The 57,671-nt window shown below is 60.1% G+C and carries 54 protein-coding genes and 1 pseudogene (2 of these 55 running past the window's edge); 20 read left to right on the top strand and 35 right to left on the bottom strand.

Annotated features, from left to right (window positions below):
- The 3 genes from DQ393_RS03480 to preA all read left to right on the top strand — a co-directional run.
- Positions 1-220, top strand: partial view of a sensor histidine kinase gene (locus DQ393_RS03480; RefSeq protein WP_112340416.1) — the end only. 812 nt of this gene lie to the left of the window's left edge; only the last 220 of its 1,032 coding nucleotides appear in the window; its start codon lies off the left edge, out of view; the stop codon is at positions 218-220.
- A 521-nt stretch (positions 221-741) separates the two neighbouring features.
- Entirely contained in the window at positions 742-2,100 is a 1,359-nt protein-coding gene (locus tag DQ393_RS03485) for an NAD(P)-dependent oxidoreductase (protein ID WP_112340417.1), read from the top strand.
- A gap of 13 nt (positions 2,101-2,113) precedes the next feature.
- Positions 2,114-3,427: an NAD-dependent dihydropyrimidine dehydrogenase subunit PreA gene (gene preA, locus DQ393_RS03490; protein WP_112340418.1), complete on the top strand. Its 1,314-nt coding sequence runs from the start codon at positions 2,114-2,116 to the stop codon at positions 3,425-3,427.
- A 51-nt stretch (positions 3,428-3,478) separates the two neighbouring features.
- Here preA and DQ393_RS33320 read toward each other — a convergent pair whose 3' ends face one another.
- From DQ393_RS33320 to DQ393_RS03500, 3 genes are all read right to left on the bottom strand, one after another.
- A complete protein-coding gene (locus DQ393_RS33320; protein ID WP_183762907.1) occupies positions 3,479-3,832 on the bottom strand; it encodes a helix-turn-helix domain-containing protein in 354 nt (117 codons plus the stop codon).
- Between the two features lie 58 nt (positions 3,833-3,890).
- Positions 3,891-4,226 carry a hypothetical protein gene (locus tag DQ393_RS33325; RefSeq protein ID WP_162737020.1) on the bottom strand — a complete coding sequence of 112 codons (336 nt, stop codon included), beginning with the start codon at positions 4,224-4,226 and terminating at the stop codon, positions 3,891-3,893.
- Between the two features lie 162 nt (positions 4,227-4,388).
- Positions 4,389-5,039, bottom strand: a complete 651-nt coding sequence (locus tag DQ393_RS03500) for a TetR family transcriptional regulator C-terminal domain-containing protein (protein WP_112340420.1) — start codon at positions 5,037-5,039, stop codon at positions 4,389-4,391.
- Positions 5,040-5,337: 298 nt separating this feature from the next.
- Here DQ393_RS03500 and DQ393_RS03505 point away from each other — a divergent pair, with 298 nt between their 5' ends.
- On the top strand, positions 5,338-6,591 hold the full coding sequence (locus DQ393_RS03505; RefSeq protein WP_112340421.1) for a Zn-dependent hydrolase: 1,254 nt from the start codon (positions 5,338-5,340) through the stop codon (positions 6,589-6,591).
- 47 nt (positions 6,592-6,638) lie between these two features.
- Positions 6,639-8,093: a dihydropyrimidinase gene (gene hydA / locus DQ393_RS03510; protein WP_112340422.1), complete on the top strand. Its 1,455-nt coding sequence runs from the start codon at positions 6,639-6,641 to the stop codon at positions 8,091-8,093.
- A 135-nt stretch (positions 8,094-8,228) separates the two neighbouring features.
- Here hydA and DQ393_RS03515 read toward each other — a convergent pair whose 3' ends face one another.
- On the bottom strand, positions 8,229-8,642 hold the full coding sequence (locus DQ393_RS03515) for a cupin domain-containing protein (RefSeq protein WP_112340423.1): 414 nt from the start codon (positions 8,640-8,642) through the stop codon (positions 8,229-8,231).
- A 121-nt stretch (positions 8,643-8,763) separates the two neighbouring features.
- Between DQ393_RS03515 and DQ393_RS03520 the strand changes: the two genes are divergently transcribed.
- From DQ393_RS03520 to DQ393_RS03550, 7 genes are all read left to right on the top strand, one after another.
- Positions 8,764-9,555: an ABC transporter ATP-binding protein gene (locus DQ393_RS03520; protein ID WP_112340424.1), complete on the top strand. Its 792-nt coding sequence runs from the start codon at positions 8,764-8,766 to the stop codon at positions 9,553-9,555.
- Positions 9,556-9,564: 9 nt separating this feature from the next.
- The gene (locus DQ393_RS03525) at positions 9,565-9,900 is read left to right on the top strand and encodes a hypothetical protein (protein ID WP_112340425.1); all 336 of its coding nucleotides are present in this window, start codon (positions 9,565-9,567) and stop codon (positions 9,898-9,900) included.
- Positions 9,901-9,902: 2 nt separating this feature from the next.
- On the top strand, positions 9,903-10,790 hold the full coding sequence (locus tag DQ393_RS03530) for an ABC transporter permease (protein ID WP_112340426.1): 888 nt from the start codon (positions 9,903-9,905) through the stop codon (positions 10,788-10,790).
- A complete protein-coding gene (locus tag DQ393_RS03535; protein WP_112340427.1) occupies positions 10,787-11,920 on the top strand; it encodes an ABC transporter permease in 1,134 nt (377 codons plus the stop codon). Before DQ393_RS03530 ends, DQ393_RS03535 begins: the two co-directional genes overlap by 4 nt.
- Before the next feature lie 57 nt (positions 11,921-11,977).
- Positions 11,978-12,946 (top strand): ABC transporter substrate-binding protein, encoded by a 969-nt coding sequence (locus DQ393_RS03540; RefSeq protein WP_112340428.1) that lies wholly within the window; start codon positions 11,978-11,980, stop codon positions 12,944-12,946.
- Between the two features lie 464 nt (positions 12,947-13,410).
- Positions 13,411-14,601 carry an efflux RND transporter periplasmic adaptor subunit gene (locus DQ393_RS03545; protein WP_112340429.1) on the top strand — a complete coding sequence of 397 codons (1,191 nt, stop codon included), beginning with the start codon at positions 13,411-13,413 and terminating at the stop codon, positions 14,599-14,601.
- A 14-nt stretch (positions 14,602-14,615) separates the two neighbouring features.
- Positions 14,616-17,936, top strand: a complete 3,321-nt coding sequence (locus tag DQ393_RS03550) for an efflux RND transporter permease subunit (protein WP_112340430.1) — start codon at positions 14,616-14,618, stop codon at positions 17,934-17,936.
- A 38-nt stretch (positions 17,937-17,974) separates the two neighbouring features.
- Here the strand turns inward: DQ393_RS03550 and ureG are convergent, their stop codons facing one another.
- From ureG to urtA, 16 genes and pseudogenes are all read right to left on the bottom strand, one after another.
- Positions 17,975-18,586 carry an urease accessory protein UreG gene (gene ureG, locus DQ393_RS03555; protein ID WP_112340431.1) on the bottom strand — a complete coding sequence of 204 codons (612 nt, stop codon included), beginning with the start codon at positions 18,584-18,586 and terminating at the stop codon, positions 17,975-17,977.
- Between the two features lie 205 nt (positions 18,587-18,791).
- Positions 18,792-19,466 carry an urease accessory protein UreF gene (locus DQ393_RS03565; protein WP_112340565.1) on the bottom strand — a complete coding sequence of 225 codons (675 nt, stop codon included), beginning with the start codon at positions 19,464-19,466 and terminating at the stop codon, positions 18,792-18,794.
- Positions 19,467-19,484: 18 nt separating this feature from the next.
- Complete coding sequence (gene ureE, locus DQ393_RS03570; RefSeq protein ID WP_112340433.1) at positions 19,485-19,988, bottom strand: urease accessory protein UreE; 504 nt, start codon at positions 19,986-19,988, stop codon at positions 19,485-19,487.
- Between the two features lie 78 nt (positions 19,989-20,066).
- On the bottom strand, positions 20,067-20,927 hold the full coding sequence (locus DQ393_RS03575) for a GGDEF domain-containing protein (RefSeq protein WP_112340434.1): 861 nt from the start codon (positions 20,925-20,927) through the stop codon (positions 20,067-20,069).
- A 274-nt stretch (positions 20,928-21,201) separates the two neighbouring features.
- The gene (ureC, locus tag DQ393_RS03580; protein ID WP_112340435.1) at positions 21,202-22,914 is read right to left on the bottom strand and encodes an urease subunit alpha; all 1,713 of its coding nucleotides are present in this window, start codon (positions 22,912-22,914) and stop codon (positions 21,202-21,204) included.
- Positions 22,915-22,917: 3 nt separating this feature from the next.
- Complete coding sequence (locus tag DQ393_RS03585; protein WP_112340436.1) at positions 22,918-23,541, bottom strand: Urease operon accessory protein; 624 nt, start codon at positions 23,539-23,541, stop codon at positions 22,918-22,920.
- Positions 23,542-23,558: 17 nt separating this feature from the next.
- Positions 23,559-23,990: a lysozyme inhibitor LprI family protein gene (locus DQ393_RS03590; RefSeq protein WP_181592283.1), complete on the bottom strand. Its 432-nt coding sequence runs from the start codon at positions 23,988-23,990 to the stop codon at positions 23,559-23,561.
- Between the two features lie 21 nt (positions 23,991-24,011).
- Entirely contained in the window at positions 24,012-24,317 is a 306-nt protein-coding gene (locus tag DQ393_RS03595) for an urease subunit beta (protein ID WP_112340437.1), read from the bottom strand.
- 10 nt (positions 24,318-24,327) lie between these two features.
- Positions 24,328-24,582 carry a DUF1272 domain-containing protein gene (locus DQ393_RS03600; protein WP_112340438.1) on the bottom strand — a complete coding sequence of 85 codons (255 nt, stop codon included), beginning with the start codon at positions 24,580-24,582 and terminating at the stop codon, positions 24,328-24,330.
- Positions 24,583-24,589: 7 nt separating this feature from the next.
- Positions 24,590-24,892: an urease subunit gamma gene (locus DQ393_RS03605; protein ID WP_112340439.1), complete on the bottom strand. Its 303-nt coding sequence runs from the start codon at positions 24,890-24,892 to the stop codon at positions 24,590-24,592.
- 31 nt (positions 24,893-24,923) lie between these two features.
- Positions 24,924-25,745, bottom strand: a complete 822-nt coding sequence (locus DQ393_RS03610; protein WP_112340440.1) for an urease accessory protein UreD — start codon at positions 25,743-25,745, stop codon at positions 24,924-24,926.
- Positions 25,746-26,012: 267 nt separating this feature from the next.
- Positions 26,013-26,708 carry an urea ABC transporter ATP-binding subunit UrtE gene (gene urtE, locus DQ393_RS03615; protein ID WP_112340441.1) on the bottom strand — a complete coding sequence of 232 codons (696 nt, stop codon included), beginning with the start codon at positions 26,706-26,708 and terminating at the stop codon, positions 26,013-26,015.
- Positions 26,709-26,754: 46 nt separating this feature from the next.
- Positions 26,755-27,510 (bottom strand): urea ABC transporter ATP-binding protein UrtD, encoded by a 756-nt coding sequence (gene urtD, locus DQ393_RS03620; protein ID WP_112340442.1) that lies wholly within the window; start codon positions 27,508-27,510, stop codon positions 26,755-26,757.
- An 84-nt stretch (positions 27,511-27,594) separates the two neighbouring features.
- Positions 27,595-28,675 (bottom strand): annotated as a pseudogene (gene urtC, locus DQ393_RS03625) (urea ABC transporter permease subunit UrtC); the annotation flags it as partial.
- Positions 28,672-30,297: an urea ABC transporter permease subunit UrtB gene (urtB, locus tag DQ393_RS03630; RefSeq protein ID WP_112340444.1), complete on the bottom strand. Its 1,626-nt coding sequence runs from the start codon at positions 30,295-30,297 to the stop codon at positions 28,672-28,674. The pseudogene urtC and the gene urtB, both read right to left, overlap by 4 nt.
- A 67-nt stretch (positions 30,298-30,364) precedes the next feature.
- A complete protein-coding gene (gene urtA / locus DQ393_RS03635; protein WP_112340445.1) occupies positions 30,365-31,654 on the bottom strand; it encodes an urea ABC transporter substrate-binding protein in 1,290 nt (429 codons plus the stop codon).
- A 229-nt stretch (positions 31,655-31,883) separates the two neighbouring features.
- Here urtA and DQ393_RS03640 point away from each other — a divergent pair, with 229 nt between their 5' ends.
- Together DQ393_RS03640 and DQ393_RS03645 are read left to right on the top strand one after the other, a co-directional pair.
- Complete coding sequence (locus tag DQ393_RS03640; RefSeq protein ID WP_112340446.1) at positions 31,884-35,273, top strand: hybrid sensor histidine kinase/response regulator; 3,390 nt, start codon at positions 31,884-31,886, stop codon at positions 35,271-35,273.
- A complete protein-coding gene (locus tag DQ393_RS03645) occupies positions 35,266-36,189 on the top strand; it encodes a response regulator transcription factor (RefSeq protein ID WP_112340447.1) in 924 nt (307 codons plus the stop codon). Before DQ393_RS03640 ends, DQ393_RS03645 begins: the two co-directional genes overlap by 8 nt.
- A gap of 39 nt (positions 36,190-36,228) precedes the next feature.
- Here DQ393_RS03645 and DQ393_RS03650 read toward each other — a convergent pair whose 3' ends face one another.
- The 12 genes from DQ393_RS03650 to DQ393_RS03705 all read right to left on the bottom strand — a co-directional run bounded on the left by DQ393_RS03650 (position 36,229) and on the right by DQ393_RS03705 (position 50,985).
- Entirely contained in the window at positions 36,229-37,200 is a 972-nt protein-coding gene (locus DQ393_RS03650) for a 2-hydroxyacid dehydrogenase (RefSeq protein ID WP_112340448.1), read from the bottom strand.
- Positions 37,201-37,356: 156 nt separating this feature from the next.
- Positions 37,357-38,478, bottom strand: coding sequence for a branched-chain amino acid ABC transporter substrate-binding protein (locus DQ393_RS03655; RefSeq protein ID WP_112340449.1), 1,122 nt, complete (start codon positions 38,476-38,478; stop codon positions 37,357-37,359).
- A 185-nt stretch (positions 38,479-38,663) separates the two neighbouring features.
- Positions 38,664-39,017 (bottom strand): DUF6867 family protein, encoded by a 354-nt coding sequence (locus DQ393_RS03660; protein WP_112340450.1) that lies wholly within the window; start codon positions 39,015-39,017, stop codon positions 38,664-38,666.
- 24 nt (positions 39,018-39,041) lie between these two features.
- Entirely contained in the window at positions 39,042-39,770 is a 729-nt protein-coding gene (locus DQ393_RS03665) for an ABC transporter ATP-binding protein (protein ID WP_112340451.1), read from the bottom strand.
- Complete coding sequence (locus DQ393_RS03670; RefSeq protein WP_112340452.1) at positions 39,770-40,642, bottom strand: ABC transporter ATP-binding protein; 873 nt, start codon at positions 40,640-40,642, stop codon at positions 39,770-39,772. Before DQ393_RS03670 ends, DQ393_RS03665 begins: the two co-directional genes overlap by 1 nt.
- Positions 40,642-42,066: a high-affinity branched-chain amino acid ABC transporter permease LivM gene (gene livM, locus DQ393_RS03675; protein WP_112340453.1), complete on the bottom strand. Its 1,425-nt coding sequence runs from the start codon at positions 42,064-42,066 to the stop codon at positions 40,642-40,644. Before livM ends, DQ393_RS03670 begins: the two co-directional genes overlap by 1 nt.
- A gap of 4 nt (positions 42,067-42,070) precedes the next feature.
- Entirely contained in the window at positions 42,071-42,973 is a 903-nt protein-coding gene (locus DQ393_RS03680; protein WP_112340454.1) for a branched-chain amino acid ABC transporter permease, read from the bottom strand.
- A gap of 309 nt (positions 42,974-43,282) precedes the next feature.
- Complete coding sequence (locus tag DQ393_RS03685; protein WP_112340455.1) at positions 43,283-45,709, bottom strand: GcvT family protein; 2,427 nt, start codon at positions 45,707-45,709, stop codon at positions 43,283-43,285.
- A gap of 217 nt (positions 45,710-45,926) precedes the next feature.
- Positions 45,927-46,481, bottom strand: coding sequence for a sarcosine oxidase subunit gamma (locus tag DQ393_RS03690; protein ID WP_112340456.1), 555 nt, complete (start codon positions 46,479-46,481; stop codon positions 45,927-45,929).
- A 7-nt stretch (positions 46,482-46,488) separates the two neighbouring features.
- Positions 46,489-49,446 (bottom strand): sarcosine oxidase subunit alpha family protein, encoded by a 2,958-nt coding sequence (locus DQ393_RS03695; RefSeq protein ID WP_112340457.1) that lies wholly within the window; start codon positions 49,444-49,446, stop codon positions 46,489-46,491.
- Complete coding sequence (locus tag DQ393_RS03700) at positions 49,443-49,718, bottom strand: sarcosine oxidase subunit delta (RefSeq protein WP_112340458.1); 276 nt, start codon at positions 49,716-49,718, stop codon at positions 49,443-49,445. The genes DQ393_RS03695 and DQ393_RS03700 overlap by 4 nt, the downstream gene beginning before the upstream one ends.
- A 13-nt stretch (positions 49,719-49,731) precedes the next feature.
- Positions 49,732-50,985 (bottom strand): sarcosine oxidase subunit beta family protein, encoded by a 1,254-nt coding sequence (locus DQ393_RS03705; RefSeq protein ID WP_112340567.1) that lies wholly within the window; start codon positions 50,983-50,985, stop codon positions 49,732-49,734.
- A gap of 327 nt (positions 50,986-51,312) precedes the next feature.
- Between DQ393_RS03705 and cysQ the strand changes: the two genes are divergently transcribed.
- From cysQ to DQ393_RS03720, 3 genes are all read left to right on the top strand, one after another.
- Positions 51,313-52,107, top strand: a complete 795-nt coding sequence (gene cysQ / locus DQ393_RS03710; RefSeq protein WP_112340459.1) for a 3'(2'),5'-bisphosphate nucleotidase CysQ — start codon at positions 51,313-51,315, stop codon at positions 52,105-52,107.
- Positions 52,108-52,408: 301 nt separating this feature from the next.
- Positions 52,409-52,684, top strand: coding sequence for a DUF1153 domain-containing protein (locus DQ393_RS03715; RefSeq protein ID WP_004107124.1), 276 nt, complete (start codon positions 52,409-52,411; stop codon positions 52,682-52,684).
- Positions 52,685-52,921: 237 nt separating this feature from the next.
- Positions 52,922-53,203 carry a GNAT family N-acetyltransferase gene (locus tag DQ393_RS03720; protein WP_112340460.1) on the top strand — a complete coding sequence of 94 codons (282 nt, stop codon included), beginning with the start codon at positions 52,922-52,924 and terminating at the stop codon, positions 53,201-53,203.
- 233 nt (positions 53,204-53,436) lie between these two features.
- On the opposite strand, the gene DQ393_RS03725 is transcribed toward DQ393_RS03720, so the two are convergent.
- Complete coding sequence (locus DQ393_RS03725; RefSeq protein ID WP_112340461.1) at positions 53,437-53,793, bottom strand: flagellar export protein FliJ; 357 nt, start codon at positions 53,791-53,793, stop codon at positions 53,437-53,439.
- A 441-nt stretch (positions 53,794-54,234) separates the two neighbouring features.
- On the opposite strand from DQ393_RS03725, the gene ctrA reads away from it, so the two are divergent.
- Positions 54,235-54,936 (top strand): response regulator transcription factor CtrA, encoded by a 702-nt coding sequence (gene ctrA / locus DQ393_RS03730; RefSeq protein WP_069611718.1) that lies wholly within the window; start codon positions 54,235-54,237, stop codon positions 54,934-54,936.
- 135 nt (positions 54,937-55,071) lie between these two features.
- Here ctrA and DQ393_RS03735 read toward each other — a convergent pair whose 3' ends face one another.
- Together DQ393_RS03735 and chpT are read right to left on the bottom strand one after the other, a co-directional pair.
- On the bottom strand, positions 55,072-55,434 hold the full coding sequence (locus DQ393_RS03735; protein ID WP_112340462.1) for a response regulator: 363 nt from the start codon (positions 55,432-55,434) through the stop codon (positions 55,072-55,074).
- A 203-nt stretch (positions 55,435-55,637) separates the two neighbouring features.
- A complete protein-coding gene (gene chpT, locus DQ393_RS03740; protein ID WP_112340463.1) occupies positions 55,638-56,285 on the bottom strand; it encodes a histidine phosphotransferase ChpT in 648 nt (215 codons plus the stop codon).
- A gap of 304 nt (positions 56,286-56,589) precedes the next feature.
- Here chpT and DQ393_RS03745 point away from each other — a divergent pair, with 304 nt between their 5' ends.
- Both DQ393_RS03745 and DQ393_RS03750 read left to right on the top strand, forming a co-directional pair.
- Entirely contained in the window at positions 56,590-57,201 is a 612-nt protein-coding gene (locus DQ393_RS03745) for a DUF1134 domain-containing protein (RefSeq protein WP_112340568.1), read from the top strand.
- Positions 57,202-57,385: 184 nt separating this feature from the next.
- Positions 57,386-57,671: the start of a hypothetical protein gene (locus tag DQ393_RS03750; RefSeq protein WP_112340464.1), read on the top strand. Its footprint extends 923 nt past the window's final position; 286 of the gene's 1,209 nt are visible here — the first part of the coding sequence; it begins with the start codon at positions 57,386-57,388; its stop codon lies off the right edge, out of view.

The raw sequence follows: 57,671 nt of genomic DNA on the forward strand, positions 1-57,671 counted from the left end.
CGAACTCGACGGCAAGAAGGCAATCGAGGTAGCCTGGTCGGAGCGCTTCTATGCGCCTTCCGATCACGAATTCGAGGATAACAGCTTCAGCCGTACGGTGCTCGAGCGCGTCGTGCCGACCTCGATGAACGGCCGCGCCGATTTCGCCATCACGGACGGCAGCATCGGCTATCGCCTTACCATTCCCGAGACTGAGTACGAGATCCTGAGGCGCCGCTGAGGCGCCGCCCGCCTTCAAGACGCGCCAAGCTGTAACACTTTGAAATTATGCAGGAGACAAAGGAAAACAGCCAGTGCGACGGCGGCGCACTGGCTGCTTTGCACTCATCGGGAGGGGACCGTGAGTATAATCCTGAGATGTTATTGGGCGTGCATCAGGAGATGCGATCATCGTCAGGATACCGTCATAACGACGCTGGGGACCCTTGGTTCCATGCCACCCAAGAAAAAATTCACCTATTCTTCATATTCTTCCCAACGCCAAGGCGCGGATAGCGCTTCGATCGCCGTCCCGCTGGGAGAGCGAGATGGCCACCTCTTCGGAATTCTTTTCACCGTCAGCCAAATAAAGCCAGCGAAAGCATGGGTTGAACGATCACGATCGATCGAAGCCGCATGTTTCCTCACACGGTTCGCCGCACGTTCGGCGACCCACGCAAGGACAAAATTTTACCGTTTGATAAATTTTTTAAGCTGAGTTACCGTTCCAGTACTAGCCGTTTACTATAAGAGGGAACTTCAATGGGACGACTGGAAACTGGGATTCATAAAGGCAGGCTCACGCCCGCCGAATATGATGCGAACTTTTCCGATCTTCACCCGCGCCTCACCAAACACGAGGCGCTGGTCGCATCCGACCGATGCTATTTCTGCTACGACGCGCCGTGCATGACGGCCTGTCCCACCTCCATCGACATTCCGATGTTCATCCGCCAGATCTCGACGGGCAATCCCATCGGCTCGGCCAAGACGATCTTCGATCAGAACATCCTCGGCGGCATGTGCGCCCGAGTCTGTCCCACCGAACAGCTCTGCGAGCAGGCTTGCGTGCGCAACACTGCCGAAGAGCGCCCGGTCGAGATCGGGCGCCTGCAGCGCTATGCAACCGACGTGGCGATGGCGGAGAACAAGCAGTTCTATTCTCGTGCCGAATCCACTGGCAAGAAGATCGCCGTCATCGGCGCTGGCCCAGCCGGTCTTGCCTGCGCGCACCGTCTCGCCGTCAATGGGCATGACGTTACCATCTTCGATGCCCGCGAAAAGGCCGGCGGTCTGAACGAATACGGCATCGCCACTTACAAGGCGGTCGACGATTTCGCTCAGAAGGAAGTCGATTACGTCCTCGCGATCGGCGGTATCGAGGTGAAGAACGGTCAGGCGCTTGGCCGCGATTTCAGCCTCTCGGACCTCTCCCAGCAATACGACGCCGTCTTCCTCGGCCTCGGCCTTGCCGGCGTCAACGCGCTGCGCGCCGAAGGCGAGGATCTCGAGGGCGTCGCCGATGCTGTTGCATACATCGCCGAACTGCGCCAGGCCGGTAACAAGGCCGATATCGCCATCGGCCGCCGCGTCGTCGTTCTCGGCGGCGGCATGACCGCGATCGACGCAGCCGTGCAGGCAAAACTGCTCGGCGCCGAAGAGGTGACGATCTGCTATCGCCGCGGCAAGGAACACATGAACGCCTCGGAATTCGAGCAGAATCTGGCCGCCTCCAAGGGCGTCATCATCCGCCATTGGCTCGCCCCGAAGCGTATCCTCGACAAGGATGGCAAGGTCGCCGGGATCGAGGTCGAATATACCGAGTTGCGTGACGGCAAGCTCGTTGGTACCGGCGATGTCGGCGTCATCGCCGCCGACCAGATCTTCAAGGCGATCGGCCAGACGTTCGAGGCTTCAGGCCTCGGCGCGCTGCGCATGGAATCCGGCCGCATCGCCATCGATGGCGAAGGCCGCACCTCGCTCGAAGGCGTGTGGGCCGGCGGCGACTGCGTGCTTGGCGGCGATGACCTGACGGTCTCGGCCGTGGCACAGGGCCGCGACGCGGCCGAATCCATCAACCGTGCGCTCGCTGCCGCCACGCCGGCCGCTGCAGTCGCCTGAAAGGAGAACCGACATGGCTGATCTCCGCAATAATTTCGTTGGCATCAAATCCCCGAACCCGTTCTGGCTGGCGTCCGCGCCGCCGACCGACAAAGCCTACAATGTCGAGCGCGCCTTCAAGGCGGGCTGGGGCGGTGTCGTCTGGAAGACGCTCGGCGAAGAAGGACCGCCAGTCGTCAACGTCAACGGCCCGCGCTATGGCGCGATCTGGGGTGCCGACCGCCGCCTGCTCGGTCTCAACAATATCGAACTGATCACCGACCGCGACCTCTACACCAACCTGCGCGAAATGAAGCAGGTGAAGAAGAACTGGCCGGATCGCGCGCTGATCGCCTCGATCATGGTCCCCTGCGTCGAGGATGCCTGGAAGGCGATCCTGCCGCTGGTCGAGGAAACGGAAGCCGACGGTATCGAACTCAACTTCGGCTGTCCCCACGGCATGTCCGAGCGCGGCATGGGCTCTGCGGTCGGACAGGTGCCGGAATATATCGAAATGGTCGTGCGCTGGTGCAAGCAGTACACGCGCATGCCCGTCATCACCAAGCTGACACCCAATATCACCGACATCCGCAAGCCCGCCCGCGCCGCCAAGGCCGGCGGCACCGATGCCGTGTCGCTGATCAACACGATCAATTCGATCGTCTCGGTCGACCTCGACAATTTCGCTCCGAACCCGACCGTCGGCGGCAAGGGCAGCCATGGCGGCTATTGCGGCCCGGCGGTGAAGCCGATCGCGCTGAACATGGTCGCCGAGATCGCCCGCGATCCGGAAACCTACGGTCTGCCGATCTCCGGTATCGGCGGCATCACCACCTGGCGCGACGCGGCCGAATTCCTGGCGCTCGGCGCCGGCAACGTGCAGGTCTGCACGGCGGCTATGACTTATGGCTTCAAGATCGTCGAGGAGATGATCACCGGCCTTTCCGACTGGATGGACGAGAAGGGACATCGCAGCCTGGACGATATCATCGCCCGCGCCGTGCCGAATGTCTCCGACTGGCAGTATCTGAACCTCAACTATATCGCCAAGGCGAAGATCGACCAGGATGCCTGCATCAAGTGCGGCCGCTGTCACATCGCCTGCGAGGACACCTCGCATCAGGCGATCACCAACTTCGTCGATGGCGTCAGGCGCTTCGAGGTGATGGAAGAAGAATGCGTCGGCTGCAATCTCTGCGTCAACGTCTGCCCGGTCGAGAACTGCATCACCATGGAAGAACTGCCGGCAGGCGCTCTCGACAAGCGCACCGGCAAGATCGTCGACCCCAACTACGCCAACTGGACGACCCATCCGAACAATCCAATGGCTCGTCAGGCGGCGGAATAGTAGCTGTAGATATGAGCACCCGCCCGGTAATCCGGGCGGGTATTTTCTCCATTAAAACTTGAGGATAGGGTCTTCCTGAGCCGCCTGGATCTCTTCCGGCATCCGCTCTATGGCGCGCAGATAGCTTTGTGCTGTTTTGTCCGGCGAACGTTTGCCCTGCTCCCAATTGCGGAGCGTTTCCAGATCGATGCCAAAGCGGAGCGCGAACTGCTCCTGAGTAAGGCCGAGTTTCTGGCGAATTTCCCTGACGTCGACCGGACGGACGGCGATGGCCTTGACAACGAGCCCGGTCTCCTCCAGTTCGCGTGCGAGATCGCCCTGGCTTTCGACATGCGGGACGAGCATGGTTGCCTGCCCCTTTTCCATCGCTCGTTCGATAGCCTTCTTCGCCGCTAGCATGGACATCCCGCCTTTCACCAAGGCACGGACCGCAGAAATAGACCGAAACCCCTTTACGGGCTGGTCAAAATGCAGGGATATCGCGACGGGTGAACCGGACTGGCCGCGGCTTACGTCCTCGACCGGCCCCAGTCGTTCGAACCGCTCCTTCAACGACGAGTTCATGGCACTCCATTTCCTCCATGGCGATCTCCGCCAGATTCCTGAGCCGATGTGCTCCAAGGTCGTTCATTGAAATGTCCTCGCCCTGGATATGGAAACCGCGAAGATAGAGTGCGCTCCCGATCATCTGAGGCTCAGCCATCACCGAGATCACACCGTCCGGCGTATGAATTTCAACCGTACATACAGGATGATATGTGATTTCATTCACAAAATGAAAGGCAACGTCCTTCTTCATCCATATCTTTTTCATAGGCCAATGACCGACCAAAATCAATATCTATACCATAGCGCTTATCAACCAGAGAGAGCGCGAATCGATACCACACCCTTAACGGGAGAAAGCTCAGAGGATTCGAAAAATTCAATAAAATGAGGATCCGTGTGAATATGTGGTGCTCTAAGCGCGGGGTCCTCGAATCCGAAGCCCGTCGACAAAAAGCTGTTCCAGATAGCGCGCGGCATCCTCGAAGCGCCCCTCGCCCGAATGCTCCGGCCCCAAGACCGCACGCACCTGCACGTCGAAATCCGCATAATGCTGCGTGGTCGACCAGATCGAAAAGATCAGGTGGTAGGGATCGCACTTGGCGATTTTGCCAGCCTTTGCCCAGGCCCGGATGACCTCGGCCTTCTCGTCTACAAGGTCCTTCAGCGGCCCGCGCAGCTCGTCCTCCACATGCGGCGCGCCCTGCAACATCTCATTGGCGAAGAGTCGGCTTTCGCGTGGAAAATCGCGGGCCATTTCGAGCTTGCGGCGGATATAGGAGCGGATCTCGCTTTCTGGATCGCCGTTGGCATCGAAGGCGCGCAGCGGCTCCAGCCAGGTAAACAGCACCCGGTCGATCAGGGCCCGATGCATGGCCTCCTTGGTGCGGAAATAGTAAAGCAGATTGGGCTTCGACATGCCGGCGACTTCGGCGATCTGATCGATAGTCGAGCCACGAAAACCGCTGACGGAAAATACGTCCAGCGCGGCTTCCAGTATGATTTCCTCTTTCTCTTCCTGGATACGGGTGCGGCGCTGCGTCTTGGCGGCTCTGGGGATGGCCATGTGTGCTCTGTTTCTCCTTGAAATCCAAGCCTTTCGGCCGTGCCCTTATCCACCCTGCAGATGCATCGGATTTAGGCAATCACCTGAAATTTTATCGGAAATTTTCGTGCTTTTCGTCTTGAGCCGCGCCACGGAAGTTGTAATGTTTACCAATCGGTCAAATTATCCGTCAGATGTTTCTTAAAGGCAACTGGGGATTTTCCGGGCGAGAAAAACAAGAGAACGCTCCGGATAGACCAATGGGAACAATCGGGCATGCGCCTTGCGTGCGCCGGGACAAACAGGTGAGGATTGCATCATGGTGGCAGCGCCAGGAGAAAACATGCGTATCAATGGCGACCGCCTTTGGGATACGCTGATGGACATGGCGAAGATCGGCCCCGGTATCGCCGGCGGCAATAATCGCCAAACCCTAACGGATGCCGATGCCGAGGGCCGCAGCCTTTTCAAGACCTGGTGTGACAAGGCCGGCATGACCGTCGGCGTCGACAAGATGGGCACGATGTTCGCCACCCGCGCCGGCACAGATCCGAATGCGCTGCCCGTCTATGTCGGCTCGCATCTTGATACCCAGCCGACCGGCGGCAAATATGACGGCGTCCTCGGCGTGCTCGCCGCGCTTGAGGTCGTGCGTACGATGAACGACCTCGGCATCAAGACCAAGCATCCGATCGTGGTCACCAATTGGGCCAACGAGGAAGGCGCGCGCTTCGCGCCCGCAATGCTTGCCTCCGGCGTCTTTGCCGGCGTGCATTCGCTGGAATTCGCCTATGGCCGCAAGGATCCGGACGGCAAGACCTACGGCGAGGAACTGAAGCGCATCGGCTGGCTCGGCGATGAAGAGGTCGGCGCCCGCAAGATGCATGCCTATTTCGAATATCACATCGAGCAAGGCCCGATCCTCGAAGCCGAGGACAAGACCATCGGCGTCGTCACGCACTGTCAGGGCTTGTGGTGGCTGGAATTCACGCTGACCGGCAAGGAAGCCCATACCGGGTCGACGCCGATGAATCTCCGCGTCAATGCCGGTCTTGCCATGTCCCGGATCGTCGAGATGGTGCAGAATGTGGCAATGGAAAATCAGCCTGGCGCCGTCGGCGGCGTCGGCCAGGTCTTCTTCTCGCCGAACTCGCGCAACGTTCTGCCCGGCAAAGTGGTCTTTACCGTCGACATCCGCACGCCCGACAAGGAAAAGCTCGATCGCATGCGCGCCAGGATCGAAGCGGAAGCGAAAGAGATCTGCGACACCCTCGGCGTCGGCTGCTCTGTGGAAGCCATTGGCCATTTCGAGCCGGTGACCTTCGACCCCAAGCTCGTCACCTCGGTGCGCAATGCGGCTGAAAAACTCGGCTACAGCCACATGAACATCATCTCCGGCGCCGGTCACGATGCCTGCTGGGCCGCCAAGGTCGCCCCCGCCACGATGGTCATGTGCCCCTGCGTCGGCGGCCTCTCGCACAACGAGGCCGAAGAAATCTCAAAGGAATGGGCGACCGCCGGCGCGGATGTGCTGTTCCACGCAGTCGTCGAGACGGCCGAAATCGTGGCGTGACCGCCACGATTCCAGCATCGGAACCTAACACATCTGGAGCATACACCATGAGCACAGTCATCAAGGGTGGAACCATCGTCACGGCCGACCTGACCTATAAGGCGGATGTGAAGATCGAAGGCGGCAAGATCGTCGAAATCGGGCAGAATCTTTCGGGCAATGAAGTGCTCGATGCTTCCGGCTGCTATGTCATGCCCGGCGGCATCGATCCGCACACGCATCTCGAAATGCCGTTCATGGGCACCTATTCCTCCGACGATTTCGAAAGCGGCACGCGTGCGGCCCTTGCCGGCGGCACGACGATGGTGGTGGATTTTGCGCTCCCCTCGCCCGGCCAGTCGCTGCTCGAAGCGCTGACCATGTGGGACAACAAGTCCACCCGCGCGAATTGCGACTATTCCTTCCACATGGCGATCACCTGGTGGGGCGAGCAGGTCTTCAACGAGATGGAGGCTATCGTCCGCGACAAGGGCATCAACACCTTCAAGCACTTCATGGCCTATAAGGGCGCGCTGATGGTGGATGACGACGAGATGTTCTCCTCCTTCCAGCGCTGCGCCGAGCTCGGCGCATTGCCGCTCGTTCACGCCGAAAACGGCGACGTGGTCGCGCAGATGCAGGCAAAACTGCTGGCCGAAGGCAATAACGGCCCGGAAGCGCATGCCTATTCCCGCCCTGCGGAGGTCGAAGGCGAGGCAACGAACCGTGCCATCATGATCGCCGACATGGCGGGCTCGCCCGTCTATATCGTCCATACCTCCTGCGAACAGGCGCATGAAGCCATCCGCCGCGCCCGCCAGAAGGGCATGCGCGTCTATGGCGAGCCGCTGATCCAGCACCTGACTCTCGACGAAAGCGAATATGCCAATGCGGATTGGGATCATGCCGCCCGCCGCGTCATGTCGCCCCCCTTCCGCAACAAGCAGCATCAGGACAGCCTCTGGGCCGGCCTCGCCTCCGGCTCGCTGCAGGTGGTCGCGACTGACCACTGTGCGTTCACGACCGAGCAGAAGCGCTTCGGTCTCAACGACTTCACCAAGATCCCGAACGGGACCGGGGGACTCGAAGACCGCATGCCGATGCTCTGGACCCATGGCGTCAGCACCGGCCGCCTGACGATGAACGAATTCGTCGCCGTCACCTCCACCAACATCGCCAAGATCCTTAACGTCTATCCGAAGAAGGGCGCGATCCTCGTCGGTGCCGATGCCGATATCGTCGTCTGGGATCCGAAGCGCTCGAAGACCATCACCGCCAAGACGCAGCAGTCGGCGATCGACTACAACGTCTTCGAGGGCAAGGAAGTCACCGGCCTGCCGCGCTATACTCTGACGCGAGGCGTCGTCGCCATCGAGGAAGGCACGGTGAAGACGAAGGAGGGCCATGGCGAGTTCGTCAGGCGCGATCCCTTCACTGCCGTCAACCGGGCACTTTCGACCTGGAAAGAGGTCACCGCGCCGCGCAAGGTGCAGCGCAGCGGCATCCCCGCCAGCGGGGTATAAGGCTTGGGCACGGCGCTTCGGCTCATCGGCCACCTAGAGCAATTCCAGGAAAAGTGCGTAGCGGTTTTCCGTCCGGAATTGCGCAAAAACAAAAAGATGGAGCGTTTTCGCTATTCGAAGAAAAGCAAAATGGCTCTACCGCGGCACATACCGCTCCAGATCCGGCAGCAGGACGACGCTTTCCTGCTCGTTCGGATCGGTGCGGGCGATGACCGCTGTTGCCGGCCGATCGCTCAAGTTCGCGGGAAGATGCGGGACGCCGGCCGGAATATAGAACATCTCTCCCTCACGCACGACGACATGCTCTTCCAGCTCGTCGCCGAACCAGCAATGCGTCTCGCCGGAAATGGCGTAAATCGCCGTCTCGTGCGAGGCATGAAGATGCGCCTTGGCGCGGGCGCCCGGCGGTATCGTCAGGAGATGCATGCAGATCCCCGTCGAGCCCACTGTCTCGGCGGCAATCCCTTCGAAATAGTTGAGGCCCTGTTTTCCGGCATAGGTGTTGCCGGGCCGCACGATATGGCAGGTGGGCTTCGATGACAGACTCATGGCATTGCTCCCCTGGATCCAGCAGCAAGGCGTCCTCGCCTCTCAAAGCTGCAGCAATGCCAAGCAGGATAACACGCAATCCGCCCCAACCATGCGGCGAAATCAGGACTGGTAGGTGTTAATGACGTCATCCGCTTCCTCCGTCGTCTCCGCGCGGAATCTCTGTCTCACCTACGATACGAATGACGGGCCGGTGCATGCGCTGAGCAATGTCGATCTCGACGTCCGCAAGGGTGATTTCGTCTCCTTCATCGGCCCCTCCGGCTGTGGAAAGACCACCTTCCTGCGGGTGATTGCCGATCTCGAGCGAAAGAGTTCAGGCGATATCAGCGTCAACGGCATGTCGCCGGAGGAAGCACGCAAGACCCGCGCCTATGGCTATGTCTTCCAGGCCGCGGCACTCTATCCCTGGCGCACGATCGAAAAGAACATCGCTCTACCGCTCGAAATCATGGGTTATGACGGGCAAGAGCAGGCCAAGCGCATCGCCCGAACGCTGGAACTGGTGAACCTCAAAGGCTTCGAACATAAGTTTCCCTGGCAGCTGTCCGGCGGCATGCAGCAGCGCGCTTCGATCGCCCGAGCGCTCGCCTTCGACGCCGATCTGCTGCTGATGGACGAACCCTTCGGCGCACTGGACGAAATTGTCCGCGATCATCTGAACGAACAGCTTCTGAAACTCTGGAAGCAGACGAACAAGACAATTTGCTTTGTCACCCACTCCATACCGGAAGCAGTCTATCTCTCGACGAAGATCGTGGTCATGTCGCCGCGTCCGGGTCGCGTGACCGATGTCATCGAATCGACGCTACCGACGGAGCGGCCGCTCGACATTCGCGAAACGCCGGAATTCCTCGAAATCGCCCACCGCGTCCGGGAAGGCTTGCGGGCCGGACATAGCTACGAGGAATAGGATCAGATCATGAACGCACAATTCCTCCTCTGGCTTGTCGGCGCAATGGCGATCTTCATCGGTGCTGCCACAGCTTCGCGCGCCTATATCGCCAACAACAACATGTTGGTCTTGATCCTGTCGCTCGCGCTCTATTGCGTCGGCAATCTGATGATGGTGCGGCTGATGCGTGAAGGTGGGCTTGGCCTGGCGATCTCCGCCTCCTCCATCGCCCAGCTCGTCGTCGTCAATGTTATCGCCTTCATCGTCTTCGGCGAACGGCTGAGCCTGCAGCAGCTTGCCGGCGTGGGTCTTGGCATCGTCGCCATGATCCTCATGCTGCTTCCCGCGCAAGGAAGGGCATGACCATGGAAAGGGAACGGTTCTTCAAGCACAAGTTCCTGCCGATTACGACCATCGTCCTGGCGATCCTGGTCCTGTGGTATGTCTTCGCGGTCATCCTCAACGCACCGTTCCAGCGCGATCTCGACCGGCGCGGCAACGTCACCCCGACGACGACGGAATTCATCGGCAAGACGCTGTCGCAGCCGAAGCCGATCCTGCCCGCGCCACATCAGGTGGCGCAGAATGTCTTCGACAACACCTTCCTTCGCGCTCCCACGAGCAGCCGCAGCCTCGTCTACAATGCCTGGGTCACCCTGTCTTCGACGGCTGTCGGCTTCGCCTTCGGTACCGTTCTCGGCATCCTGATCGCAGTCGGCATCGTGCATGTGGTCGCCCTGGACCGAAGCCTGATGCCGTGGATCATCGCTTCGCAGACCATACCGATCCTTGCGATCGCGCCTATGGTCGTTGTCGTGCTGGGTTCGATCGGCGTTACCGGCCTTATTCCCAAGGCGCTGGTCTCGACCTATCTCTCCTTCTTCCCCGTCGCCGTCGGCATGGTCAAGGGATTGCGATCGCCGGAGGTCATGCATCTCGACCTGATGCGCACCTATAATGCCAGCGCCATGCAGACCTTCTGGAAATTGCGCGTGCCCGCATCGATCCCCTTCCTCTTCACCTCGATGAAGGTCGCGATCGCCGCGAGCCTCACCGGCACGATCGTTGGCGAACTGCCGACGGGTGCGGTCGCTGGCATTGGCGCCAAGCTCCTCGCAGGCTCGTATCAAAGCCTGACAATCGATATATGGGCGACGCTCGTCGCCGGCTCGATCCTGGCGGCCGGATTGATTGCTGCCGTCAGCATCGCGGCGCGTATCGTCGATCGTGCCATGGGGGGCCGCGCGGCATGAGGAATTTTCATTCGTCGTGGCAGGGTACGCTCTCCCTCCTTCTCTGCCTTGCGGCCCTCCCTGTGCTGCCGCCGCTCGCAGCCGATGCCGCCACGCCCTTCAGCAGCGGCACCACCTTCGTCATTTTCATTCTCATCGCCGCCGCAGCCGCCATTTCCTTCATGAACCTATCTGCAGCCCTCTGCGCGGCGATCCTCTTCTTCGCCGCGCACGCGGTCGCCTGGCTGTTGCTGGCTGGAATATCGGGCAATGAGGGCAGCGCGGCTGCATCATTCTTTATCCTCCTCGCCGCGGCGTGGCTGCTCGCCTGGCGTTGCGTTTCCATCCTGTCGGCCATCCGGGTGAAATCGACCGCCGACAGCTATACATTACGGTTGCTGATCCCCGTGATCTTCGGCGTCTGGATCATCATCATCTGGGAAGCGGTGACGCGCGGGGCCGGTATTCCTTTCATCCTGCTGCCGCCGCCAAGCGCCATCGGCGCCCGTATTGCCGGCTCCATCTCGATCCTCTGGACGGATGTTCAGCAGACGATCTTCCGATCGGTTCTGATCGGCTATATCATCGGGTGCTCCAGCGGCTTCGTCGTCGCCATCCTCGCCGACCGCTTCGCCTTCCTGCGGCGCGGCCTGCTGCCGATCGGCAACCTCGTCTCCGCTCTGCCGATCATCGGCATTGCTCCGATCATGGTCATGTGGTTCGGCTTCGATTGGCAATCGAAGGCCGCCGTCGTCGTCGTCATGACGTTCTTCCCGATGCTGGTGAACACGGTGGCGGGCCTTGCCGCTGCCGGCAACATGGAGCGCGACTTGATGCGCACCTATGCATCGAGCTACTGGCAGACGCTGCTCAAGCTACGCCTGCCGGCCGCCGCTCCCTTTATTTTCAATGCGCTGAAGATCAACTCGACCTTGGCCCTGATCGGTGCCATCGTGGCGGAGTTCTTCGGCACCCCTATGTCGGGCATGGGCTTCCGCATCTCGACCGAAAACGGTCGGCTGAACCTCGACATGGTCTGGGCCGAGATCGCGATTGCCGCGGTTGCAGGCTCCGTTTTCTACGGTATCGTCGCCATTGTCGAGAGAATGGTGACGTTCTGGCATCCGTCTATCCGCGGTGGGCAGACGTAATCCGGGGTCCCTTCCAGGGGATCAAGGCATAACTTCAGAGGGAAAAGGGTAAAGAACATGAAAAAACTGATGTTCGCATTGATGGCAGGCACGATGACGCTGGCTGCCACGCAGGCCGCGATGGCCGCCGACAAGCTGACCTTGCAGCTGAAATGGGTGGCTCAGGGTCAGTTCGCAGGCTATTTCGTCGCCAAGGACAAGGGCTTCTACAAGGAGGAAGGCCTCGACGTCGACATCAAGCCGGGCGGCCCTGATATCGCACCGGAACAGGTCATCGCCGGCGGCGGCGCCGATATCATCGTCGACTGGATGGGTGGAGCGCTGGTTGCCCGCGAGAAGGGTGTGCCGCTCGTGAACATCGCCCAGCCCTTCGACAAATCAGGCCTGGAATTGATCTGCCCCAAGGATGGCCCGGTCAAGACGGAAAAGGACTTCAAGGGTCATACGCTCGGCGTCTGGTTTTACGGCAACGAATATCCCTTCTTCGCCTGGATGCATAAGCTCGGCCTGAAGACCGACGGCGGCAAGGACGGCGTCAACGTGCTTAAGCAGAGCTTCGACGTTCAGCCGCTCGTCCAGAAGCAGGCCGACTGCATCTCCGTCATGACCTATAACGAATACTGGCAGGCGATCGATGCCGGCTTCAAGGCTGAAGACCTGACCGTCTTCAACTATAGCAAGCTCGGCAACGACCTCTTGGAAGACGGCCTCTATGTCAAGGAAGACAAGCTGAAGGATGCAAAGTTCAAGGCTGACATGGTGAAATTCGTCCGCGCTTCGATGAAGGGCTGGAAATATGCCGTCGAGCATCCGGACGAAGCCGCCGAAATCGTCATGGACAATGGCGGCCAGGATGAAAACCATCAAAAGCGCATGGCCGGCGAAGTCGCCAAGCTGATCGGCAATGGCAAGCTCGACATGAAGCTTTACGACCGCACGGTCGAAGCACTGCTTGACCAGAAGATCATCAACAAGAAGCCGTCAGGCGCCTTCACGCACGAGATCACGGACGCTGCTCTGAAATAAGTTCGGAGTACTCGTAAAGACTTGAACGCGCGGGGTTTCAGGCTCCGCGCGTTTTTTTCATTTTGTAACAGCAGCAACAAAAGGCTGGCTTTCTCGCAAAACTTGGCGGAAAAGCCCTCGACTATCAACTATTCGAATGCTGACATCACAATGCCGTGATTGCTTTGCAGGGTTGCAAAGGATAGAAATACCCGCGAAATCATTTTCTCGTGATCTTGCGTAAATTGAAAACCGCTCCCATCTAGAGGAGCGATTTTAGGATGAGGGGCCTGCAAGGCATGACAGACGGATATTACAGCGCCGCACGTCAAATATGATGCGCAAGGCCGCTGTTCCTTAAATCGATTCGATTCAAGGAATTATGCAGTAATCCGCCGGAGAAGCCGGCACGCATGCATCGATCCCCGTATTCGCGACGGAAACAGCGAAATCCATTTACCAAACGCTGAACTGGAACTGGACGCATGGCTCTCACGCCGTTTAGACTTCTGAGCACGACCGCCATCCTGCTTTCCCTGCTGGCGGCGCCGGCCGCGCTGGCCGAGCAATCCGCCGTCACGACGCCGAAGCAGAACCTGCCGGCGATCGTCATCACCACAGCCACGATGCGCCACCTGACCGACAAGGTCGTTGCGACCGGCACGGTGAAGGCCGTCGAGGATGTTTACATTCAGCCGCAGGTGGATGGCCTCTCGATCCGCTCGCTCAATGCCGATGTCGGCGACAAAGTCGAGGCGGACAGCACGCTTGCTACGCTGAACGACGATGCATTGGTCCTTCAGAAGAGCCAGATGCAGGCGACAAGGGCAAAGGGCGAGGCGAGCCTTGCGCAGCTGCGCGCGCAATTGACCGAGGCGCGCGCCAATGCCGAAGAGGCGGAATTGCAGCGCGTCCGCGCCGTCACCATGGGAGCCAAGGGCACAATGTCGACCTCCTCGGTCGAGCAGGCCAACGCCGCCGCTGCCGCCAACAAGGCGCGCGTGGTCTCGGCCGAACAGGCAATCGCCGTTGCCGAAGCCGATCTTAAGGTCACCGACAGCCAGATCGCCGACACCGACCTGAAGCTTGCCCGCACTGGCATCAAGACGCCCGTCGCCGGCACCGTCGCCTCGCGCAACGCCCGCATCGGTGCCATCGCCAATGGCAGCGGCGACCCGCTCTTCACCATCATCCGCGACAGCCGGCTCGAACTGGTCGTCGATGTGTCCGAAAGCGATATCACCAAGATCGTTATCGGCCAGAAGGCTTTCATCGCCCTCTCCGGCAGCCGCGAGAAGCTTACCGGAACCGTCCGCCTCGTCGCCCCGATCGTGGATTCCGTCACCCGCCTCGGCGCGGTCCATATCTCGATCGACGATGGCGAGAAGGCGCGGGCCGGCATGTATGGCAGCGCCGAGATCATCATTCGCCAGGAGGATGGCGTCGCTCTGCCGCTGACGGCAGTCAACAGCGAGGAAAACGGCTCCTCCGCCCGCAAGGTCGAGAACGGCGTGGTCAAGTTCGTGACTGTCGAAACCGGCATTCAGGACGCAGGCTATGTCGAGATCCTCAAGGGCCTCAAGGCCGGCGACGAGGTCGTCGCCAAGGCCGGTGCCTATGTTCGCGACGGCGACCATATCACGCCCGTGCGTGATGCGTCGCAAGCCTCCAACTGAGCGAGAACGGCAAGATGAACTTCTCCGCCTGGTCAATCCGAAATCCGGTCGCCCCGCTCCTCGGCTTCTTCCTGCTGATGGTGGTGGGCGCGCACGCCTTCTTCAATCTGCCCATCACCCGGTTCCCGAATATCGACGTGCCTGTCGTCAACGTCACCGTGACGCAGAGCGGCGCCTCCCCGGCCGAACTCGAAATGCAGGTGACGAAGGAGATCGAAGACGCCGTCGCCAGCATCAACGGCATCGACGAGATCCAGTCGACCGTCACGGACGGTCAATCGCAGACCGTCGTCATCTTCCGCCTGGAAGTGCCGACGCAGCAGGCGGTTCAGGATACCAAGGACGCCATCGACCGCATCCGCGGCAACCTGCCCTCGACGATCGATGAGCCCATCGTCTCCAAGGTCGATGTCGAAGGACAGGCGATCCAGAGCTTTGCTGTTTCTTCTCCGAACATGACGCTGGAAGAGCTGTCCTGGTTCGTGGATGACACGGTCAAGCGTGCCCTGCAGGGTCAGGCGGGTATCGGCCGTGTCGACCGTTACGGCGGCGCCGACCGTGAAGTGCGCATCGAGCTCGATCCGAACAAGCTGAATGCCTACGGCATAACGGCGCTTTCCGTGAGCCAGCAGCTGCGCAGCACCAATATCGACCTCGGCTCCGGCCGCGGCCAGGTGGCCGGCAGCGAGCAGGCGATCCGCGTGCTCGGCGATGCCCGCAATGTCGCCCAGCTCGCAGATACGACGATCGCGCTCACCAACGGCCGCTTCGTCAAGCTTTCCGATCTCGGCGCGATCAAGGATACCTATCAGGAACCGAAATCCTTCTCCCGCTTCAACAGCACGCCCGTCGTCACCTTCGGCGTCTTCCGCGCCAAGGGCGCCAGCGAAGTGACGGTCGCCAAGACGGTGGGCGACACGCTCGACAAGGTGCGGGCCGAAAACTCGAACGTTTCGATCGAGATGATCGACGACGCCGTCTACTATACCTATGGCAACTACGAATCGGCGATGCACACGCTGATCGAGGGTGCGGTACTGGCCGTCATCGTCGTTTTCCTGTTCCTGCGGAACTGGCGCGCGACGCTGATTTCGGCGGTGGCGCTGCCGCTGTCTGCGATCCCGACCTTCTGGATCATGCACCAGATCGGCTTCTCGCTGAACCTCGTAAGCTTCCTGGCATTGACGCTGGCAACCGGTATTCTCGTCGATGACGCCATCGTCGAGATCGAAAACATCGCCCGCCACATCAAGATGGGCAAGACGCCTTACCGCGCCGCCATCGATGCCGCCGATGAAATCGGCCTTGCCGTCATCGCGACGACCTTTACCATCATCGCGGTCTTCGTGCCGGTCTCCTTCATGCCGGGTATCCCCGGCCAGTATTTCATCCAGTTCGGCCTGACGGTCGCCTTCTCGGTGTTCTTCTCGCTGCTGGTGGCGCGCCTGATTACGCCGATGATGGCCGCCTATCTGATGCGCGCCGAAGACGGTGTCGACGATCATCATGACAATGACGGCCGTTTCATGCGCGGCTACAGCTGGCTGGTGCGGCAGACGACGAAGCGCTGGTACACGCGCTATCCGACGCTGCTTGCCGCCTTCGCCTTCTCAATCGCCTCCGTCGTGGCGCTGGTGATGTTCGTCCCCGGCAGCTTCATTCCCCCTGACGATTCCTCGCGCATCGTTCTCTCGGCCGAACTGCCGCCGAACGCACGGCTGGACGATACGGAACAGGCGACCAACGAGATCTACCGGCGCGTCAAGGACATCGATGGCGTTGAAAACGTCTTCGTTCTGGGTGGCGCTTCGCCGAAGGGCGACCTGGAACTGCGCCGCGCCACCGTGACGCTGACGCTCGGCAAGCTCGACCAGTCGCTGATGAAGAAGCTGGTGAACGACGTTCTTGGCTCCATACCCGGCATCGGTCCATATCTGCCGAAGGTCGCCGTGCACGGCCGTGTGCGCCCGCAGTGGGACGTGGAAAAGGAAGTCTTTGCGAAGCTTCGCTCGATCCCCGACGTCCGCATCACCAAGCTGAACGACCGTGGCGACCGCGACCTGACCTATAACTTCCTCTCCCGCAGCGAGAAGGATCTGAACCAGGCTGTGGGCATTCTGGAGGCCAAGCTGCGCACCGATCCGGCGCTCGCTAACGTCAGCGCCGACGGCGCCCTGCCCCGCCCGGAGCTGCAGATCTATCCGCGCAAGGATGAGGCGGCGCGCCTCGGCATCACGCCGCAGACGATTTCAGACACGATCCGCGTCGCAACCATCGGCGATATCGACGCTTCGCTTGCGAAGATCTCGCTCGACGACCGCCAGATTCCGATCCGCGTGCAGGCCTCGCTCGGCATGCGTCGCGACCTGGCGGCGATCCGGGCGCTGCGCATCAAGACCGCGTCCGGTACGACGGTGCCGCTGTCGAGTGTCGCCGACGTCGACTATTCGGAGGGCCTCTCCTCCATCAAGCGCAACAACCGCTACCGCGTCGTCGCCATCGGCGCCGACCTGCCGCAGGGCGTGGCGCTGGATACGGCGTCGGAACACTTCCTCAATATCGTCAACAGCGCCCAGATACCGGCAACCGTTCATCTGGCGGAAAGCGGTGACACCAAGGTCCAGAAGGAAATGCAGCAGAGCTTCGGCAATGCCATGCTGCTCGGCCTTCTCCTCGTCCTGACCGTGCTGATCCTGCTGTTCAAGGATGTGATCCAGCCCTTCACCATTCTGCTGTCGTTGCCTTTGGCGATCGGCGGCGTGGCGCTGGCCTTGATCATGACCGGCAACGCGCTTTCGATGCCCGTTATGATCGGCATTCTGATGCTGATGGGTATCGTGACGAAGAACGCCATCCTGCTGGTCGATTTCGCCATCGAGATGATGCATCAGGGCATGCCGAGGCTGGAGGCCGTCGTCGAAGCCGGCCGTAAGCGAGCCCGCCCGATCATCATGACCTCGATCGCCATGTCGGCCGGCATGCTGCCATCGGCCCTCGGTGTCGGCGAAGGCGGCTCCTTCCGCGCGCCAATGGCGATTGCGGTGATCGGCGGCATCATCGTGTCGACGGTACTCAGCCTGGTGGTCGTGCCGTCGTTCTTCCTGATTATGGACGACCTGTCGCGCCTGCTCGGCTACCTCTTCGGCAGGCTTGTCGGAAGCAAGGATGCGGACGACGAAGTCGTGACCAAGGAAGGTCTGGCCGTCGCTGTCAACGAAAACCGCCAGTCGCTCACCAATCTAGAAGAGCGGCTGGAGGCCATCGAAAACAAGGATGGAAGAAACAGGTCGGTGGGCACGAATGTGCTGAAACTGCCGCCCTTCGCGGCTGAATAGAACAGGCTCGGCAGATGTGTGGATAATGACAGGGCGGATTAAAGACCGCCCTGTTCTTTGAGGAAGCTGACGATCGTGCTGACGCCATCGCCCCGCTTCATGTCGGAAAACACAAAGGGCCGAGCCTGGCGCATGCGGGTGGCATCGCGATCCATCACCTCGAGATCCACGTCGACGAAAGGCGCCAGATCCTTCTTGTTGATGACGAGAAGGTCCGATTTGGTGATGCCGGGGCCACCCTTGCGCGGGATTTCCTCACCCTGGCACACCGAGATCACATAGATGGTAATGTCGGCGAGGTCGGGCGAGAAGGTCGCCGCCAGATTGTCGCCGCCGGATTCGATGAAGACCACGTCGAGATCGGGAAGCCGCTCGTTCAGGCCGGCAATGGCTTGCAGATTGATCGTCGCGTCCTCACGGATCGCGGTGTGCGGACAGCCACCGGTCTCGACTCCGACAATGCGGTCCGAGGTCAGTGCCTGCATCCGCACCAGCGCCTCGGCATCCTCCGTCGTATAGATGTCGTTTGTCACGACGGCGACGGAATAGTCGTCACGCATCGCCTTGCACAGCTTCTCGGTCAGCGCCGTCTTGCCGGATCCGACGGGGCCGCCGATGCCGACGCGCAAGGGTCCATGTCTCGATTTCATGCTCGCAACTCCGATAAGGCGCTAGAGCGGTTCAGCTTTTCAAGGAATCTGTGAACCGCTCTATTTCTATGTTTTCTCGCAATTCCGGACGGAAAACCGCGGCGCACTTTTCCTGGAATTGCTCTAGCATAACGAAGCGTTCGGCCGCCGCACAGCGGCGAATGACGTAGTGACGCCAGGATCATGATATTTCCCCAACAGCGCATCATGAACGGAAGAGCCGCGTGCCCTGGGTTTCATGACGCAAGCTCGCTATGTCAGCCTGCACGCTCGCTGAGCCGAGATCATCGAGGCTGGATTGCGCCACCCGTCGCGCCATAGCGGCAAAGAAACCCTCCAGCCGCGCAAGGATGGCAACGCCATCCTTCTGCCCGCCGACACCGAGCCGGATGCCGGCCGACACCATCTGCGAGGCCAGCGCATGCAGGAAAGCGGCGGCGGCCTTTTCTGCCGGGATGCCATGAGCACCCGCGATTGCACCGACCGCAACAGGGTAAGCGATCCTTGCTGGAAGCATGGAAAAAATCTCCTGCGGCCAGGCGGCAGCGGCAGAAAGAAAGGCATTTCCAAGCAACAGGGTCTCATCGTGCCGCTCCTTCGAGCCTGCCAGCGCTTCGGCCAGCTCCGCGACTGCTGCGAGCCGCTGCGCATCCGCGCCCGCCCGATGCGCCTCGACCAGCAGGACCACGTCATTCCACACCGAACCATTCTGCATGAGCGTGGAAATCCAGTCTCCGAGCCCGGCACTGTCTGCCACCAGACCGTCGTGTACGGCACGCTCGAGACCACCGGAATAGGCGAAGGACCCCACCGGAAACGCCGGCGATAGCCAGGCCATCAGCCGCAGGAGCGCCTGCAGATCGTCGCGATCATCCGTCACCGCAATGTCCATCGACGTTCAATCGTGCGCGTGATCATGATGATCATGCCCATGATCGTGATTGTGCCCGTGCCCGTGCGGATGGCCGCCATGGGAGTGATAGGCGCCGCGGGCAGGCTGGAAAGGCTCGCTCACCTCGGTCACAACTGCGCCCAATCCTTCGAGCATGGAGCGGATCACATGATCGCGCAGGATCAGGATGCGCTCTTCCTCGATCTGCGCGGACAGATGCCGGTTACCGAGATGCCAGGCGAGCTCGATCAGATGCCTGCGGTCGCGCGGGCGAATCTCGAAAAGCTTTTCGTCCGCCGCGACGATTTCGATCAGCTCGCCATCCTCGCGCACCAGCAGATCGCCGCTCGCAAACAGCACCGGCTCCTTGAGGTCGAGCATGACCATGTCGCCATTTTCGAGATGCAGCAGCTTGCGGCGAAGATGCCTGAGATCATGCGGCAGGACGACACGATCGATCGGATTGGAAGAAGGAGTGCCGGCCGGCAGATAGGAGGTGACGCGTTGCATGTCGGTTCCAAATTATGAGTTTGTCAGACCATGCAAAATAGTCATCCGCTGTGCAAGCATCAATGACACGCCTATGTGCTACATCCGCTGCACGTAGCGCTGCAGCTCCCGGGGATCGGTCGTCGCTTCCTGCTCGTGCTCGGTCGCGCAGCGATGCCAGACCTGCGACAGTCGCTCGCGCTCGTGCATGACACGATTGCGGCCGAGCGTTTTGGCAAGATAAAGGGCCTTGTCGGCCGCGGCATAGACGGTCTCCGTCTTGCGCTCCCTGGTGATGTCGGCAATCCCGGCGGACATGGTGATCTTCACCGAGCCGCCGTCGACGACGATTGGGTGTTCGGCAATCCGTTCCTTGATTTCTTCGATGCGCGCAATGCGCGCGGCAGTGTCGCCACCATAAATGATCGCGCCGAATTCTTCGCCGCCGAGCCGGGCGATCACGTCATCTCCCGTAAAGGCGTCGGAAAGTATCTGCGACACCGCAACGATTACGGCGTCGCCGGATGCGTGTCCGAAGCGATCGTTGATTGCCTTGAACCGGTCGAGATCGAAGATAACAAGCGAAGCGCCGTCTGCAGCCGTATCCAGCGCCTCGGTGAAAGCGCGGCGGTTGAGGAGGCCGGACAGCATGTCGGTACGGCTCAGCCGTTCGAACTCGGCGCGGGAGACCGCAAGCCTGTGAATCGAAAAGCCCGCCAGCACTGCCACAGCGCCGGAAACTGTGCCGCCGATAATCCATGCCAGAAGAACGCCGAAGCGCATTGCCTCCAGAATCGGCAACGGCAGAAGATCGAACCATTGCAGCAGGAAAAGCATCGCCAGGATGATGGCAAGCGACATGATGACGGCGACAAAACTCATCTTAAGCGCGAAAATAAAAATCGCACGTCGCTGCTGAAAGTTACCGAGCTCGGCCTGCAGCGAAATCCATCGTTTCATGCGATTCACCTTCCTCAGCCTACCGTTTCGATCATGTGAGATAGGGGTGAAGGCGCTTCCAGGTCTTTAATGTAATGATTAAAATGCGTTGCATTTCCCAAGTTGTGAACAACCAAGAGCGCTGATCTGCAAAATCAGGGTTGCCGATGGAAATGCGAGGCGCCGGCACCGCCACACCACGCTTTCGGCAAAACCGCATTCGGCGCGCAGCATCGGAAAAACCCCGAAACCGGGGCTTTCTCACACTCGCCGGCAATCAAGCTTGGAAATGTCCTCAGAACAGGAAATAGCGCTGCGCCATCGGCAGCACCGTCGCCGGCTCGCAGGTCAGCAGCTTGCCATCGGCGCGCACTTCATAGGTTTCCGGATCCACCTCGATATGCGGCGTTAGGCTGTTATGGATCATCGATGCCTTGGAGATGCCGCCGCGCGTGTTTCTGACGGGCAGCAGCGCCTTGGCGATGCCGAGCTTGCCGGCAAGCCCGGCATCGAAAGCAGCCTGCGAAACGAAGGTCACGGAGGAGTTCGTCCGATTCTTGCCATACGCGCCGAACATCGGCCGGTAATGCATCGGCTGCGGCGTCGGGATCGAGGCATTCGGATCACCCATGGGCGCCGCGGCAATGGACCCGCCGAGCAACACCATCTCCGGCTTCACGCCGAAAAAGGCCGGATTCCAAAATACCAGATCGGCGCGCTTGCCGACTTCGATCGAACCGACCTCATGGCTGACGCCATGCGCAATCGCCGGATTGATCGTATATTTGGCGATGTAGCGCTTCACCCGGAAATTGTCGTTGTCGCCAATCTCCTGCGCCAGACGGCCGCGCTGGCGCTTCATCTTGTCGGCGGTCTGCCAGGTGCGGATCGCCACTTCGCCGACACGGCCCATGGCCTGGCTGTCGGATGAAATGATCGAGAAGGCGCCGATATCGTGGAGAATATCCTCCGCAGCGATCGTCTCCTTGCGGATTCGGCTTTCGGCGAAGGCGATATCCTCCGGGATCGACGGCGACAGGTGATGGCAGACCATCAGCATGTCCAGATGCTCGGCGATCGTGTTAACCGTATAGGGACGCGTCGGATTGGTCGAAGACGGGATGACGTTCGACTGGCCGCAGATTTTGATGATATCGGGCGCGTGCCCGCCGCCTGCGCCCTCGGTATGGAATGCATGGATCGTGCGACCCTTGATGGCGCCGATCGTATCCTCGACGAAGCCGCTTTCGTTCAAGGTATCCGTGTGGATCATCACCTGAACGTCGTATTCATCGGCAACGCTGAGGCAGCAGTCGATCGCCGCCGGCGTCGTGCCCCAGTCCTCATGCAATTTGAGTGAGCAGGCGCCGCCGAGCACCATCTCCTCCAAGGCGGCGGGCAAAGACGCATTGCCCTTGGCCGAGAGGCCGATATTCATCGGGAAAGCGTCGAAGGCTTCGATCATGCGCGCCAGATGCCAGGGGCCGGGCGTGCAGGTCGTTGCCAGCGTTCCATGGGCCGGGCCGGTACCGCCGCCGAGCATGGTGGTGATACCAGACATCAGGGCTTCATCGATCTGCTGCGGGCAGATGAAATGGATATGACTGTCCATGCCGCCGGCGGTGACGATCTTGCCCTCGCCCGCGATCGCTTCCGTGCCCGGTCCGACGATGATGTTGACATCGGGCTGCATATCCGGATTACCGGCCTTGCCGATCGCGACGATGCGGCCCTCCTTCAAGCCGATATCCGCTTTCACGATGCCCCAGTGGTCCAAGATCAGCGCATTGGTGATGACGGTATCGACGGCCCCGTTGGCGCGCGTCACCTGGCTCTGGCCCATGCCATCGCGAATGACCTTGCCGCCGCCGAACTTCACTTCCTCGCCATAGGTGGTGAAATCCTTCTCCACCTCGATGAACAATTCGGTATCGGCCAGCCGAACCTTGTCGCCGACGGTCGGTCCGAACATGCTGGCATAGGCGGCGCGGGAAATCTTGTAGGGCATGGGTCAGTCTCCTTGGGAGGCAGAGATGAGGTTCGTGTCGGCAAGGCGCCGCAGGCGGCCGAGGGATATGTAAGCCTCCGCCAGCCGTTTTTCGGCGGCAAAGGGATGTTCTTCCCAGCCCGTGTGGCTGAAACCGGTAATGGCGATATCATCGTCGGGATGGCGCAACAGCACATCGGCAATCACGATTATGCCGCTGCTCGGCACCACATAGGAGCCTGGATCGTAACCCGCCAGCGCCGCGTCCACGCCTTCGTGAACGGATTGATCGATCACGACATGCCGCTTGCCGGTCGCCTGGCAAAAGGCAGCGAACTGATCGGTATAATCGTCGCAGAAATCGTCGAGTTCCGGATGCGAAATTGCCAGCGGTGCGCGCAGTGCGGCGAATTTTCTTGGATCGCGCACGCTCCAGACTTCAGACGAGGAGGCAACGGCGGGGCTCCTGCGCCACTCGGCCGAGCCGAGCATGGCGCGTGCCGGCTGGCCCGTATTGCAGACCGCGACGACATCGGTGCGGCTGCCGCCTGCTCCCATCGAGCGACAATCGTTGAAGCGGATCACGAGATCTGCAGCATCGATGACATCCGCCGCGCCTGCCGCGATCTCACCATTACCGACGATCATCACTGCGCGCCTCAGGCTCACTGATTGCCCTCCGGCCCAGCGGCGAGATCCTTCAATTCCTTGGTTCGCTTCTTGGTCAAATCAGCTTTGCAACCGGAAACAAGCATGGGCTCCATGGAGCCGCCCCGCGCCTGAAATCCCTGCGCCTCGCACTCGCCGTCGCGATAATCCACCCAGGCGCGCTGCGCTTTGATGAGCGCCTTTTCGGCACCCTTCATGTTATTGTCGAGATCCGCATCGATGGCGACCATAGCTGCGCGCGTCTTCTTATATTGTGCGTTCAGTGCCTTGTCGGCCTCACCGAATTCGAGCACAGCACAAACGTTCAAGTCCGTCTGTGTCTCTGCCTTGGCACAATCGACCTTCGGTTCGTGCATGGTCTGCTGTGCAGAGACTGGGCCGCAGGTCAGGACTGCGACAAGGGCCGCAACCGGTGCAAGCGATTTCATCGGCATGGAGCTTCTCCTACCCTAAAGCTTGCCCATGACCAGCTGGCGGAAACCGTAGACTTCGCGCTTGCCCGACAGTGGGATCAGCGTCACCGAGCGTGTCTGTCCCGGTTCGAAGCGCACGGCGGTTCCGGCGGGAATATCGAGCCGCATGCCCTTCGCCTTGTCGCGGTCGAAGGAAAGCCCGGCATTGGTCTCGGCAAAGTGATAGTGGCTTCCGACCTGCACCGGCCGATCGCCGGTATTGGAAACCTCAAGCGTCACGGTCGGCGCTCCGGCATTGAGTTCGATGTCGCCGCTCGCGGCGATGATTTCACCTGGGATCATGGTTCTCTCCTCATGCGGCCTGGATGGGCGCACATCCCTCAGCTTTTAGAACACGCTTGGTCGAAGCGGGATATTTGGCAAGCAGCGCCACCGGGCGGATGGGACGCCGCGCGAAATCACCGCCGCAGTTCGGGCAGACGCCGTCCAGCACCGCATTGACACAATCGGCGCAGAAGGTGCACTCGAACGTGCAGATCATTGCCTCCTCGCTGTCCGGCGGTAAATTCTTGTCGCAGCATTCGCAGTTGGGTCTCAGTTCCAGCATTTCAACCTCACCGGATAGGCTCGTGGACGGTCACGAGCTTGGTGCCGTCGGGGAACGTCGCTTCGACCTGAACGTCATGGATCATCTCGGCGACACCTTCCATCACCTGATCGCGGGTAATGACATGGGCGCCGGCCTCCATGAGCTCGGCGACGGCGCGGCCGTCGCGGGCGCCTTCCACTACGAAGTCCGTGATCAGCGCGATGGCTTCGGGATGATTGAGCTTGACGCCGCGCTCCAGCCGCCGCCGCGCCACCATCGCCGCCATCGAAATCAGCAGCTTGTCTTTTTCTCTCGGAGTGAGGTTCATCGCCTACCTATGTGATTGCTGTTTGCTCAATTTACAGGTTCCAGACTTTCGGCACAGGCGCTCCATTGCGCAAGGTGGAAATGATCGGGATGAGGATTTTTCTGAGCGCGAAACCATCGGCGGCGGCAAGGCGCACGACGAGCTTCTCGCCCCAGTGGCTGGCGCCTCCCATATGCGTTTCGAGGAGCGGCCGGATACGGCCGAGATAGGCTTCCGCCTGCGGACCGACATAAAGCAGGGTCGCGAAGGCAACCTGGCCGCTCAGGACAGCCGCCTTGGCCGTTAATGCGGCTACATCGCCGTCCAGGCACAGCTCCTCGGCATGAACCAGCCGTTCGCCGCGGCGGATGCGCCAGCGATCGCGAAACAATCCCTGCTCCATGGCCTCGCCCATGGCTTTCCGCCCAAGCAGGATCGCCTCGACGGCAAGGAATTCGGCCGTGCCGTCAAGCTCTACAGTCAACGCGCGCGAAAGCGAAGCACGATCGAAGAGGATGGTCTCCTGCGGCAGCCAATCGACCCGCGCACCGGCGCCAATCTTTATGGATGTCAGCACCTCGGCCGTACCCGCCGAAGCCTTGTAGATCTTCTCACAGGCCTGCGTCGTCACATCAATGCGCGTACCCGGCCCGGCGACGACGCTCCAATCCATCCGGTCGCCGCCGGTCAGGCCGCCGGCGGTGTTGATAATGACGGCTTCCATGGAATGGTCGAAGGTTTCCGGCAGTCTGATCTTTGCCGCACCCTCCTGAAAGAGCTCGGCAAGGCGCGTGCGGCCGCCAAGCGACTTGGCCGCAAGATGGCCGCGACCACGCGCCCTCTGCGGTCTCGTGCCTGCCGCCGTCATTGCCATCTGCCTCTCCACACATCACATCATGCCAAAGCCCCTGCATAATTCCCTAAATCGGCATCGATTTAAGGGTAAAATTATGCAGCAGATTAAAAGTGCTACAACGACCTTTGCGCGTCATGATTGACGCCCAGCCCTGCAGCCATTGAAACCCGGCAAAGAACAAACGCAAGCAATTTCTGTGCCTTATGCGATGCCACGCGATATCGGCCCATTATCAGCCATGTCAGCCACATTTTTCATCAAAAGCCAAAAAGAAAGGCAATCGCCTCAGACGGTCAGATGACGCCGGGCCTCCGGCGTATCCAGTGTCTCCGCCAGGCCTTCATGCACGATCTCGCCACGATCCATGATGTAGACGTAATCGGCGAGCTCGCGGCAGAAATCGAGATATTGCTCGACGAGCAGGATCGCCATGCCGGTGGAATCCCTGAGATAGCGGATCGCGCGGCCGATATCCTTGATGATCGACGGCTGGATGCCCTCGGTCGGCTCATCCAGCACCAGGATCTTCGGCCGCGTCACCATCGCGCGGCCGATCGCCAGCTGCTGCTGCTGGCCGCCGGAGAGATCGCCGCCGCGGCGCGAGAGCATGGACTTCAGCACCGGGAACAGGCTGTAGATATCATCAGGAATGCTGCGGTCGCGTCGGGAAAGCGGCGCATAACCGGTCTCGAGATTTTCCTTCACCGTCAGCAGCGGAAAGATCTCGCGGCCTTGCGGCACATAACCGATCCCCTGCTTGGCGCGCGCGAATGGTGCCATGCCGTTCAGTGTCACACCATTGAACGCAACCGTGCCGGCCGACAAGGCATGCTGTCCGGTGACCGCACGCAAGAGCGAGCTTTTGCCGACGCCATTGCGCCCAAGGACGCAGGTGATCTTGCCCATCTCGGCCTTGATGGAGATGCCGCGCAGCGCCTGAGCGGCACCATAATGCAGATTTGCGTTTTCGACTGTCAGCATCTCAATTCTCTTCCTTTTCCCTCACGCCCCCTCATCCCAAAACCACCTACCGCCCCAGATAGTTCTCGATTACCCTCGGATCACTGCTGACGAAATCGATCGATCCTTCCGCCAGAACAGATCCTTCGGCGAGACACGTGACCTTGACGCCGAGATCGCGGATGAAGCCCATGTCGTGCTCGACCACGACGACCGAACGCGTCTTGGCGATTTCCTTCAAAAGCACAGCGGTTTCCGCCGTCTCGGCATCCGTCATTCCCGCCACCGGTTCGTCGACCAGCAGGAGCTTCGGCTCCTGCGCCAGCAGCATGCCGATCTCCAGCCACTGCTTCTGGCCATGCGAAAGGTTGGCCGCCAGCTCGTCGCGCCGATGCGAAAGCCGCACCGTCTCCAGGATTTCCTCGATACGCTCGCGATCGGCGGGCGTCAGCCGGTAGAACAGCGTCGCGAAGACGCCGCGATTGCGGTTGAGTGCCAGTTCGAGATTGTCCCAGACGGTATGGCTTTCGAAGACGGTCGGCTTCTGGAATTTCCGGCCGATGCCGAGCTGGGCAATATCGGCCTCGTCCTTCTTCGTCAGGTCGATCTGGCCATTGAAGAATACTTCTCCCTCGTCCGGTCGCGTCTTGCCGGTGATGATGTCCATCATCGTCGTCTTGCCGGCACCGTTCGGTCCGATGATGGCGCGAAGTTCGCCAGGCTCGATGACGATCGACAGCGAGTTCAAAGCCTTGAAGCCATCGAAGGAAACGGAGACGTTGTTGAGATAGAGCATACTGTTGGGTTTGATATCGGGGATCATGGTCCTACTCCGCAGCCTGCACGGACTGTTGGGCTTCATCCTTCGCAGCCTTGGGCGGTGGGCTTGCCGGCGTATGTTTCCTTCCGAGATACTGCGCGATGGTGCCGACGATGCCCTTTGGCAGGAACAACGTCACCGCGACGAACAGGCCGCCAAGCGCAAACAGCCAGAACTCGGGAAACAGCCCGGTAAAGATGGTCTTGCCGCCATTGACCAGCACGGCGCCGATGATCGGGCCGATCAGGGTCGCTCTCCCGCCGACGGCCGTCCAGATGACGACTTCGATCGAATTGGCCGGCGCAAACTCGCCGGGATTGATGATGCCGATCTGCGGCACGTAGAGCGCGCCGGCAATACCGGCCATCATGGCCGATACGACGAAAACGAAGAGCTTCATATGCTCGACGCGATAGCCGAGAAAGCGCGTGCGGCTTTCGGCGTCGCGCACGCCCACAAGCACCTTACCGAACTTCGAGCGGACGATGGCCGAAGACAGCATCAATGCCAGCGCCAGGAACACGGCCGTGATGGCGAACAGCACGGCACGCGTGCCATCGGCCTGGATGTTGAAGCCGATAATATCCTTGAAATCGGTCAGACCATTATTGCCGCCGAAGCCCATGTCGTTGCGGAAGAAGGCAAGCAGCAGCGCATAGGTCATCGCCTGCGTAATGATCGACAGATAGACGCCGTTGACGCGCGAGCGGAAGGCAAACCAGCCGAAGACGAAGGCAAGCAAGCCGGGCGCGACGAGGACCATCAGCATGGCGAACCAGAACTGATCGAAGCCATACCAGAACCACGGCAGCTCCTTCCAATTCAGGAAGACCATGAAGTCGGGCAGGATCGGATTGCCGTAGGTGCCGCGCGAACCGATCTGCCGCATCAGATACATGCCCATCGCATAGCCGCCGAGCGCGAAGAAGGCGCCATGGCCGAGCGAGAGAATGCCGCAATAACCCCACACCAGATCGAGCGCCAAGGCGAGCAGTGCATAGGTCAGATATTTGCCGAACAACGACATCAGATAGGTCGGCACATGTAGTGCGCTCGTTTCGGGCAACAGCAGGTTCGACAGCGGCACGAGCACGGCGACGGCAAGCAGGATCGCGATCGCGATGCTGATACGGCGGTCGAGCGAGCGAAGAAGAAAGGCCGTGATCATGCTTCCACCGCCCTTCCCTTGAGGGCGAAGAGCCCGCGCGGACGTTTCTGAATAAAGAGGATGATGAGAACGAGGACGAGGATCTTGCCGAGCACCGCCCCCGCATAGGGCTCGAGGAACTTGTTGAGGATGCCGAGCGAGAAGGCCCCGACGAGCGTCCCCCAGAGATTGCCCACACCGCCGAACACCACGACCATGAAACTGTCGATAATGTAGCTCTGGCCGAGGTTCGGCGAGACGTTGTCGATCTGCGAGAGCGCGACACCCGCCATGCCCGCGATGCCCGAGCCGAGCGCAAAGGTGAAGGCGTCAACCCAGGAGGTACGGATCCCCATCGATGAGGCCATGCGCCGGTTCTGCGTCACCGCCCGCATCTGCAGCCCGAAGGCCGAGCGCTTGAGAAGAAGCAGGAGCGCAACGAACACGCCGAGCGAAAAGACGATGATCCAGAGCCGGTTCCAGGTGATGGAGAGATAGCCGAGGTCGAAGGAGCCGGACATCCACGAGGGGTTGCCGACTTCCTGATTGGTCGGCCCGAAGATCGAACGCACCGCCTGCTGCAGGATCAGCGAAATACCCCAGGTGGCGAGCAGCGTTTCGAGAGGCCGGCCGTAAAGGAAGCGGATAACGCCGCGCTCGATGACGAGGCCGACGGCACCGGTGACGATGAAGGCGACAGGCAGGGCGATCGCCAGCGACCAGTCGAAGAGTTCGGGATAAGAGGTGCGGATGATGCTTTGAACGACGAAGGTCGAGTAGGCGCCGAGCATCACCATTTCACCATGGGCCATGTTGATGATGCCCATGACACCGAAGGTAATCGCAAGGCCGATGGCGGCCAGCAGCAGCACCGAGCCGAGCGACAGGCCATACCAGACATTCTGAACCGCATCCCAGAACTTCAATTGATCCTGGATGCCCGCAATGGCGGCGGTAACATCGGGCTTCAGGCTATCATCGACGGAAACCGACGAGAGAATGCCGATGGCATCGCGGCCGCCTTCGTTCTTGATCGTCTCGATTGCCGCCTTTTTTTCTTCGATCGGACGGTCCGAGCCGAGCACGGCAACCGCTTTTGCGCGTTCAAGCACACCGCGAATGTCCGTGTCCTTCTCGGACTGCAGCGCCGTCTCGACGGCGTCAAGCGAATCCGCACTCGGCGCCTTCAAAACGGATTGCGCCGCCTCGAGCCTCGTAGCGCGATCCGGGCTCATCAGCGTCAGACCGCCGAGAGCCGCGCGAACCGCACGGCGCAGATTGTTGTTGATCTTGATCTTGCCGAGATTGTCCTTGCCTTCCTGGCCGACCACCTGCCCGCTCACGGGATCCAGCAGATCCATCATGTCGCCAGAGGATTTGGCGATGAATACCTGATTGTCGGATTTCCTGACATAAAGATCGCCGTCGGAGAAGGCCTGCAATGCCGGTACGACCTTGGGATCACCTGACTTCGCAAGGCTCTGGACGATATCGCCGGCCTTCTGGAAATTGGCCTGGCCGAGCGAATTGATCAGGCTATGGGCGTCCTCCTGGGCGCGCAGGCTTGTCGCCATCAGCACCAGCATCAGACAGAAGCAGGCGACCAGCGCCAAGGCCATGCGGTAAACGAATTTGTCGAACATTGCGCTAGTCCCCTCAAGCTGCCGCGGCCAGAAAATCCTGCCCGCGGCGATCTTGTGTCGGCTGGTATCAGGAGCCCTTGCCGCCGCACTTGCCGGTGGTGACGTTGAAGTTGCCGCAGTTCAGCGGCATGCGCCAATCCGAGATCAGGTCCTTGCTATCAGGCAGGTAGTCGGACCATTCCTTGCCGACCACGGCCGGGGTCTGCGACACGACGTCGAACTGACCGTTTTCCTGCACTTCGCCGATCAGGACTGGCTTGGTGATGTAGTGGTTCGGCATCATGGTGGCGGTGCCGCCGGTGAGGTTCGGTACCGCGACACCGACGAGCGCGTCGATCACCTTGTCCGGATCGGTCGTGCCGGCCTTCTCGACGGCCTTTACCCACATGTTGAAGCCGATATAGGCGGCTTCCATCGGGTCGTTGGTCACACGCTTGTCATTCTTGGTGTAGGCATGCCACTCCTTGATGAAGGCGGCGTTGGCGGGCGTATCGACCGACTGGAAGTAGTTCCAGGCGGCGAGATGTCCCACAAGCGGCTTGGTGTCGACACCGGCAAGCTCTTCTTCGCCGACCGAAAAGGCGACGACCGGAATATCTTCAGCCTTGACGCCCTGGTTGCCGAGCTCCTTGTAGAAGGGAACGTTGGCGTCGCCGTTGATGGTGGAGACGACGGCCGTCTTCTTGCCGGCCGCGCCGAAGGCCTTGATCTTGGAGACTTCCGTCTGCCAGTCGGAGAAGCCGAACGGCGTGTAGTTGATGATGATGTCTTCGTCCTTGACGCCCTTCGATTTCAGATAGGCTTCGAGGATCTTGTTGGTCGTGCGCGGATAGACATAGTCGGTGCCTTCGAGCACCCAGCGCTGCACGCCTTCGTTCTTCATCAGGTAGTCGACGGCCGGAATTGCCTGCTGGTTCGGGGCGGCGCCTGTATAGAAGACGTTACGCTCGGACTCCTCGCCTTCGAACTGTACCGGATAGAACAGGATCGAATTCAGTTCCTTGAAGACGGGCAGCACTGACTTGCGCGACACGGAAGTCCAGCAACCGAACACGGCGGAGACCTTGTCCTTCTGGATCAGTTCGCGGGCCTTTTCGGCAAAGAGCGGCCAGTCGGAGGCCGGATCGACGACGACGGGCTCGAGCTTCTTGCCGAGAACGCCGCCCTTCTTGTTCTGCTCGTCGATGAGCATCAGCATGGCGTCCTTCAGCGTCGTTTCCGAGATCGCCATGGTGCCGGACAGCGAATGCAGGACGCCGACCTTGATGGTGTCGTCGGCTGCGAAAGCGCCGTGGAATGCTGTCGTGGACATGATGGCGCCGAGCAGCGCGCCGGAGACGAGAGTCTTGAGTTTCATCTATGGTTCCCCTCTTTTGTCTGCCGCAACGGCCGGTAAACAAGGATTAACCGTTGCCTTCAGCGACTATCCGGCAGCCCCTTGGGAAACCACATACGTAATATGACGTAGGCGCCGGGGCGAAATGTGCAGCTTTGTGCACTCTCATGCCCTTAAGCACCGTATCGATCCGTGTTACGACATCTCTGGACCGCCGGAACGACCAAGGCGGGACGACTGAAGGGCAAGCATGGCTGCGCGGCAACGCATCATTCCGGTAAGACGCGAATATAATCGCTGGGTCGCAAACCAGACGCTGGAAGACTACGCCCTGCGTTTTACCGCCAAGAGCGCACGCCAGTTTTCCTCGCAACGCATCTCGCAAACCGCGATCGGCGCCATTTCCTTCCTGGCGCTGGAGGCGATCGGCGGCACGATCACGCTGTCCTACGGCACGACCAACGCTTTCTACGCGATCATCGTCGCCAGCCTCGTCATGCTGGCCGTCGGCCTGCCGATCAGCCGATACGCCATCCGCCACGGCGTCGACATCGATCTTCTGACCCGCGGCGCAAGCTTCGGCTATATCGGCTCGACCATCACTTCGCTGATCTATGCCAGCTTCACCTTCATGCTGTTTGCGATCGAAGCCTCGATCATGTCCGGTGCGCTCGAGCTGACACTCGGCATACCCGTGTGGATCGGCTACATCGTCAGCGCCGTCATGGTGATCCCGCTCGTCACCCATGGCGTGCGCCTCATTAGCCGGTTCCAGCTGCTGACGCAGCCCTTCTGGATCGTTCTCAACATCCTGCCCTTCGTCTTCATCGCCTTTGCCGACTGGGAAAAATTCGATCTCTGGCGCGCCTTCGCGGGCATCCATCATCCCGCGAGCGCACCAGGCACCGCCGCCCCCTTCGATCTGATCGAGTTCGGCGCCGCCTCCGCCGTCATCCTGGCGCTGATGTCGCAGATCGGCGAACAGGCCGATTTCCTGCGCTTCCTGCCGCCGGACGGCCATCGCAAATGGCGCCATCGCCTCGCCATCTTTCTCGCTGGACCGGGATGGGTCATCATCGGAGCGCCGAAGCTGCTCGCCGGTTCCTTCCTCGTCGTCCTGACGCTGACCTCTGGCGTGCCGGCCGACCGCGCCGCCGATCCCGCGCAGATGTATCTGACCGCCTTCGGCTACATGATCCCCTGGCACAATGCCGCGCTGCTCCTGATGGCAGCCTTCGTGATGATCTCGCAGCTGAAGATCAACGTCATGAATGCCTATGCCGGCTCGCTCGCATGGTCGAACTTCTTTTCGCGGCTGACACACAGCCATCCAGGCCGCGTCATCTGGCTGGTCTTCAACGTCGCCATCGCGCTCTTGTTGATGGAGCTCGGCATCTACCGGCTGCTGGAGGAGACGCTCGGCATCTTCTCGATCATCGCCATGGCCTGGCTCTGCACCATCTCCGCCGATCTCTTCATCAACAAGCCGCTGGGGTTGGCCCCGCCCGGCATCGAATTCAAGCGCGCGCATCTCTACGACATCAATCCGGTCGGCCTCGGTGCGATGGCGCTTTCGGCTACCATCGCTCTCATCGCGCATTTCGGCGCCTTCGGTTCGATCGCCGCCTCGCTTGCACCCTATATCACCCTGATCGTCGCACTCATCGCCTCGCCCGCCATCGCCTGGATCACGGGGGGCAAGTACTATCTTGCTCGCAAACCGCGACAGAGCTGGAAGAACCTGACCACCATTACCTGTTCCGTCTGCGAACACCCGTTCGAGCCGGAGGATATGGCGTGGTGCCCTGCCTATGCCGCGCCGATCTGCTCGCTCTGCTGTTCGCTCGACAGCCGCTGCCACGACATGTGCAAGCCGAAGGCGCGCCTCAATACGCAGGTCGCTACCGTCGCAAGGACCCTGCTGCCGGAAAGCATCGTGGCGAAGCTCGCCACGCGCCTCGGCCGCTACGGCATTGCCGTTGCCGTGGCGCTGACCGCCGTGGGAGCGATCCTGGCAATGATCGCGCATCAGGTCGGGGCCGCTTCTCCGGAGACGGCCGCCGTCGTCAATCGCACCATTCTCATCGTCTTCTTCGTCTTTGCCGTCATCGCCGGCGTCGTCTGCTGGTTCTATGTGCTTGCCCATGACAGCCGCGTTGTCGCCGAGGAGGAATCCTCACGCCAGAACACGCTGCTCTTGAAGGAAATTGCTGCGCACAAGAAGACGGACGCTGCCCTGCAGGGTGCCAAGGAAGCGGCGGAGGCGGCAAACCGCGCCAAGAGCCGCTATGTCGTGGGTCTCAGCCACGAGCTGCGCACGCCGCTCAATGCTGTGCTCGGCTATGCGCAGATATTGGAGCGCGACGAGACCATTCCGGCGCCCCGGCAATCCTCGCTGAAGGTCATCCGGCGCAGCGCCGAGCATCTTTCAGGCCTGATCGACGGGCTGCTGGATATTTCGAAGATCGAGGCGGGCCGTTTGCAGGTCTATTCCAACGAGATCAACATCCAGGATTTCCTCGACCAGATCGTCGACATGTTCCATCCGCAGGCACAGGCCAAGGGGCTGACTTTCATCCACGAACGCTCTCCAGCGCTGCCCGACTATGTCCGCACCGACGAGAAGCGGCTGCGCCAGATCCTGGTCAACCTGCTTTCAAATGCCATCAAATTCACCGATGAAGGCAGAGTCCGCTTCGAAGTGAGCTACCGCAACCAGGTCGCCACCTTCACGGTTTCCGATACCGGTCGCGGCATCGCGGCAAAAGATATTACCCGTATCTACGAGCCTTTCCAGCGCGGCGAGGCCGACAGCGTCAGACCCATGCCGGGGCTTGGCCTTGGTTTGACGATCACCCAGCTGCTGACGAATACGCTCGGCGGCGAGATTTCGGTCACAAGCGAGAAGGATGTCGGCTCGACGTTCAGAGTGCGCCTGATGCTGTCGGCCGTGATTCGGCCGATGAAACCGCCGGCGCAGGAGCAGCGCATTGCCGGCTACGAGGGGCCGCGCCGTACCATCGTCGTTGTCGATGACAATGAAGATCATCGCGAGCTGATGCGCGAGATACTGTCGCCGCTCGATTTCATCGTGCTGACGGCGGCCGGCGGGCCGGACTGCCTGACGCTGATCGAGGGCATCAAGCCGGATCTGTTCCTGGTCGATATTTCCATGCCCGGCATGAATGGTTGGCAGCTCGTCTCGCGGCTTAGGGAAAACGGCCAGACGGCGCCGATCCTGATGCTGTCGGCCAATATCGGCGATGCCGCCGCCGCGACCGACAGCGACGACAGCCACAACGACGCCATCTCCAAGCCGGTCGATATCCGCCAGCTGCGCGACAAGCTTGCGCTGCACCTCGGGTTGAAATGGCTCTATGCCGATGCCTCCGCCCCGGTCGCGCCAAAGCCGCCACCGCCCCTGAAGAGCCCAGGGATAGAACATGTCCGCGAACTGATGCGACTCGGCGAGATCGGCTATATCAGAGGCATCGAGGCGAAGCTTGCGGATCTCGCCAAGCTGGACGAGAACAGGCCCTTCACCGACGCTTTGCGCGCTCATGTCCAGGCCTTCGATCTCGACGGGTTCCTGAACGTGCTGCACGGCTTCGATACTGAAAAGGTAGAACAGATTGGCTGAGCCCACCCTTCCCCGTGACATAGTCTTGCTGGTGGACGATTCGCCCGAGGCGCTCGGCTTCCTGACGGATGCGCTCGAGCAATCCGGCTTCTCCGTACTGATCGCCACGTCCGGATCGGCGGCACTGAACATCGTCGAACGCATCACGCCCGATCTCATCCTGCTCGACGCCGTCATGCCAACGATGGATGGTTTTGAGACCTGCCGCCGCTTGAAGGCCAATGCGGGCATCGCCCAGATCCCCGTCGTGTTCATGACCGGACTGACCGAGACCGAGCATGTGGTGCATGCGCTCGAATCGGGCGGTGTCGACTATCTCACCAAACCGATCAATATCGATGAGCTGCGCGCCCGCATCCGCGTGCACTTGCGCAATGCCCGCTCCGCCCAGAGCGCCAGAGTGGCTCTCGACGCTGCCGGCCGCCATCTCCTGGCGGTCAAGGGCAATGGCGCCATCCATTGGTCGACGCCGCAGGCGACCCGCCTCATCAATGCCGCAACCGGCAGCGACGACGGGCTTGATCTCGCCTCGAAACACATTGCCGCCTTCATGCTGGAACGGGAACGGCTCGGTGCGGCACGCGACAATCTTCTTTCGATCAGCAATGGCGGTCAGGCCGCATTGCAATTCACCTTCCTCGGAGCCATCGGCCCCGACGAATATCTGTTTCGCCTGACGGCCACCAGTCAGCGCGCAGACGACGAAGCCTTGCGCCAGCACTTCGCGCTGACGCAACGCGAATCCGAAGTGCTGCTGTGGCTCGCCAAGGGTAAATCGAACCGCGACATAGGCGAAATCCTCGGGCTGTCAGCCCGCACGGTGAACAAGCATCTGGAACAGATCTATGTGAAGCTTGGCGTCGAGAACCGCGCATCGGCCGCCGTCAAGGCAGCGCATGTTCTGCATGAAGTGTAGGCACCGTCACGCCCTCTCTCGGCTTGCGGCAGGAAGAAGCTATATCACCCGATCCGGCGGCTGGTGCCCGGCAAAGAAGGCGGTGATATTGTCCACGACCTTCATGCCCATGGCGGTGCGCGTCTCTTCGGTGGCGCTGCCGAGATGCGGCAGGAGGACGACATTGTTCATCGCCCGCAGACGCTCGGGTACATGCGGCTCCGCCTCATAGACATCGAGGCCGGCGCCGCGGATCGTCCCCTTCTCCAGTGCGGAAATCAGCGCCGCCTCGTCGACGACATCTCCCCTTGCCGTATTGATCAGGAAGGCGCCGGGTTTCATGGCTGCGAAGCGGGCCGCATTCATCAGGTGACGGTTTTCGGCACCGCCGGGGCAATGAAGGGAGACGAAGTCCGAGACTTCGAGAACATCCTCCACCCTCTGCAGTTGCACGGCGCCATAGCGCGCGGCCTCCATCGGATCGATGGCGGAGCGGTTGTAGAAGACGACATCCATGCCGAAGCCGAAATGGCAGCGTTGCGCGAACGCCCTGCCGATGCGGCCGAAGCCGATGATGCCGACTGTCTTGCCGGTGACTTTGGTACCGACGAGATGCGTCGGCCGCCAGCCGGTCCATGCCCCGGCCCTGAGTTCGCGCTCCCCTTCTCCGCCGCGCCGGGCAACGGAAAGCAGGAGCAGCATGGCGATATCGGCCGTGCAATCCGTCAGCACGCCGGGCGTGTTGGTGACGACGATGCCCTTTTCCTTGGCGGCGGCGACATCGATGTGATTGAAGCCGACACCGAAATTGCCGAGGATTCTTGTGCGGATTACCTGACCTTCGAAGAGCGCGGCCGGAAGCTTGTCGGATACGGTCGGCAGGACGCCGTCATAGGTGAGCAGCGCCTCGCGCAGCTGCCCCGCATCGAGTGCTGCGTCATCCCTGTTCAAAGTGGTGTCGAAACGCTCCGAGAGCACGGCCTCGACCGCGGCCGGCCAGCGCCGTGTAACCAGAATACGGGGTTTGCTCATGCTGCCTTCCTCCTGCCGATACAGGGGCAGATTTAAAGCAGCTTTTGCACGAAGGAAACGGCGAACCGACTTCGGAACTATGAAAACGGCATGAGAAAAGCCCGGCCGATGGCCGGGCTCCTAAGATCAGCAATGCCCGTAAAGGCGATGCAAGAATTACTTCGAGATTTCGTCGTAGTTGTACTTGCCGTCGGAGCCCTTGGCCCACTTGTACATGACGTAATCCGGACGGGTGATATCGCCCTTGGCGTTGAAGCCAAGCTCGCCGATGGCGGTCTTGAACGGACCCTTTGCCTTCAGAGCGTCCGCAACAGCCATCGGATCGTTGGAACCGGCAGCCTTGGCAGCGGCAGCGATGACCTGCAGAGCCGAGTAGGAGTAGAGCGTGTAGCCTTCCGGCTCGTAGCCTGCAGCGCGGAACTTGGCAACCAGATCCTTGGAAGCCGGGTTCTTGCGCGGATCCGGCGCGAAGGTCATCAGCGTGCCGTCAACGGCGTCGCCGGCGATCGAAGCCAATTCGTTCGAGACGATACCGTCACCGGACATGAAGTGAGCCTTTACGCCCTGGTCGGCCATCTGACGCATGATGAGGCCGGCTTCGGTATGCAGACCGCCGTAATAGACGAAGTCGACGCCAGCCTGCTTCATCTTGGCGATGAGGGCGGAGTAGTCCTTGTCACCGGGGGTGATGCCTTCGTAGAGAACCTCCTTCACGCCGGCGGCGTTGAGGTTCTTCTTGGTTTCGTCGGCAAGGCCCTGACCATACGGGGTCTTGTCATGAACGACGGCAACCTTGGCGCCCTTGAAATTGTCGGCGATATACTTGCCGGCAACTTCGCCCTGCTGGTCGTCGCGACCGCAAGTACGGAAGGTGTTCCACAGGCCGCGTTCCGTGAACTTCGGATTGGTCGAAGCGGGAGTGATCTGCAGGATGCCGTTTTCGGCGTAAACTTCGGAAGCCGGGATGGAAACGCCCGAGTTGAAGTGACCGACAACGAACTTCACACCGTCTGCGACGAACTTGTTGGCAACTGAAACGCCCTGCTTGGCGTCGGAGACGTCGTCGCCGAGTTCGATCTTGACCTTTTCCCCATTGATGCCGCCAGCCGCATTGATATCGGCAGCGGCCTGCTCGGCACCCTTCTGGAGCTGCGCGCCGAACGCAGCATTCGGGCCTGTCAAGGGACCGCCAACGCCGACAATGATGTCGGCCTTAGCAACGCCGCCGAATGTGATCATCGCCGACAGAGCCACCGCCGACAGAAGATACTTCTTCATATTGTTACTCCCAATTTTTTAAGCGGGTTCCGTTTGATTTGCCCTGCGCGATACCCACCAATCATCACGCCGGTAAAGCTTGTATTCCGAACTTTGGAAGCATCATCCTGTCGTCGGTCTTTCGTTTTTATGAGGCAGGATGACGCAACTTCTACATACAGACTGTGCCTAGTTTCGGCACGCTGTCAATTCTTCTTCTTCCAGGAAAAGGCCGAGGTCTTTTCATAGAGCCAGTAATAGTTATTCACCATCTGATCGGTACGCCGATACCGGTATCCCGCCGTCGCAAAGACGAGCAGAAGAACGATGTCGATGATGTAGATGGTGGGATCGAACACCGGCCCTTCGAATAGCGAATGGTGCAGAAACTGCAGGCCAAGGCCGATCAGAAAGCTGTAGATGACGACAAGAGGATAGGTTTCCCAGTTGGAGGCGACAGCGCGGCCTGCGCGCCATGCGGTCCAGAAGCCGAGAATGACGATAACCGCGCGGATGACCATGCGGCCGCCGGTATCGCTGTCGAAGAGAAGTCCCTGCATGTCAAATTCTCCGAGGAACGAAACTCAATGATGTCCGCCTTCGAGATAGGCGGCGCGCACTTCCGGATTGGCGAGCAGTTCCTTGCCCGAACCGCTCATCGTCACACGGCCGTTGACCATCACATAAGCGCGGTCGGATAGCTTGAGCGCCGCAAAGGCATTCTGCTCGACAAGAAAAACCGTCAGCCCCTGGGTCCGGTTCAAGACCTTGATAGCCTCGAAGATGCCCTTGACGATCAAAGGCGCAAGACCGAGCGACGGCTCGTCCAGCAACAGCAGCTTGGGACGCGCCATCAGCGCGCGGCCGATCGACAGCATCTGCTGCTCGCCGCCCGAGAGCGTACCGCCGCGCTGCGACTGGCGCTCCTTGAGGCGCGGAAACAGCGTGAAGATCTTCTCGACGTCCTCGTTGAAATGCTTGAGCTTGTCGAGGCTCGCGCCCATCTGCAGGTTTTCATAGACCGTCATGCGCGGAAAGATGCGCCGGCCTTCAGGCGACTGGGCGATGCGAAGCCGCGCGATCTCGTGCGTCGGCATGTGGGTGATATCGCGGCCGTCGAAGGTGACCGATCCGGTTCGGGCCTGCGGGCTGCCGCAGATCGTCATCATCAGCGTCGATTTGCCGGCACCGTTGGCACCGATCAGACTGACGATCTCACCGCTGTTGACTTCGATATCGACACCGGCAAGCGCGCGGATATTGCCGTAGTAGGTTTCGACACCCGCGACCTTCAGAAGTGGTTGCCCCGCCATCAATTTTCACCCTCTTGGAGGTGTTCGACTTCGGCAATCACCTCTTCCACTTCCTCATCCTCGACACCCAGATAGGCAGCGATCACCCTCGGATCGTTCTTGACCTCATCCGGCGTACCGTCGGCGATCTTCTGTCCGTATTCGAGCACGATGACATGGTCGGAGATTTCCATGACCACAGACATGTCGTGTTCGATCAGCAGGATCGACGTGCCGGTATCCTTGCGGATGCTGCGCAGGAATTCATTCAGAACCAGGGATTCGCGAGGGTTGAGACCGGCCGCCGGCTCGTCGAGGCAGAGCAGCTCGGGGCCTGTGCACATGGCGCGGGCAATTTCCAGACGGCGCTGAGCACCGTAGGAGAGATCACCAGCGGGATCGTCGGCGCGGTCTATGAGATCGGCTTTCTCAAGCCAGAAGCGCGCGAGCTCGATCGCATTCTTCGCTTCGCTGCGATACCGGCCGATCCCGAGAAGACCGAGGATCGTGTAACCGGAGGCGCGCATCAGCTTGTTGTGCTGCGCCACCAGCAGGTTCTCGAGCACTGTCAGGCCCGAGAACAGGCGGATATTCTGGAAAGTGCGCGCCACCTTGGCCTCGCGCGTGATCCGAAAATCCGGAAGCCGTTCCAGGAGATATTCCTTGCCGGTTTTTTGATGCAGGCTGATCATGCCCATCGTCGGCTTGTAGAAGCCGGTGATGCAGTTGAACACCGTGGTCTTGCCGGCGCCGTTAGGGCCGATCAGTGCCGTGATGTCGCCGCGCTTCGCCTCGAAGGAGAAGTCGTTGATCGCCATCAGGCCGCCGAACTTCATCGACAGGTGATCGACCTTCAGCAGGATGTCGTCGGGGGTTGCGGTCACAGCGTTCATCAGCCGTGGCCCTCCTTGGTGAAGCTGCCGGAGATCGCTTTTCGCTCCTTGAGGAAAGCGGTCGGCTCACGCGTGCCGACAAAGCCGCGCGGCTTGAAGATCATCACGACCACCATGGCAAGGCCAAAGATCAGCATGCGGTAGAGTTCCGGTGTGAAGTCCGGGCCGAAGCCGGGAATGATCGTCGTATCGCCGAAGACCAGCCCGGTCTTTAGGAAGCTCATGTTGCGCAGCAATTCGGTGCCGCCAACCATGGCGATCGCAGCAATCGCGATGCCCTTCAGCGATCCCATGCCGCCGAGAACGACGATGGCGAGGATCACGGCGGATTCGAGAAAGACGAAGGATTCCGGCGAGACGAAGCCCTGACGCGCGGCGAAGAAGGAGCCGGCAAAACCGCCGAACATCGCGCCGGTTGCGAAAGCCGTGAGCTTCGTCGTCACCGTATTGATGCCGAGCGAGCGGCAGGCGATTTCATCTTCGCGTAGCGCTTCCCACGCACGTCCGATCGGCATGCGGCGCAGCCTGATGGTGACATAAGCGGTCAGCATGCAGAGCAACAGGATGACGTAGAACAGGAAGATCTTGTACCAGGCCGACGAGATCGGCAGGCCAAAGCTACGGACGAAGTTGTGCGGATCCTTCATATCGAAGGTGTAGAAGCCAAAGAACGATGCCTTGGTGATGTTGGAGATGCCGAAGCTTCCCTGCGTCACGTCGGTCCAGTTGGTCAGCACGATGCGGATGATTTCGCCGAAGGCCAGCGTGACGATCGCCAGATAGTCACCTCGCAGACGCAGGACCGGAAAGCCCAGGATCATACCCCAAAGCGCTGCAAGAAGGCCCGATATCGGCAGAAGCAGCCAGAAGGACAGACCGAAATGCATCGACAACAGCGCGTAGGAATAGGCACCGACCGCGTAGAAGGCGACATAACCGAGGTCGAGCAAGCCGGCGAGGCCGACAACGATATTCAGGCCCCAGGCGAGCATAACATAGATGAGGATCTGAATGCCGAAATTGTCGACATAGGTCAGCGATCCCTGCGGGCCTAAGATCGCCACCGCCGCCAACGGATAGATGAGCAGGAGGACGAGCGCGATCTTATTGAAATGCCTGGTGGCGAAGCTGGGTTCGCCCTCCACCTCAACGACCTTGGCCTTGGCGGCCTTTCGCGCGGCCAGATAAGGCTGAACGAAGACCGTCATGATAAAGCGACCGACGGCAGCGATTGCAACGATGATCGCCAGAAGGCCCCAGCGCTGCACGATGATCAGCTTGTTGTCCATGTTCTGTTCGGTCTTGAGACCGATGTAGAGAACGAACATGCCGAAAGCGATCAGCGCGGTCCAGAAGGCGTCCGTAATCCCTTTCTGGACAAGGCCGGGTGCGGTCTTGCCTGCAACGAAGTTTGAATGTGCCATGGCGTTATACCTTTTCGACTTCCGGCCGGCCGAGAATACCCGTCGGCTTGAAGATCAGCACGTAGGCCAGGATGCCGTATGTTGCGACGTCCTTGTACGCGATAGCGAAATTGCCCGACCAGAACGACTCGATAAGACCGATCATCAACCCGCCGAGGACTGCGCCCGGCAGCGAGCCAATGCCGCCGAGAACCGCGGCGGTGAAGGCCTTGACGCCCGGCACGAAGCCGTCCGAAAAGTTGGCGACGCCATAATACATCAGATACATCGTGCCGGCGACGGCAGCCAATGCCGCACCCATGATGAAGGTCACGGAGATGGTGCGGTCGACATTGATGCCGAGCAGAGCCGCCATCTTGCGATCCTGCTCGGTGGCGCGCTGGGCGCGGCCAAGCGCCGTCTTGTTGACCAGATACCAGAAGGCGGCAAGCAGCACGACCGTGATGATGTAGATGACGATCTGCTTCAGCGACACCGAGACGCCGCCGAAATTATAGACATCGCCCACAAGCGTCGGGATCGGCTTGTTGCGCGGACCCTGAGCGACCTGGATGAAGTTCGACAGCACGATCGACATGCCGATTGCCGTGATCAGCGGCGCAAGGCGGAAAGAACCGCGCAGCGGACGATAAGCTACACGCTCGATCACCCAGTTCCACAGGCTCGTCATCAGCATCGCGACGATGAGCATGACGAGCAGCATGATCGCCACCGGCAGGCCGGCGAAGAGCGAAACGAGGACCAGATAGGCGATGAGAGCGGCAAAGCCGCCAAGCATGAAAACATCACCGTGGGCAAAATTGATCATGCCGATGATGCCGTAAACCATGGTGTAGCCAATGGCGATCAGGCCGTAGATCGACCCGAGAGTCAGCCCGTTTAAGAGCTGCTGGATAAAATAATCCATATATCATTTCCCCTGGATGCGGCGTCAGCCCACCGCATCTCTTATTGCTTTTTTAGGTTCCTTCGCGAAGGCCCGTGGCCGCGATTCCATACTGTTTTCGAAGGAAATGTGAAGCCAAAAAGGCAAGAAATTGACAAATTCTTTTCAAATCGCTGTGGGCTGACGCGAATCCGACCAAAAATGACACAAAAGCGGCAGCTCGTGGCTCAAAAACAGCCAAAACGACCGAACTTCGAATCTTCGCTGAAAAGCTTTTATCAGCGACAGACCCTATCTCGGGCCTGCCGTCCTTGCGCTCGACGATATCTGTCAGGCGCGCATGCGTGCGCCATCGGCATCGAACAGAGGTTCAGCCTGCAAGCTCGCCGGCAGAAGCTCGCCGAGCAATTCAATTGACCACCCCTGCGCCTCGTCGGCGATGTCCTTCGGCACATAGCCGACGGCAACCGAAAGCCCGGAGGCGTGGGCGTAGCCGCCCGACGTAACCCAGCCGCAGACGGCGCCATTGTGATAGATCGGCTCGTCGCCGATGACATCGGCGTCCTTTGCCGAGAGAATGAAGCTACGCAGCCGCAGCACCCCGCCTTCCGCTTTCTCCTTGGATGCAGCCGCCTTGCCAATGAAATCGGCCTCCTTGGACAAGGCCACGAAGCGGTTCAGTCCCGCTTCCAGCGGCCCGTAAAGCGGACGATATTCACGCGCCCAGCTGCCATAGGATTTGTCGAGACGAAGCGCGTTCAATGCCCTCAGACCAAAGAGCCGGATGCCGAATTCGGCCCCCTCCTCCATCAGGAGGTCGAAGATGTAGCGCTGATATTCCGGTTTCATCCAGATCTCATAACCGAGATCGCCGGTGTAGGAGACCCGGCCGACGATCGCCGGCGCCATGCCGAGATCCATGCGGCGGATCGACATGAAGGGAAACTCTGCGGTGGAGAGGTCCTGATGGGTCAGCTTCTGCATGAGCTTGCGGGCATTCGGACCGGCGACCGACAGGCCAAGCAGCGAAAGGCCGAGAGCCTGCAATTCGACCGAGCCATCCTTCGGCAGCAGGCTTTCGAACCAACGCATATGATAGGCCTCGGCAATGCCGGAGCCGATGAGAAGGAAATCCCCCTCGCCCAGTTTCGCCAGGGTGAAATCGCCGATCAGCTTGCCGTCATGCTTCAGCATCGGAGCCAGCGTCATGCGGCCGATGGCGGGAATGCGGCAGGTGAGCAGCGTATCGAGGAAGGCTTCCGCGCCCGGCCCCTTGACCGAATATTTGGCAAAGCCCGAAGTTTCCATCAGGCCAACGCTCTCGCGCACGGCCTTCGCTTCGGCGCCGACGACATCGAAGTCGTTGGAACGGCGCCATGAGAATTGGTCGACCTCACCCTTCGGCGCGAACCACAGCGCCTGCTCGAGACCGTAATAAGCGCCGAAGACGCCGCCGGCCTGCTGCAGTATGTCGTAGATCGGCGTCGTCAGCAGCGGACGCGCCGCCGGCAGCTCCTCGTTGGGATAGCGGATCGAGAAGCGACGGGCATAATTCTCGCGTACCTTGGCATTCGTATAGGCGAGCGTCGCGTAGTCGCCATAGCGGGAAACATCCATGGCGAAGACATCGAAGCCCGGATCGCCGTAGATCATCCAGTTGGCGAGCGCGAGACCCACACCGCCGCCCTGGCTGAAGCCGGCCATGACGGCACAGGCCGACCAATAGTTCCTCAAGCCGCGCACCGGCCCGACGAGCGGATTACCATCGGGCGAGAAGGTGAAGGGTCCGTTGATGATCCGCTTGATGCCGGCATTGTTGAAGGCCGGGAAATGGCGGAAGCCGACTTCCAGTTCCGGGGTGATGCGCTCGATATCCTCGGCCAGCAACTCGTGGCCGAAATCCCACGGCGTCGTCACCGGCGACCATGGACGGCAGGCCTTTTCATAGGTGCCCATCAGCATGCCCTGCCGCTCCTGGCGCAGATAGATCTCGCCGTCGAAGTCGACACAATGCATCAGCTCCTTGCCCGTCGTCTTGTTGAAGTCGATGACCTCGGGCATGTCCTCGGTGATGAGATACATATGCTCCATGGCGAGCACCGGCAGCTCCAGCCCCACCATGCGGCCGACTTCGCGCGCCCAGAGACCGGCGGCATTGACGACATGCTCGGCGATGATCTCGCCCTGGTTGGTGATGACGCGCCAGGAGCCATCCTCGCGCTGCACCAGCTCCTCCACCTTGGTATGGAGATAGATTTCAGCGCCGTTCTTCTTGGCCGAACGGGCATAGGCATGAGTTGTGCCATAGGGATCGAGGTGGCCTTCGACGGGATCGTAAAGCGCGCCGACGAACTGATCGGGATCAAGGAGCGGCATCATGTCGTGCGCTTCCTTCGGCGTCAGCAGCGTCGCCTCCAAACCGTTGTAGCGGCCCTTGGCGAGAATGGATTTCAGCCAGTCGAAGCGCTGCGGCGTGGCCGCCAGCATCAGGCCGGACGTCAGATGCAACCCGATATCCTGGCCCGAATATTCCTCGATCTCCTTATAGAGTTCGACCGTATATTTCTGCAGCTTGGCGACGTTCGGATCGCCATTGATCGTATGCATGCCGCCGGCGGCATGCCAAGTCGAGCCGGATGTCAGTTCGGAGCGTTCGAGCAGCACCACATCCGTCCAGCCGAATTTCGTCAGGTGGTAGAGCACCGAACATCCGACGACACCGCCACCGATGACGACGACCTTGGCATGGCTTTTCATTGGGAATCCCCTGTTTTCGGCACGAAGCCGCCGGGTGTCTTCCCGCGCGACCGACCGTATTTGAGAGGAAACCTAGAGGCTATCCGGAAGGCCAAATAGCCCGAACTGCGAAACCGATATGTCTGTTTGCGCCATCGCAATTGTTCGGATCGCGCCATCTGCTATCGGCAACGGAATCCGGCTGCAAGCCATTCCATGTCCGGCGACATAAGGTTTTTCAATCGGCGAAACCGGCCGTCAGCGCGAACTCCCGCCCAATTTCCATGATCTCTTCGAAGACGCTGCCGGCATAGGAGCGCGGCACGATGATTTCGAAGCGATCGAGGCCGGTGCGCGCGACATTGGCGCCGACATGGCAGCACAGCATGCTCGCTGACTGTCCCTCGGCAAAGACCTGCGGATGCAGATCGACAGCCACGCATTTGGCAAGGATTCGGCGAACGCTGGGACCGGAAATGCGCAGCAGCACACGGCCATCGCTCTGCTCGAAGAAGGAAAGCCGGGCCGGATCGAGCTTGAAGAGATCCCGCGCCACACTATCGGCGCCAAGCGCCTCCGACACGACAAGCCATTCCCTCGGTCCGACGTTGCGAACAGATACGTCCTTGATCGCCTTCAAGCTCGCCAAGACATCATCCTGATCCCCGGCCTTGCCAAGCACCGAGAAGATCACCGGACGACGCAGCACAGCGAGATGATTCGGATTTGCGGCCGCCTCGAAGCCCGAAATATGATCTTCCAGCACGTGCCTGTTCTGAAACGCGACGCTCATCAATCCATCACCCCAAAAGTTTCTTGTTGTCGGGATCGACAAAGACCGGACTGCAGATTTCCGCCCCCACTTCCTCGCCGCGCAATCCGTCCCAGACGATCACATGCTCGCCAATCCGCTCCCGGCCCGACTTCAGGAAAGCGAGCGCGATGGAATGACCGAGCGTCGGCGAGAAACAGGCCGAGGAGACATGACCCTGATCGTTCACGGTCGATGGCCGTGCGCCTTCCTTCAAAAGATGCGCGCCGGCGTGAATTTCCTTCGTGGTATCGAGAGGCTTCAGGCCCACGAGTTGCCCGCGATCGGCGGCCGTCAGACCAAAGCGGGTCGAGAGCCTCTTGCCGATGAAATCCGGCTTCTGCGCCGCCATCATCCGTCCGAGCCCGACATCGTCAGGTGTGGTGCGGCCATCCAGTTCATTATGGGTGACATGACCCTTCTCGATACGCAGCACGTTGAGGGCTTCGACGCCATAGGGGCAGATGCCATGCACCTTGCCGGCCTCCATGATGGCATCGGCAACCGCCTCGCCGTAGCCGGCCGGCACCGCCAGTTCATAGGCGAGCTCACCCGAGAAGGAAATGCGGAACAGGCGCGCCCTGAGCCCACCCTTCAGCATGATTTCGGCTGCCGCAAGGAAGGGGAAGAACGCGTCGGAAATATCGTCTTCCACGATCTGCTCCAGCACCAGCCGCGCCTTCGGGCCGGCAATCGCCATCTGCGCCCATTGATCGGACGAGGACACGAAGCAAACGTCGAGCTGCGGCCAAAGCGTTTGAGCGCAGAATTCCATATGCGTCATCACCTCACCGGCCATCGCCGTCGTGGTCGTCATGAAAAAGTGGTCGGGCGTCAGCCGACTCGTCGTGCCATCATCGAAGACCATACCGTCTTCGCGCAGCATCAAACCATAGCGCGCCTTGCCGATCGGCAGCTTGAGGAAGGCGTTGGAGTAGAGCCGGTTGAGGAACTCCGCCGCATCCTTGCCGAAGATCTCGATCTTGCCGAGCGTCGACACATCGCAAAGCCCGACATTGTTACGGACATTCAGCACCTCGCGGTCGACGCTGTCGCGCCAGCCCTTCTCGCCCGGCCGGGCAAACCAGGACGAGCGATACCAGAGACCAGCCTCGACGAAGGCCGCGCCATTCTTCTTCGCCCAGCCATGCAGCGGCGATTCCCTGATCGGCTGCGCATGCTTGTCGCGCGCGGTTCCCGCCAGTGCGCCAAAGGATACCGGCGTATAGAACGGCCGGAATGTCGTGGTGCCGACGGCGGCCGGGCTGACACCGCGCATGCCGGCGATGATGCCGGCGGCGTTGACATTGCCGAGCTTGCCCTGGTCCGTTGCCATGCCGCTGGTCGTATAACGCTTGGCATGCTCCACATGACCGAAGCCTTCACGCAAAGCGAGGCCCAGATCCTTGCTGTGGACGTCATTCTGGAAGTCGACGAATGCCTTGTCCTTGGCACCCGGCACATGCCAGATCGCGGCGAAGGATGGATCATACTCACCCTCCACTTCGGGCAAGTCAGCCGCATAAGCCGTGCGGCCCAGGTTTTCGACAATCTTCCGTGCCTTGTCCGCGCCGTCGGCAAGACAGCCGGAAACGCTCTCGATACCCGCAGCCGAACCGGCAATCTCCAGCTCTCCAGAAACGATTGGCGCCATGAAGGCCTGCTTCTCGTCCGACCAGACCGGCTTGGCGCCGCGCTGGCACGCAAGATGGATGATCGGCGACCAACCGCCCGACATTGCCAGTGCATCGCAGGCGATCAGCTCATCCAGCCCACCGCGATCGGCGATGACGCCGCTGATGCGATATTTGCCTTTGGTCGCGTGGACGCTTGCCGTATGAACCACGCGCACGCCCTGAGGAGCAGCATCCGCCGATGCGGCACGCGTGTCGAGGATTGCCGAAATCTCGACGCCTGCAGCGGCGAGATCGGCCGCAGTTCGGTAGCCGGAACCGCCATTGGTGAAAACCGCCACCTTCTGCCCGGCAACGACGCCATAACGGTTGAGGTAGCTGCGCATGGCGCCGGCCATCATCACGCCCGGGCGATCATTACCGCCGAACACCAGCGGCCGTTCTTCCGCACCCGAGGCGAGGATGGCGCGCTTGGCGGCGATGCGCCAGAGCCGCTCGATCGGCAGGTCGGGCGATGGCATCGCTACATGCTTCTGTACCTTCTCGACCGCGCCGAAGACATTGCCGTCATACCAGCCGAACACGGTGGTCCGCGGCATCAAGGTCACGTTATCGAAGCTCTGCAGCTCCTCAAGCGTTGCCTGCACGAACACGTCAGCAGAAGCGCCGCCGATCGTCAGCTTTTCCGACAATAGCGAGCCGCCGAGCCGAAAGCCTTCGTCGGCCAATACCACGCGCAAGCCCGCGCGGGCAGCGGTCAGAGCCGCCATGAGCCCCGCCGGACCGGAGCCGATCACAAGCAGGTCGCAATGCGCCCAGGCCTTCTCGTAACGGTCCGGATCGGCCTGCATGACCGCCTTGCCGAGGCCGGCAGCGCGACGGATCAGCGGCTCATAGACCTTTTCCCATAAGGCGGCCGGCCACATGAAGGTCTTGTAGTAGAAGCCGGCGCCGAGGAAGGGCGAGAACAAGCCATTGATCGCGCCAAAATCATACTTCAGCGACGGCCAGCGGTTCTGGCTCACTGCACTCATGCCCTGATAGAGCTCAGCGACGGTCGCGCGCGTATTCGGCTCGGTGCGGCCATCCTTGCCGATGGTGACGAGCGCATTCGGCTCGGCCGAGCCTGCGGTCAGAACACCACGCGGCCGATGGTATTTGAAGCTGCGCCCGACCAGCATCTGATCGTTGGCAAGCAAGGCGGCGGCGAGTGTATCGCCTTCCAGACCCTTCATTTCCTTGCCGTCGAATTGGAAGGAAAGCGGGCGGCTCCGATTGACGAGCCCGCCTGTCGACAGTCGATAGGCCGTCATCGTGCCGCCTCCCTCGCCTTGTCCTCGGCATCGGTAACGGAAAAGACCTCGTGCGTGACATTGCTGCGCTCGACGACCAGCCAGCGGCGACATCCCGCGCTATGATGCCAGTACTCTTGAATCCGGCCGCGCTCGTTGTCGCGGACAAAGACATAGCGGTTCCAGTCTTCATCCGGTGCAGTCGGCGCCGGGCGAACGACGGATGCGCCGCGAATGGAGAATTCTTCCTTGGGTCGCACGCCGCAATGCGGGCAGATGATCAAGCTTGCCATTGGTATTGTGCCCTCAATGCAGGTTCGGCTGCGGACCCTTGCCGCCTTCGTCGATCGCAAAGCCGCGCTCGAAACGGTCGAGGCGCAGAAGGCGGCTGACATCGTGGCTCTCGCCCTTGGCGATCAGATGCGCGAAGCAAAAGCCCGAGGCGGGCGTCGCTTTGAAGCCGCCATAGTTCCAGCCGCAATTCAGATAAAGATTTTCGATGGGCGTGCGATCGATGATCGGCGAACCGTCCATGCTCATGTCCATGACGCCGCCCCAGGTGCGCAGCACGCGGACGCGCGACAGGCCGGGGATAAGCGCCACCCCCTCCTCCATGGTATGCTCGACGGTCGCAAGATTGCCGCGCTGCGCATAGGAGCTGTAGTAGTCGATATCGGCGCCGAAGACCAAGCCGCCCTTGTCGGACTGGGATATATAGAAGTGTCCTGCGCCATAGGTGATGACATTGTCGATAACAGGCTTCAGCCCCTCGGAAACGAAGGCTTGCAGCACATGCGTTTCGATCGGCAATTCCAGATCGGCCATATTGCCGAGGATCGATGTATGGCCGGCGGCCGCGAGCGCCAGCTTGTTGCAGCCGATGAAGCCACGGTTCGTTTCCACCCCTGTCACTGCACCACCCTCGTCGCGGCGGATGCCGATTACTTCGCATTGCTGGATGAGATCGACGCCGCGGCTGTCGGCGCCACGCGCATAACCCCAGGCGACCGCATCGTGCCGCGCCGTGCCGCCGCGCCGCTGCAGGAGGCCACCAAGAATCGGAAAGCGGGCATGATCGAAGTTCAGATAGGGCATCATCCGGCGGACCTGCTCGCGATTGAGCAATTCGGCATCGACGCCGTGCATGCGCATGGCATTGCCGCGCCGGGCATAGGCATCGCGCTGGCCATCGGAATGGAACAGATTGACGATGCCGCGCTGGGACACCATGGCATTATAGTTGAAATCCTGCTCAAGCCCTTCCCAGAGCTTCATCGAGAACTCGTAGAAAGGCTCGTTACCGGGCAGCAGATAGTTGGAGCGGATGATCGTCGTGTTACGCCCGACATTGCCGGAACCGATATAGCTCTTTTCCAGCACTGCGACATTGGTAATGCCGAATTCCTTGGCGAGATAATAGGCCGTCGCCAAGCCATGTCCGCCACCGCCAACGATGATCACGTCATAATGTGGTTTCGGCTCCGGCGTCCGCCACAGCGGCTGCCAATGGCGATTGCCTGAAAACGCCTGTTTTAGAAGCTGATAAGCCGAATAACGCATGCATTCATCCCGATCACGACCCGGCCGCACATTCGCACATGCAATAAAAACGACAAGTCCCGAAAGGACGAAAAAGCTTCGCAAACAGAACAAGATCTTTTCCGAATGCGCAGTGACGGGCACGGTCTGCTCTCGGAAGAATACATTGCCAAGCTGCCGAAAAGCCCGCCCACTCGGAAAGCCACACGGGGCGCTGTTGCTAAACCTTTGCTTACACGTTAAGGCGAAGGAAGGGGCATCGGAAGTCTAAACTTCGCAATCGCAACTTCTTATATATAATGTCCGGAGAGTTCAGGCGCGGACTGTGCGCGGAAGACGAAGAAGCAGATGCTTGCAACATTCGAAAAGGCGGCGCTCGAGGCAGGAAAGGCCATTCTGGAGGTCTATCGTGCCGGCTATTCCGTTGCCTTGAAGCAGGACTTGAGCCCCGTCACGCTGGCGGACGAACGCGCCGAAAACATCATTCTCCGGCACCTCGAACGCGATTTTCCCCATATCCCCGCCATTGCCGAGGAGCAGGTTGCCGCCGGCAAGATTCCGGACGTACGCGGCCGCGCCTTCTTTCTGGTCGACCCGCTCGATGGCACCCGGGAATTCATCGAGCATCGTGACGAGTTCACCGTCAACATCGCCTATATCGAGGATGGTATTCCCCTCATCGGCATCGTCTATGCCCCGGCACTTGGTGTCGCCTTTACCGGTGAACCCGGCAGAGCCCGCAAGCTGATCGTCGACGAGCAATTTTCCGTTGCCGACCGCCTGACCATCGCCGTGCGCGAACCACCCGCCAAACTGACCGCGCTAGCCAGCCGCTGCAACAGCAATGCGAAAACCGAAGGCTTTTTGACGGACAATGCGGTTTCCGGCTGCACATCGATCGGTTCGTCGCTGAAATTCTGCCTGCTCGCCGAGGGTAAGGCCGATGTCTATCCACGTTTCGGCCGGACCATGGAATGGGATACGGCAGCCGGCGATGCCGTGTTGAGGGCGGCGGGCGGCATGACGGTAACCGTCGAAGGCGGCCTTCTGACATACGGCAAGACCGATCAGAGTGAGGATTGCGACTTCGCCAATCCGCACTTCATCTGCTGGGGTGGACAGAAGCAAGGCGTGTCGGCGTAAGTTTATTTTTGCAAGTAAAAACAATTCTTGCACCTGCTCCCGAGCCGCAGAGCAGCAAATCAGCTACCGAAATTTCGGCCCTAAAGCGTAAGTTTTCACTGACGAAAAATCATAGAGTGAATACGATTCACCCTGAAATAACAGGGACTTTCAGGTGTTTTGCTCAGGCGAAACATACGCAAATCACCTCTCCGCCACATTGATTAAATTTATTAGCAAAGTCTTACCATGTGCTTAGGCAATTTTTAAATGTGGCAAGATAGAGTGCCTCTCGTGGTCTTGAGTGTGTGTAGAGAGTCCAATGACCGAAATGATACGTCCCCGAGTGAAGTATGTCATCGGCCCCGATGGCAGCCCGCTGACGATAGCAGACCTTCCGCCGCCGAATACGCGCCGCTGGGTCATTCGTCGTAAGGCAGAGGTTGTCGCCGCCGTGCGTGGTGGTCTGCTCAGCTTGGAAGAAGCCTGCGAACGTTATACGTTGACCGTCGAAGAGTTCCTCTCCTGGCAGTCGTCCATCAATACCCATGGCCTTGCCGGCCTCCGGACGACCCGCATACAGCAGTATCGCCACTGACAGCAGCGACAGCACCACCTTAATTTGCTTTTGTGTTCGGGCCTCTTTCCAGCAAAGAGGCCCGAATTATTTGTCGCACTGCTCTCTGAGAATGTAGCGCGCTTGGCAGCAAAGGGCTTGGCTCGGCGTTTTTCGACACCAATTTAAACGGAGACGATCCGTTAACAATCTCGATGGTTGGCATACGTCGGAGCACATGCAATCCTCGTCATCTGCAACGCGTTAAGGGAAAAAATCATGGATATCCGCAACGAAAACAATGCATCCGGCGGGCGGTATGTCGCGACCGTCGAAGGCCACGAGGCAGAAATGACGTTTTCCCGCACCTCCCCCAAGCTGATCATCATCGACCATACCGGTGTGCCGGATGCCCTGCGCGGCAAGGGTGTCGGCCAGGCTCTGGCCCTTCACGCCGTCGAGGAAGCACGCCGCGGCGGCTGGAAGATCATTCCGCTCTGCCCCTTCTTCAAGGCGCAGTCGCAACGCCATGATGACTGGCGCGACGTCGTCAATCTCTAAGCGCGGCGGCAGCAGGAACCGTGCGCACACTCACGTAATGCTTCATGCACATATTAATCCGTCCAGATAGACGGATTACTTTTCAAAATGCAAAAGCTGCGCATGGCCGGCCCCGTCACGGCCAGTCATGCGCAGCTTTCATGCGCCCTTCGTAAATCGCCCGCATTGCGAAGATTACCCTCATATCGGGATGAAGCTAAACCCGATCCCGAAAGGGGCGCGAACTTGCGTTGTCAGGCGCGTGCCCGCGCCGAACCCAAACCATCACGCTCCTCGAGCGCGGCAGCCTTGGCATATTCCGCCTGCATTTCCTCGAGCGAACTTTCCAGCGTTTCTTCCTGAACCTGCAGCTCACGGATCGACACCTGCAGATTGTCCGCGCGCTGGCGGGCCGCCTTGGCAAAAGTCGGGTAAGCAAAGTGGTTAGGATCGGAAATGCCGGACTTCTTCTCTTCCAGCACGATCTGGCTTTCCAGTTCCTTCGTCATGCGGTCAAATTCCGCCATCATCATCTGCAGTTGCTGCAGTTGACGGCGTTTTTCGTTCACCTGAAACTCTTTCAGGCGAACAAGGCTCTCACGTGACTTCATACGCATTACTCCCGTGATGCGAGACCCCGGCTCTCGATATTCCCGCCCGCCGAACCGCTTTGAGACGGCTTGGTTAAAAAAATTTCCAGCGATCTTAATAAAAGCCTACCGCTGGTAACCTTTCGTTTACGGGCATCGTTAATGATAGGCGCAATGATTTAAGGCTCGGTAAATGTTGCGGTCGGATTTCGACATGTTGTCATTGATGAGTCGGATGAATCACTTGGCGTGAGTTCTTAATGCGATACTTTAGGAGAAGGTTTTACTGATTGTCGTTGGAAAACAGTGCAATGGAAAAATTATTTAATAAATTCGATACGACTTGCCAGAGTGAATCAGAATTTGTTAACCATTGCATGGCAGCTTCCAAATCAACCAGTGATTTGATCGGTATCGCGTAAGGGGGCTGACGACCTTTCGGCGGCGGTAAAGGGGACAATTATGCGGGTTCTACTCATTGAAGACGACAGCGCGACAGCGCAGAGCATCGAATTGATGCTCAAATCCGAAAGTTTCAACGTCTATACCACCGATCTCGGTGAGGAAGGCGTCGATCTCGGAAAGCTTTACGACTACGACATCATTCTTCTCGATCTCAACCTTCCTGACATGTCCGGCTACGAAGTGCTGCGCACCCTGCGCCTTTCGAAGGTCAAGACGCCGATCCTGATCCTCTCCGGCATGGCCGGCATCGAGGACAAGGTTCGCGGACTCGGCTTCGGCGCCGACGACTACATGACCAAGCCCTTCCACAAGGACGAGCTGGTCGCCCGCATTCACGCCATCGTCCGCCGTTCCAAGGGCCATGCCCAGTCGGTGATCATGACCGGCGAGCTCATCGTCAACCTCGACGCCAAGACCGTCGAAGTCGGCGGCCAGCGCGTGCATCTGACCGGCAAGGAATACCAGATGCTGGAGCTGCTCTCGCTGCGCAAGGGCACGACACTCACCAAGGAAATGTTCCTCAACCATCTCTATGGCGGCATGGACGAGCCGGAACTGAAGATCATCGACGTCTTCATCTGCAAGCTCCGCAAGAAGCTGGCCAACGCCGCCGGCGGCGCCAACTATATCGAAACCGTTTGGGGCCGCGGCTATGTGCTGCGCGAGCCCGACAGCAGCGATTTCGCCGAAAGCGCCTGAGCCAAACCTGCCTTTACCGCCGATACACGGAAATCCCGCCTCCTCAGGCGGGATTTTTTTTGGCGCTGCAATGGAGCGCAAAAGAACAGCCGCCTCGAAAGACGGCTATCGCTGCTTGATATGCCTCGTTAAAATTTACGCGGCCGCCGCACGATCGCCGAAGATGGCCGTCAGGATCTTGCGATCGAATGGTTTCAGCAGAAAATCGGTGGCGCCCGCGCGCTTTCCGGCCATCAGCTTGCGAAGGTCAGCCTCGATGACGCAGTAGTAGATCTTCACGTCCTTGCCATTGGGCATTGCCCGGATGCTGGCGATGAGCTCGAGCGCCCCTTCCATGCCGGCATCCACGATCAGATAATCAGGCATTTCGGCTTGGCAGCGCATCAGCGCCTCACGTGCATCGCCGGCTTCGCTCACGAGAAAATCCAGCTCGGACAGGATTCGTTTGCCGACCTTCCGTACGACATCCGATGTATCCGTTATCATGAACCGCTGCATCTATGAGCTCCCTGGCATCAGCCGCCATCATCCAATGCCGGCTTCAAATTGAAACGATAGGAGCAGCAAGCTAAGGATTCGTTACCGCTACATGATCAATTGAGCGGACAACCCCAAGATTGCACAGAATTTTCAATGCACGAAAAAATAAACCCGCCGCCGATGCTCGACCGCGGGTGAAAGACACCGGTGAACCGATCCGTTTATTGTGCTGCCATGGACGCCACGAAGGTCAATTCCTCCGGCGTCGCATTGTAGGAAAGCTCCATGCCGCTCTCTTCGGCAAGAAGAACCGTGTAGTAAGGCTGGATCGAATGTGCATCGATCGCCTCCTCCAGGGTACCCGAGCAGATTTCGGCAAATTTCGGTGGCACGCGCATCAGCCGCCCCTTCACGGTGATCGTGAACTTGGCGTCGAATTCCGGATTTTCGAGCGTCACGTCGATATTGCCACCGCGCGGGATGGCGCCATAGGCAACGAGGAAGAGATTGAGCAGCAGCTTGACGCGATTCTTGGCGATGATGGCGCGCGGGCCGATCCAGTTGACCTCGGTCTTCTTCTCGGCAGCGGCGAAATCCTTGGCCGCCCGCTCCGCTTCGCCCGTGTCGATCGAGGCCCCGACCGAGCCCGAAGCGCCGAAGGCAAGGCGCGCGAATTTCAGGCGGACGGAAGCGTTGAGCGCGCTTGTGCGGATCAGATCCATGGCATCGGCGTCAGCACCACCCTCGTCGAGCAGCTCCAGGCCATTGTTGATCGCCCCGACCGGGGAGATCACATCATGGCAGACGCGGCTGCATAGCAGTGCGGCCAGATCCGGTCCGGTCAAAGTGAGATTCGGGTTCTTCGACATTCATTGTCTCCTGAATGCTGGCAAGGCAAAATGCAGTCGAGTCCACGTTGCCACGGTAAGGTTGCCCGAGGGTTGTCGCAGCCAGTGTACCGCGCGCCATAATGACACCATATTTGGTAAACCGATTGTTAAGACCATCGACGCAAAATGCACTCATCACCATCAGACTTTTTCGCACGCGAATCGGCCTGCGATAGATGGGCGGAATGGTCTGAATATGGGGGCGTGCCATGCGTGGCGCATTCAGCCGAATGCGTTGCTTATTCGTCCCCGTTGCACCGACCATGATGAACGGATGACTTTCATGCGCTATGAACTCCTCAAGAGAATGCCAAGCCCCGGCACCAGGACGCTCGGCCTCGGCCTGATCCTGGCCATTGTCGCATTCGTGAGCTTCGCCTTGCCGGTCCGCCAGGCTTCTGCCGCGCCCACCAATCAGTACTCGGCGCAGGAAATCGTCGATGCCGGCCATTCTTTCTTCGGTTCCACCAGCGGCGGCCTCGCCAAGGTGGTCGAGCGGGCCTTCCAGCAATATGGATTGCCGAATGGCTATATTCTAGGCCAGGAGGGTTCCGGGGCGTTCCTCGCCGGCCTGACCTACGGCGAGGGCCAGCTCAACACCAAGAACGCCGGCGAGCATCCGCTCTACTGGCAGGGTCCGTCGCTCGGCTTCGATTATGGCGGCCAGGGCACCCGCGTCATGATGCTGGTCTACGACCTGCCGAGCATTGACAGCGTCTATACGCGCTTTGGCGGCGTCAGCGGCCAGGCTTTCGTGGTTGCCGGCTTCGGCATGACGGTACTGAAGAACAACAACATCGTCCTCGTGCCGATCCGCACTGGCCTTGGCGCCCGCCTTGGCGTCAACCTCGGCTATCTGAAGGTTACGTCCAGCCCGACCTGGAATCCTTTCTGATCCCGGGCCTCATATGGTCTCCCAGGCGCCCCACCTTGGCCCGCGCAAATCGCGGGCCTTTTCTTTCCGTAAATTCGTCCTCGTGCCGATAAACCATATCCGCGTTAAACGCTTGCCCGCATGGCTAACCCATGATTAATCATTTTATCGAGATCGAACATAACTCCAGGATACTGGCCGCGTCGTGATTCAATTTGCTCTCTTGTTCGGATTGGGCTTTCTGACGGCCGCTCTTCTGGTCTTTCTCATCGCGCCGGCAATCCATCGCCGCATCGTCTGGTTCACCGAAAAGCGCCTGAAGGCGACCATGCCGCTGAGCCCTCAGGAAGTGCGCGCGCAGAAGGATATGGCGCGCGCCCTCTTTGCGGCCGAAAACGCCAGAACCGAACACGCCCTGAGCCAGGAGCGCGACAAGACCGTTGCCCTGCAGATCCATAATGGCAAGCTTCAGCAGGAAGCGAGCCGCCTCT

Origin of the sequence: Martinezella tropici, from assembly GCF_003287875.1 — a bacterium.
GTDB lineage: Bacteria > Pseudomonadota > Alphaproteobacteria > Rhizobiales > Rhizobiaceae > Rhizobium > Rhizobium tropici_C.

Coding starts and splice junctions, on each gene's coding strand:
- DQ393_RS03485 (WP_112340417.1), top strand. CDS start 742: ATGGGACGACTGGAAACTGGGATTCATAAAGGCAGGCTCACGCCCGCC.
- preA (WP_112340418.1), top strand. CDS start 2,114: ATGGCTGATCTCCGCAATAATTTCGTTGGCATCAAATCCCCGAACCCG.
- DQ393_RS33320 (WP_183762907.1), bottom strand. CDS start 3,832: ATGTCCATGCTAGCGGCGAAGAAGGCTATCGAACGAGCGATGGAAAAG.
- DQ393_RS33325 (WP_162737020.1), bottom strand. CDS start 4,226: ATGAAGAAGGACGTTGCCTTTCATTTTGTGAATGAAATCACATATCAT.
- DQ393_RS03500 (WP_112340420.1), bottom strand. CDS start 5,039: ATGGCCATCCCCAGAGCCGCCAAGACGCAGCGCCGCACCCGTATCCAG.
- DQ393_RS03505 (WP_112340421.1), top strand. CDS start 5,338: ATGGTGGCAGCGCCAGGAGAAAACATGCGTATCAATGGCGACCGCCTT.
- hydA (WP_112340422.1), top strand. CDS start 6,639: ATGAGCACAGTCATCAAGGGTGGAACCATCGTCACGGCCGACCTGACC.
- DQ393_RS03515 (WP_112340423.1), bottom strand. CDS start 8,642: ATGAGTCTGTCATCGAAGCCCACCTGCCATATCGTGCGGCCCGGCAAC.
- DQ393_RS03520 (WP_112340424.1), top strand. CDS start 8,764: ATGACGTCATCCGCTTCCTCCGTCGTCTCCGCGCGGAATCTCTGTCTC.
- DQ393_RS03525 (WP_112340425.1), top strand. CDS start 9,565: ATGAACGCACAATTCCTCCTCTGGCTTGTCGGCGCAATGGCGATCTTC.
- DQ393_RS03530 (WP_112340426.1), top strand. CDS start 9,903: ATGGAAAGGGAACGGTTCTTCAAGCACAAGTTCCTGCCGATTACGACC.
- DQ393_RS03535 (WP_112340427.1), top strand. CDS start 10,787: ATGAGGAATTTTCATTCGTCGTGGCAGGGTACGCTCTCCCTCCTTCTC.
- DQ393_RS03540 (WP_112340428.1), top strand. CDS start 11,978: ATGAAAAAACTGATGTTCGCATTGATGGCAGGCACGATGACGCTGGCT.
- DQ393_RS03545 (WP_112340429.1), top strand. CDS start 13,411: ATGGCTCTCACGCCGTTTAGACTTCTGAGCACGACCGCCATCCTGCTT.
- DQ393_RS03550 (WP_112340430.1), top strand. CDS start 14,616: ATGAACTTCTCCGCCTGGTCAATCCGAAATCCGGTCGCCCCGCTCCTC.
- ureG (WP_112340431.1), bottom strand. CDS start 18,586: ATGAAATCGAGACATGGACCCTTGCGCGTCGGCATCGGCGGCCCCGTC.
- ureE (WP_112340433.1), bottom strand. CDS start 19,988: ATGCAACGCGTCACCTCCTATCTGCCGGCCGGCACTCCTTCTTCCAAT.
- DQ393_RS03575 (WP_112340434.1), bottom strand. CDS start 20,927: ATGAAACGATGGATTTCGCTGCAGGCCGAGCTCGGTAACTTTCAGCAG.
- ureC (WP_112340435.1), bottom strand. CDS start 22,914: ATGCCCTACAAGATTTCCCGCGCCGCCTATGCCAGCATGTTCGGACCG.
- DQ393_RS03585 (WP_112340436.1), bottom strand. CDS start 23,541: ATGATCGTCGGTAATGGTGAGATCGCGGCAGGCGCGGCGGATGTCATC.
- DQ393_RS03590 (WP_181592283.1), bottom strand. CDS start 23,990: ATGAAATCGCTTGCACCGGTTGCGGCCCTTGTCGCAGTCCTGACCTGC.
- DQ393_RS03595 (WP_112340437.1), bottom strand. CDS start 24,317: ATGATCCCAGGTGAAATCATCGCCGCGAGCGGCGACATCGAACTCAAT.
- DQ393_RS03600 (WP_112340438.1), bottom strand. CDS start 24,582: ATGCTGGAACTGAGACCCAACTGCGAATGCTGCGACAAGAATTTACCG.
- DQ393_RS03605 (WP_112340439.1), bottom strand. CDS start 24,892: ATGAACCTCACTCCGAGAGAAAAAGACAAGCTGCTGATTTCGATGGCG.
- DQ393_RS03610 (WP_112340440.1), bottom strand. CDS start 25,745: ATGGCAATGACGGCGGCAGGCACGAGACCGCAGAGGGCGCGTGGTCGC.
- urtE (WP_112340441.1), bottom strand. CDS start 26,708: ATGCTGACAGTCGAAAACGCAAATCTGCATTATGGTGCCGCTCAGGCG.
- urtD (WP_112340442.1), bottom strand. CDS start 27,510: ATGATCCCCGATATCAAACCCAACAGTATGCTCTATCTCAACAACGTC.
- urtB (WP_112340444.1), bottom strand. CDS start 30,297: ATGTTCGACAAATTCGTTTACCGCATGGCCTTGGCGCTGGTCGCCTGC.
- urtA (WP_112340445.1), bottom strand. CDS start 31,654: ATGAAACTCAAGACTCTCGTCTCCGGCGCGCTGCTCGGCGCCATCATG.
- DQ393_RS03640 (WP_112340446.1), top strand. CDS start 31,884: ATGGCTGCGCGGCAACGCATCATTCCGGTAAGACGCGAATATAATCGC.
- DQ393_RS03650 (WP_112340448.1), bottom strand. CDS start 37,200: ATGAGCAAACCCCGTATTCTGGTTACACGGCGCTGGCCGGCCGCGGTC.
- DQ393_RS03655 (WP_112340449.1), bottom strand. CDS start 38,478: ATGAAGAAGTATCTTCTGTCGGCGGTGGCTCTGTCGGCGATGATCACA.
- DQ393_RS03660 (WP_112340450.1), bottom strand. CDS start 39,017: ATGCAGGGACTTCTCTTCGACAGCGATACCGGCGGCCGCATGGTCATC.
- DQ393_RS03665 (WP_112340451.1), bottom strand. CDS start 39,770: ATGGCGGGGCAACCACTTCTGAAGGTCGCGGGTGTCGAAACCTACTAC.
- DQ393_RS03670 (WP_112340452.1), bottom strand. CDS start 40,642: ATGAACGCTGTGACCGCAACCCCCGACGACATCCTGCTGAAGGTCGAT.
- livM (WP_112340453.1), bottom strand. CDS start 42,066: ATGGCACATTCAAACTTCGTTGCAGGCAAGACCGCACCCGGCCTTGTC.
- DQ393_RS03680 (WP_112340454.1), bottom strand. CDS start 42,973: ATGGATTATTTTATCCAGCAGCTCTTAAACGGGCTGACTCTCGGGTCG.
- DQ393_RS03685 (WP_112340455.1), bottom strand. CDS start 45,709: ATGAAAAGCCATGCCAAGGTCGTCGTCATCGGTGGCGGTGTCGTCGGA.
- DQ393_RS03690 (WP_112340456.1), bottom strand. CDS start 46,481: ATGAGCGTCGCGTTTCAGAACAGGCACGTGCTGGAAGATCATATTTCG.
- DQ393_RS03695 (WP_112340457.1), bottom strand. CDS start 49,446: ATGACGGCCTATCGACTGTCGACAGGCGGGCTCGTCAATCGGAGCCGC.
- DQ393_RS03700 (WP_112340458.1), bottom strand. CDS start 49,718: ATGGCAAGCTTGATCATCTGCCCGCATTGCGGCGTGCGACCCAAGGAA.
- DQ393_RS03705 (WP_112340567.1), bottom strand. CDS start 50,985: ATGCGTTATTCGGCTTATCAGCTTCTAAAACAGGCGTTTTCAGGCAAT.
- cysQ (WP_112340459.1), top strand. CDS start 51,313: ATGCTTGCAACATTCGAAAAGGCGGCGCTCGAGGCAGGAAAGGCCATT.
- DQ393_RS03715 (WP_004107124.1), top strand. CDS start 52,409: ATGACCGAAATGATACGTCCCCGAGTGAAGTATGTCATCGGCCCCGAT.
- DQ393_RS03720 (WP_112340460.1), top strand. CDS start 52,922: ATGGATATCCGCAACGAAAACAATGCATCCGGCGGGCGGTATGTCGCG.
- DQ393_RS03725 (WP_112340461.1), bottom strand. CDS start 53,793: ATGAAGTCACGTGAGAGCCTTGTTCGCCTGAAAGAGTTTCAGGTGAAC.
- ctrA (WP_069611718.1), top strand. CDS start 54,235: ATGCGGGTTCTACTCATTGAAGACGACAGCGCGACAGCGCAGAGCATC.
- DQ393_RS03735 (WP_112340462.1), bottom strand. CDS start 55,434: ATGCAGCGGTTCATGATAACGGATACATCGGATGTCGTACGGAAGGTC.
- chpT (WP_112340463.1), bottom strand. CDS start 56,285: ATGTCGAAGAACCCGAATCTCACTTTGACCGGACCGGATCTGGCCGCA.
- DQ393_RS03745 (WP_112340568.1), top strand. CDS start 56,590: ATGCGCTATGAACTCCTCAAGAGAATGCCAAGCCCCGGCACCAGGACG.